Raw genomic sequence first — 57,671 nt, 5'->3', positions numbered from 1 at the left:
GATGGAACAGACCAGCCCCAGAGCAACCACGCCGCCGCAGACAGTACCGCGCTCGGCAGCAGCCACATCATGCTTGATCTGGATAACGTCACCGTTTTCATCGACAGGCAGGAAGTGCTGCACAACATCAGCTGGTGCATGCATCAGGGTGAAAACTGGCGCATCACCGGGGCCAACGGTTCTGGCAAATCCACCCTGCTGCGCCTGTTGGCGGGCGACGAATTTGTGGCCGCTGGCGGAAGCCTCGACTACTGGCTGCCCAGTCAGGGCGGGCATGTGAATACCCTTGAAGCCGTGCGCAAGGGCGTGAGGCTCGTTTCTGACCTTTCACAGGCTCTTTACGGCTACTCGCTCAACGCGCTCGACATGGTCTGCACCGGCTTTGACAACAGCATTGGCGTGTACCGCCGTTTTTCGGAATCCGAACGCACAGAGGCCAGAAGCCGCATGGCTCTCATGTTTCCCGAAGAATCCGCCGCACGGCTGGATCTGCTGGGGCAACAGTCTATCCGGCATCTTTCCACGGGACAGCTGCGCCGCCTGTTTCTTGCGCGGGCGCTGGTGGGCGGGCCCGACATCCTGCTGCTGGACGAACCCTGCTCCGGCCTTGATACCGCAAGCCGAGCCCAGTATCTGCACCTGCTCGACCAGCTGGCGGCCCAGGGAATCCAGATGATTTTTGTATCGCACCATAATGAAGACGCCCCCCTGTGCATAAACAGGGAGGCGCATATGGAAGGCGGCAGGCTGCGCGTGGTGCTGTAAAAATCAGCCCTTGGGATTGCCCATGCGCGCCCGCACAACTTCTATGGCAACAGGCAGCACAGAAACGACAATGATGCCGTAGACGATCAGGCTAAAGTTTTGCCGCGCCCATTCGAGGTTGCCCAAAAAATACCCGGCAGAAACAAGCCCGCCCACCCACAAGATGCAGCCCGTGATGTTGAACAGAAAAAACGTGGGCGGGTGCATAAGGGCAATGCCCGCCACAAAGGGGGCAAAGGTGCGCACAATGGGCACAAAACGGGCAAGCACAATGGCCTTGCCGCCGTGGCGCTCGTAAAAATCGTGGGCCTTGAGCAGATGGGCCTTTTTGATAAACCTGTTCTCGCGTGAGAATATGGCTGGCCCCACATGCCGCCCGATAAAGTAGTTGACCGCGTCGCCCGATATGCCCGCCGCAAGCAGCACTGCCATGATTTCGCCATAACCCAGCAGCCCGGCCCCGGCCACCACGCCAGAGGCAAAAAGCAGCGAATCACCGGGCAAAAAAGGGGTTACCACAAGCCCTGTTTCGCAAAAAACAATAATAAACAGTATGGCGTACAGCCACAGGCCATACAGGTTGGCCAGCTCAAACAAATGCACGTCTATGTGCAGAATAAAACTCACAAAAGTACTCAACAGTTCCATAAAGGATTTTCTCCCGGTTAGGCGCTGCGCCGCGCCTTGGTGTGCTCTTGTACCCCAAGGCAGCTTGTGGCACAACACAGCCATGCGCGTATTCACCACCCTTGCCCTTCTTGCCCTGCTGCTGGTTACACCCCAGGCCCACGCGGCCGATACCTACATGGTGGGCTTTCGCACACTTGGCCAGTGGTCGCCCGACACAGGGCTGCGCCTGGACGTAAACGTCTGGTATCCTTCATCGCGGCCCCCGCGTGATCTCAACTATGCGCCCTGGGAAATTTCTGCATCGCGTGCTGGCAAGGCCGTGGATGGGCGTTTTCCCCTGCTTCTGCTTTCGCACGATACTGCGGGTACGCGCTTTACGTATCACGATACCGCCGCATGGCTGGCATCGCTGGGCTTTGTGGTGGCCGCGCCCAACCACCCCGGCGACAACATGGACAACATGGACAATCTGCTGACCTGGCAGCAACTTGAAAACCGTGCTCACGAACTTTCTGGCAGTATTGATCTGCTGCTGCACGACCCGGAAGTTGAGCCCAGCGTGGACGCCACGCGCATCGGCGTGGTGGGCTTTGGGGTTGGCGGCGCTTCTGCCCTGCTGCTTGGCGGCGCGCTGCCCGATTGCGAGGGATGGGCAAGCTATTGCACGCGCACAACACCCAAGGACATGTATTGCAACACCTGGGCGCGCGAACGCATGGAGGCGCTGTGCAAGCATCTGCCGCTCACGCGCAGCCTCGCCGATCAGCGCATCCGCGCCATTGCCGCAGTTGCACCGGGCTTTGGCATGCTGTTTTCGCGCCAGTCATTCCACTGGTTTTACCCGCCATTGCTGCTTATGGGCGCGCCCAACGATGTGCTCAATACCCCGGCCCTGCACGCACGGCGAATATATGAGCTCATGGACAAAAAGCCCCGCTGGCTCACCCTGCCCCAGGCAGATACGGGCTCGCTCATGGCTCCTTGCCCAGAATCCCTTGCCCTTGAACTGCCAGAACTCTGCCGCTCTGTTTCCGCAGAAACCCGCACGGCCATTCATAAGCGCATGAACGAAGCTCTGGGCGATTTTTTTCTGCACTATCTTGGCAATGCCCAGAACCTGCCCCAGATTCCGCCACCGCCCGACCTTACGCCGCAGCAGCCCAAGGCCGCCCCTGAACCGGCCACACAGCCTGCGCCAAAACCCAAAAAGCGGCGGCCCGGTTAAGCCCGCAAAGGCATGCAGCTGGCGGCTTTGCAGCAGCCTTGACAATTGTTGCGCCGCTCTCTAAAGGGTTGGGCATAGCGATAGAATTGCACCAAAACGCCGAATTTTTCCTATCCGGAACAGGATACTATGCGGAACACAATATATTTGTTCTGTTTGCTGCTTGCCCTGGCCCCTGTGGCCGCCTGGAGCACCGAAAACCAGGGACAGTCTGACCAGCAGCAAGGTTGGGTTGTCATGCCTGCTGGCGCGCGCCCGGCCTATTTCGGCATTCATGGAGGAACCATGCCCGTGAGCCTGCTGGTTTACGGCGATGGTTCTTCGCTGGTGACCTTTGTGGGCCGCACGGGCAATGATTTTATCGACGTGCTGCGCCGTGCCGAAGTTTCCATGCCTAGCCTGCTCAACGCCACCTCGCAACGTTCGGCAGCGGGCAAATCGACCACGCCCTCTGCCAATGCCACGGCGGTGCTTATGGCGGGTTCATCTTCCAGCAGCCTGCCGGTCTTTAACGTGAGCGGCGAGGGTCTTTCGCGCATGGATGTGCCCCCCGGCCAGCTTCAGCCCTTTGGGCTTTCCGACAAGGCGCTTTCCATTGAAGGCGAAGTTACCGCACCGCAACGCCTTTCTACAGTAAAGCAGTACAGGCTGCTTTTTCAGCCGCAGTATCTGCAACCCCGGCGCAACCAGCGCTAGTCCATACGCTTCTACCTTCCAAAAAATCTCACAACAGAGGCACAAACCCCTGTTGCAGTCTGTCTTTGCGCCCCCGTCCCCATGAGGCTGCAAAGTCTATCACCATTATTCATAATGCAGTTTACAAGCTATGGCCAGCTCTGTTCCAGAGCGGGATTTTTGTAGCCAGCTATTGATTTGAATACATATAAAGGATAAGCTATCTACCAGTTGAACAATTTGCCTCAGGAGCAAGCCATGTCTCTCTCTGACCATCTGGATCGAATTCAACAGGTATGCGCCAAAGCAACACAGCAACACAACGGGCCATTTGAAAATATCTTCCGTTCCGGCCTGCTGGCCATTCAGGAATACCGCGCAGACTACGACCTGATCGTGGACGACCAAAACCCCTTTTATCAGGAATTTACTACGTGTTCTCAGCAGGATGCCATCGGCGTTGACGAGATGTTCAGCCTGTTTGAATGTCTGGTCATCTTCATCCGCATGCGGCAGATGGCCAGCCCCCACATTACGCTCAGCCCTTCTGAACAGAGTGTGCTCGATTATTTTGAAACATGTGGCGAGTGGACAGACCACGACGACACCCTGGTCTGCCAGTGGTACTGGAAACGCCTGCCAAAGAAGTGCTGCGCCCATTAGCGCGCGGTTCGCATGTTCTGACTGCTGCCCGGTGGCTGGCGGGCATGCCTTACCAGGCTTAACCCCTGCCTTGTGATGCAGTCTGCTGGCCACCGGCTGCTTACCGGCAGCTTTCCGGCAGCTTTCCGGCAGTTTATCCCCACACATAATCTACCAAAAAAACAATAGGGCGGCGCATGACAAACATGCACCGCCCTGTTCTATCTTTTCAGCCTGCCTGATTATTTCTTCAGGTTTTCGGCCAGCAGTTCTGCAATGTGATCAACCTTGATCTTCAGACCCTGCTTTTCGGCACCGCCACGGATCTGCATGACGCAGCCGGGGCAGTCAACCACCAGGCGGTCAGCGCCGGTGGCCTTCATGTTGGCAATCTTCTTGTCCAGCAGCTGTGCCGAGATTTCGGGGAACTTCACAGAGTAGCTGCCGCCAAAGCCGCAGCACACTTCTTCTTCCTCGCAGGGCACGTATTCAGCCGCATCGCCGATAAGATCGCGCGGGGCCTTTTTCACACCCAGGCCACGGCACAGGTGGCACGAGGCATGGTAGGTGACCTTTTGGGCAGACTTGTTGAAGTCCTCGGCCTTGAGGCCCAGCACGTCATGCACAAAGGAGCTGAAGTCGATGATCTTGGCTGCAAAGGCCTGGGCTTCCACGGTCGAGAAATCGCTGTCGAGGATTTCGGGATAGTGGTGCTTGAGGTGGCCGGCGCAGCTGGCGCACAGGGTGATGATGTAGTCGTAGTTGCCGCCACGGAAGGCCGCAATATTCTGCTTGGCCACATCCATGGAGGTTTTGCGCTGGCCCATCATTTCGAGGGGCAAACCGCAGCACGACTGTTCCATGGGGAAGTCAACGGCCACATTCTTGGCGGCCAGAATCTTCACGCAGGCTTCCAGCTCTTCAGGATAGATGAAGTCTTGGGCGCAGCCGCTGAAGATGGCCACGCGGTAGCTGGGATTCTGCACCTTGGGAGCCAGTTCGGGCCAGCGGTCGCGGAACGACTTGTTGGCAATGGCGGGCAGAGCCTTGAAGTTGTGCTTGCCAAGGAAGACCGCAGGCAGATGGCGCTGGAACTGCGCGCCACGGGTAAAGGGCTTCTGGGCAAAGCTGGCGAACTTGAGCAGCTTGTGGAACAGCTTGCGGTTCTTCATCACGGCGGAGAGCAGATTGGCCTCAATGGGCGCGCCCTGTTCCACGTTGAGGCGCGAGCGCACTTCGCGGATAAGACGCGGCAGATCAATGCCGCCAGCGCAGACATTGGCGCACGATTCGCAGCCCATGCAGTTCTGGCTGAGGATACGCGCGCGGTCTTTGCCGTGGAAGAAGTAGGTAAGGATCAGGCCGATAGCGCCAATGTAGATGTAGCCCATCTTGTGGCCGCCCACCAGGCGGTACACGGGGCACACGTTGGCGCAAGCGCCGCAACGCACGCAGCGGAAAACCTGCGAGAACAGGGGATCCTTGGCCATTTCGGTGCGGCCGTTATCAAGAAAGATAACGTGCAGAATCTTTTTGTTGTCGGGGTTGGCCGCACAGGGGCCAGCGCCGCACATCCAGGTTACATACGAGGTCAGGCGCTGGGCCGTGGCGTTGCGGGGCAGCACCTGAAGGGCCACCAGGGCATCGTCCAGCTTGGCAACCAGTTTGTCCAGACCGGCAATGGCAACATGCACGCGCGGCAGGGTGGTGACCATGCGGGCGTTACCTTCGTTGGTAACGGTAGAAATGGCGCCGTTTTCGGCCACGGCAAAGTTACAGCCGCTCACGCCCATGTCGGCGGCGATGAACTTGCGGCGCAGCTGCACGCGGGCCACCTTGACCAGACGCTGCACGTCCGAATCCTGCTTGACGCCGGTGGCCTTGGTAAAGTCGTCGGCCACCTGGTAGCGCGAAAGGTGGATGGCGGGCATAACCATGTGCGAAGGACCTTCGTGGCGCAGCTGGATGATCCATTCGCCAAGGTCGGTTTCGTCCACGATCAGGCCATTGCCTTCCAGCGCGGTGTTCAGGCCAATTTCTTCGGCGGTCATGGACTTGGACTTGACCACCTTCTTCACTTTGTTTTCTTTGGCAATACGAACGATCAGGTCGTTGGCTTCTTCGGCGGTGGCGGCACGGTGAACGTGTACGCCGCGCTTTTCGGCCTCGGCCTTAAACTGCGCAAACAGCTCGTCCATGTGCTGACAGGCGTAGTCCTTGGCATCGGCGATCTGCTTGATCAGCGCTTTTTCGTCCACTTCCTTGAACACGGCTTCGCGGTTGGCGCGGTAGGCCACGGCAAAGGTATCAAGGGTGCGGCGCAAAAATTCGTCGTTCAGGGCCTCGTCCAGTTCCTTATGATAGCCCGATGAGCTCTTGAGGGCGTCATGCATGGGTTAGTCCTCCAACAGAATGATATGCAGTTCAAGCGGCCCATGCACGCCCACGGCTGCCACACGCTCGATGTCGGCGGTACGGCTGGGGCCTGTCACCAGGGTGGTGTACGTGGCGGTTCCCTCGTTCATGCGTTCGCGCAGCAGCTGCGCCATGGAAGGCAGATCGGGGTAAATGGTGGACTTGCGCAGCATGAGCACAGAAACTTCAGAGATCATGCCCGTAAGGCGCACATCTTCGCTGTCGGTGTTGAGCATACAGGTGCCGCTGGCGGCAACGCCCAGCTCGGCAGTGGAAAGGCCCACGTCGATACCGGCAAGATAGTTGCGCAGGCCTTCGCGGATGCACAAAAAGCCTTTTTCTTCGCACGCGGCAGCCAGAGTGGCAAAGTCAGCATCGCCAAGCTGCGGTGCGGCCACCACGCGCTGCACGCGGGTGGGAACCTTGTTGGGGCCAAGGGGGCCCTGCTCGGTGCCGGGCTCGTCGGCCAAAAGTTCGGCAGGCGCCTTGTTGGCGCACACGTCCACAACATACTGCAAGGCGGCTGCCATGCTGGGCACTTCCTGAACCACGGCGGTAACAGCCGCAGCCTTGGCGGAAAAGGCTTCTACCAATTCCTGATGTGTCATAAACAACTCCTTTTTCAAAAAACGCCCAGTTCGCACACCATGCAGTAAAGCCACAAAAAAAAGCTATTGCAGCAAACAAAACTCACCCTCAGAGTTTTGTGCTGGTATACCTGCGAACGGCGCGCAGCGCCCACAGCGTAGAAATAAAACCCCACGGTGCTTCATCAGTTGGGCATTCTGGCAGAATAACCGGCGGGTTGGGCAGCGCCGGCGGGGAAACCACAGATCCCCGCCGACGCGCCAAGGCTACTTAAGGCTTTCGGCGTACAGCTCTATGGTGTGTTTGACACGCACAGAATCATGGTTGTGCGAAAGCACGTCTTCAAGCTGCATCATGCACGCGGGGCAGCCAGCGGCCACAATCTTGGCGCCAGAGGCCACCACGTTGTTGCGCTTGCGCTGACCGATCTTGCGCGAGAAGTCATAGTGGAAGAGGTTGAACGAGCCGCCGCAACCACAGCAACGGTCGGCCTCGGCCATTTCCGTAACCTTGTATGCGGGGTTGGCCGCAATGATGGCACGGGGCTGGCTGACCACGCCCAGCGATTTCTTGAGGTGGCAAGAATCGTGGTAGGTCACGCTCACCGCGTTGTCCTGCGCCTGTTCGGCGGGCTGCACCTTGAGCACATCCGCCAGGAAGGCGTTGATGTCCATGGCCTTGGCCGCAATCTCTTCGATCTTGCGTTTTTCAACAGAACCAAGACGGTGCGCGTAGCGGGGCCACAGTTCCTTGACCGTAGACGTGCAGGAACCGCAGGGGCTCAGAATGTAGTCGAAGTCGCCGTTTTTAAGGGCTTCCACGTTTACGCGCATCTGCTCCACCATGCCCTTGGCATCGCCGGACGAAAGGGCCGGAATACCGCAGCAGGTGAGGTTTTTGGGCATAAACACGGCCACATTGTGGTGGCGCAGCACCTTCAGACAGGCCTCGGCCATGTCAATGTACATTTTGTCGCCAACGCAACCGGGGAAGAAGGCCACCTTGAGCCCAGCAGCACGGCGGGGCTCGTCAAGCGCGCCATAGCGGGCGTGCAGCGGCTTCTTTGCCAGGGGGTGAATGTGGCGGTCGCCCAGCATAAAGTTGAGCAGGGGTGCGCACACGGTTCCCTGGGCGTCGTTGCTCGAGCCAAAGATCAGGCCCTGCATGGGCGCGCCCACGCGCATGGCAAAGTTGAACAGGCCGGGCTTGGTCAAGAATGAACGGAAGATCATCTTTTTGACCGGGTGCAGGCCGATAAACTCGTTTACGATTTCGCGGGCTTCCATGAAGACGTCCATAATCTGGACGCCCGGAGGGCAGGATGCCTGACAGGAACCGCACAAAAGGCAGCGGCCCAGTTTGTCGGCAACAGCCTCGGGATCCTTGATCATCTCATGGGCCAGGTTATCAATAAGGGCCAGTTTGCCGCGGGCCACGTCTGCTTCCATGCCAGTGGCACCGAACATGGGGCACACGGCCTGGCACATGCCGCATTTCATGCAGGCAGTGATCCTGTCGTCCAGGGCCATAAGGCGCTGGGCCAGTTCGTGCATAGTACTCATGAAACGCTCCTGGAGCGGTTGAATTTTTGCTCTTGCCCGGCAGCGCCAGCCCTGTGGCCAGCCGCTGCCGAGTGAAACGAGGGCGAGCCCCCGTATCCCTGCAATGCCAGGCTGTGCCTAGATGCCCACCAGCTTGGTGGAATTGAGCAAGCCCTTGGGATCAAGAGCCCGGCGCAACCGCTGCGAGAACAGAATGGTGCCACGGGAGGTTTCTTTTTCCATCCACTTGGACTTGGCGGTACCAATGCCATGCTCGCCCGAAAGCGTGCCCTTCAGCTTGATGGCCGTATCGAACATTTCGTCGATGGCTTCTTCCACGCGCTTGAATTCGTCAGCGTCGCGCTTGTCGCACAGGAAGGTGGGGTGCAGGTTGCCGTCGCCAGCGTGACCAAAGGTACCCACTTCAAGGCGGTACTTGGCGGCGATGTCGCTAACAGCCTTAACCATGGCAGGAATCTGCGAACGCGGCACGGTGGCATCTTCAAGCACGGTGGTGGGACGGGCGCGGGCCAGCACGGGCAGAGCCATGCGGCGGGCTTCCCACAGCTTGAACTTTTCGGCGGCGTCCTTGGGCACGTGAACGGCGGTGGCGTGGTTGGCCTTCAGCACCTTTTCAACGGCTTCGGCGTCGTCGGCAACCTGTGCGGGGTGGCCGTCCACTTCGATCAGCAGAATGGCACCGGCTTCGCGCGGCAGGCCAGCCTTGGTGAAGTCGTCCACGCGCACGATGGTGTTGTTGTCGAGGAATTCAAGCGTACAGGGCACAACGTGGGCGGCAATGATGCCGGCAACGGCGTCGGCGGCATGCTGCACGTCAGCGAACACGGCCATCAGGGCCTTGGAGGCCTTGGGCGGCGGCACAAGCTTGAGGATGGCTTCAGAAATAATGCCCAGCGTGCCTTCGGACTGCACCATCATGCCAGCGAGGTTGTAGCCGGTAACACACTTGACCGTGCGCGAACCAGACTTGACCACTTCGCCCGTGGCGTCGAAAAATTCGATGCCCATGAGGTAATCCTTGGTAACGCCGTACTTGAGGCCGCGCAGGCCACCGGCGTTTTCAGCAATGTTGCCGGCAAGGGTGGACACAGCCTGGGAACCCGGATCGGGGGGGTAGAACAGATTTTTCTTGGCCACGGTGGCGGCAAATTCGGCGGTGATCACGCCGGGTTCAACCACGGCGTACAAGTCGTCGGAATTGATTTCAATGATGCGGTTGAGACCGGTGGTAAGAATAACCACGGTTTCAGACTTGTCGGGAATGGTGCCGCCGGAAAGGTTGGTTCCCGCGCCGCGCACGGTCATGGGGATACCGTTGTCGTACAGTTTTTTCACACACTGGCCGAGCTGTTCCTTGGTAGTGGGACGCACAACCATGGAAGGCATGACCGGGGGCAGAACCGCCGAATCATACGAATAGCTCATGCGGTCGGCTTCGGAACTGAAAACGTTTTCCTTGCCGATCATGTCTTCGAAATCCTTAATCAACGCCTGGCTTGCCATAAGGCCTCCTTTAAAGTCCGTCATCAACGTCTTTATGGTAAGGCACAGACCGCGCGCCCCTTGCGCGGGCCTGATAGTTTCGATTCCCATACGGCTGTTTGAACAGCCGGTCAACTTTTTTACGAGAATGAAGACCTATAGCGTTGTTTGACAAGTTTGCAAAGGGCACAGGCCAAAAAACTTTGGTATCACAGTCTGACCTTTACAAACCTATGCAACGCCCTGTGACAGTTTCCATGCCGCTGCTGCATCCAAAGCAACAAGGCAAACTGAATTGTTACAGCGAGTTAACTATTAGCATGGGAGAGTAAATAAACAGAGGGCCCGTGGTCTTCACAACCAGCAGTCAGAAAGAACTTGTGAAAAAAAAGATGATAGCCGTTACCGCAACAACCAAATACCTATGATCTGGCGGGATTCAAGATAGCACGCCCGTATCGCTAACATACCTGTTGCACAGATATTTTTTTTGCGCCCGCACCAAGGGCATTCCCCCGTCACATTCCCTGTTTTTGTGCAGATGCGGCAAGCCCTGCCAGGCGCAGCATCTGCACAAATATTTTTATCTGGGTGGTTACGATTTTTTTCCTGTATTTTTTTTCCAAAAGAAAAAATGCCCCAGCGCCATGCCGCCGTGTCCCGCAGCATAGGCAAGCAGCAAAACTACAAATATGCCGTGCAGGCTCGCCGCCGCGTGCGATATCTCGCCCATCTGCCACGAGCGGAACAGCCACAGGCCTGTGATCTGGCTCATGGCCAGCGCGCCCATGCCAAGGCCCTGCACCACGCAGGCCAAACCCTTGGGCCTGGGCGCGATGATGAGCTTGCCACTGCGAATGGCGGCCACATCCTTTTTCAGCTGGTCCATGTCACCCCAAAGATAGGGATAGTAGTGGCGCGGCCCACGTGTGCCCAGCCCCAGGGCAATGAGCCCCAGACCCAGCATGCACAGAACAAGGCCAAGAATCGCATGGGTCATGCTCATGCCCGCCAGCCGTGTCAGCACCTGCAACGCCACCAGCAGCACCACGCTTGCGTGCAAAAGGCGCAGCACTGGCGGTTGAAAAAAACCCAAGAAACGCCATAACTGAGCAAACTGTGCTGCAAGCATTGTGGTCACGCCCATGGTGTTGCCCCCTGCATGTTCAGCCAGGCAGTACCGGCGGCGCTGCCGCCTGCCGCATTTTCTGGCGGGTTGAAAAACAAACGCCGCCCCTCGAAAGGGGCGGCGCAAAAGTTCCTAATGGTGGCACGAGCACGAAAGCATGTGTGCCATCTTTTCTTTCTTGGTTCGCAGATAATTTTCGTTTTCGGGGCAGGCTTCCATTTCAATGGGAACCCGCTCCAGAATTTCGATACCGTAGCCCGAAAGCCCCACAATCTTTTTGGGATTGTTGGTGAGCAGGCGAATCTTGTGAATGCCCAGGTCAACCAGCATCTGCGCACCAGTACCATAATCGCGCAGATCGGGGGGAAAGCCCAGCTTACGGTTTGCTTCAACCGTGTCATATCCCTGGTCTTGCAGCGCATAGGCCTTGATCTTGTTGGCAAGGCCGATACCGCGCCCTTCCTGGCGCATATAGAGCAGCGCGCCGCGCCCTTCTTTTTCAATCTGGCGCAGGGCCGCACCAAGCTGGCCGCCGCAGTCGCAACGCAGGGAGCCCAGAGCATCGCCCGTGAGGCATTCGCTGTGAATGCGGGTAAGCACTGGTTCGGATGAGGAAAGATCCCCCTTCACCAGTGCCAGATGCGTGCCGGGTTCGTTTTCGCTCTCGTAGGCGATAACGGTAAACTCGCCAAAACGGGTGGGCAGATGGGCCTGGGCCACTCGGCGCACGGAAACCTGGCCCCTGTCAAGACGGTAGCGGATCAGATCTTTGACAGCCGCAATCTTGAGGCCGTGTTCTTGCGCAAAAATTTCCAGATCGGGCATGCGGGCCATGGTGCCATCGTCGCGCATGATCTCGCAGATGACCGATGCAGGCTTGAGCCCGGCCAGACGGGAAAGGTCAACGCCGCCCTCGGTCTGCCCGGCGCGCGAAAGCACGCCGCCAGCCTTGGCCCGCAGCGGAAAAATGTGGCCGGGGGTGACGATATCGTCGGGGCGCACATTGTCGGCCACGGCAGCAAGAATGGTGGTGGCGCGGTCTGCCGCAGAAATACCAGTGGTTACGCCCTCACGCGCCTCGATGGAAATGGTGAAATTGGTTCCAAAGCGCGAACCATTGCGCTGGGTCATGAGGGGCAGTTGCAGCTTGTCAATAATTTCGGGGGCCATGGGCAGGCAGATAAGCCCTCTGCCAAACTTGGCCATAAAGTTGATGGCTTCCGGAGTCACATGTTCGGCGGCCATGGTGAGGTCGCCTTCATTTTCGCGGCCTTCGTCATCAACGAGAATGATCATCTTGCCCTGCCGGATGTCGGCAATGGCCTCTTCAATACTGCACAGTGGCATGTTGCTTCCTTCATTGCCCACCGAGGGCGTGAATTTTTTTACTTGTTCCAAAGTTAGGTACGCAGGCCTGTTCTGTCAACCACAGGCCTGCCGCAATGTGCGGGCAATGGATTTAAACCCTGCGCCACAGGCCATTATTGCGGGCCAGGCTATCTGCCAGGGGAGGGTTTGAGCCCCACCTCCGCCAGCAGATCCTTTATGGAGCGCCCCAGCAAAAAGGGCAGCATGGCTGCGGGAATGCCGCCCCGCTCCACACAGAGTTCGCGAAATGCCGCGTCGGTGCGGGCGGCTTCGCCCAGTTCGGCCACGGCCTGCTCACGTTCGCGGCCTTCGAGCGGATTTTCGTGCCCGGCGGTGCGTTCCACGGCAAGGCCGTGCCCCTGTGCCGGGTAAAAACCAAGGCGGTCGGCCAGCTCAAGGATTTCGCGCACCGAAACCTGTTCCTCGTGCGCACTCACAAGGTCGGGCAGCACCGCAATAAGCGAGGCGCTCAGACCTTCAAAACCGGGTATGCCCCCTTTCAGGGCATTAAGCGCCGCAAAGCGGCCCATGTGCCTGCCCTTGGACAACAGCTCTTCCAGCGGGCCGGTATCCATGCAGAACAGAGCCGAGCATTGGGCCGGGCGCTGGTGGTAGATGCCGCAGCCCACACCCTCGCGGTAGTACAGGCAACGCCAGGGGTGTACCCTGCCTCCCGGCCCGGCAATCTTGATGCGCTCCCCTTCCAGTGGCCGCAAGGCCTTGCGGGAATCGTCACGCGACCACTCGCCCGCGCGCAGGCACACCAGCGATTCAAGCGTCAGCGTGCCGGAAACAAGCAGGGCCGTATCGCCGACCATCAGGGTGGGGCCGCCCCGCAAACAGCACGTGCCGCAGCGCCTGCACGAGGCGGCTTCGCCGGATTCGGCGGCAGGGGGTGAAAAAGGCTGTTGCTGCATGCTCATGAGGCCTCCAAGCCGGTTCAGTGAGAATTGGGGAGGGGCCGCCCCGTGTCGTCACTCTCGGGCGCTTTCTGCTTGAAGCGCGTACCCCAAAGGCGTCCCAGCCTGCGAGAGAGTTTTTCCATATAATAGTAATACACGGGCGTGATGTAGAGTGTTACCAGCTGCGAAAAACACAGCCCGCCCACCACGGCCAGCCCCAGGGCACGGCGCGCATCTGCGCCAGCGCCCATGCCCACGGCAATGGGCAGGGCCCCCATAAGCGCGGCCACGGTGGTCATCATGATGGGTCTGAAGCGCACATGACAGCCCTGGGTGATGGCATCGAGCGGGTCCAGAGCGGGATTGTTCTTCTGCGCTTCAAGGGCAAAGTCGAGCATCATGATGGCATTCTTTTTTACAATGCCCAGCAGCATGATGATGCCCACAAAGCCATACAGATCAAGCTCCATGCCAAAGAGCCACAGGGTTGCCAGCGCGCCAAAACCCGCAGAGGGCAGCCCCGAAAGAATGGTGAAGGGATGGATGAAGCTTTCGTACAAAATACCCAGCACCAGATAAATGACCACAATGGCCAGCACCAGCAGCCAGCCCATGCCCTTGAGCGAACTCTGAAAGGCCTGGGCCGTGCCCTGGGATTCGGCTGTAACGGTATCGGGCAGCAAGGGACGCGCCGCCGCTTCCACCGCGCCCACGCCCTGACTGAGCGAAACGCCGGGCCGCAGATTGTACGAAATGGTGACAGAAGGAAACTGCCCGTTGTGGTTGACCGCAATGGGGCCAACCCCCGTGGAAAGCTGGGCCAGAGTGTCGAGCGGCACGAGGTCGCCGCCTTTTGAGCGCACATAGAGCCGCGAAAGAGCCGACCTGTCTTTCTGAAAAGGCTTTTGCAATTCCACAAATACCGAATAATCGTCGGTGGGCGCGTAGATGGTCGAAACTTCGCGCGATCCGTAGGCCGATTGCAGGGCCAGCTCTATCTGCTGCGGGGTAACGCCCAGGGCTGCGGCGCGGTTGCGGTCAATGGTAACGCGCAGTTCGGGGTTCTTGAGTTGCAGATCGCTGTTTACATCCTGCAATTCCGGCAGTTTGCGCAGGGATTCTTCGATACGCTGTGCGCTTTCAAACAGCGGCCCCATGTCCGGCCCAAAGAGCGTGTACTGGTACAGAGCCTTGGAGGCGCGGCCACCAATGCTGATGGTGGGCGGCACGCGCACAAATACCCGCATGGAGGGCGACGTGTTGAGATCCTTGCGCAACTGCTGGGCCACGGCCTCGATGCCGGGGCGCTTGTCGTGCCCTGCCAGCCGCATGAGCAGAATGCCGTTGTTCATGCTCTGGCTGCCGCCCACAATACCCACAATGGAGTTGTAGGCCGCCACATAGGTGGACGATTCCAGCGCGGGATCAAGGCTGTGCTGCGCCCGCACCATGCCCTCAAAAGACACACCCTGCTCTGCCTCGGTGCTGGCCTGCAACAGGCCCATGTCTTCAGTGGGCAAAAAGCCCTTGGGAACCACCATGCCCAGCCACCCCGTCAGCCCCAGCAGGGCCAACGATGCAAAGAGCGTGGTTCGCCGGTGGCGCAGCACCACATCGAGCGAACGGGCGTACAGGTCTGCCAGCCGGTCAAAACATCGCTCGAGCGTGCCGTACAGCCCCGCCACGGCAACCTTGTGCCCGGCCATGTTATGCGCCTGAGCCTTGAGAAAGTAGGCGCAGAGCATGGGCGTGAGCGTGAGCGAAACCACACCCGAACTCAGGATGGCAGCGATGATCACCACGGCAAATTCGCGGAACAGCCGCCCCACAATGCCGCCCATGAACAATACGGGAATAAAGACCGCCGCCAGCGACAAGGTCATGGAAACAATGGTGAAGCCTATCTCCGCCGAGCCGTCAAAGGCGGCGGTTTGTGGATCCTTGCCCATTTCCTGATGCCGCACGATGTTTTCAAGCATGACAATGGCGTCGTCCACCACAAAGCCCACGGCCAGGGTAAGGGCCATGAGCGAAAGGTTGTCGAGGCTGTAACCAAGCACCGACATGACGGCGAATGTCGAAATGACCGACATGGGCAGGGCAAGACTGGGAATGATGGTGGCGGGCAGATTGCGCAAAAAAATGAAAATAACCAGCACCACCAGAAAGACCGTGAGCACCAGGGTAAACTTTACGTCGGCCACAGATTCGCGGATAGATTCCGACCGGTCGTAAAAAACCTCCACCCTGGCCGAGGGCGGCAGCTGTTTTTGCAGTGCGGGCAGCAGCGCGCGGATGGAATCCACCACCTGTACCGTATTGGTTCCCGGCTGGCGTTCCACTGCCAGCATGATGCTGGGTGCGCCGCCATTGCTCCAGGTGAGCTGCTTGTCCTGCTTGAAGCTGTCCACCACCTCGCCCAGATCGCGCAGGCGCACGGGCGCGCCGTTGCGGTAGGCCACCACCGCATCGCGAAAGGCCCTGGCGTTCATGAGCTGGCCCGAAGACTTGATGGAATCGGCGTGGTGCGTGCCGTCCAGCGAACCCGTGGGCAGCATGCTGTTGGCGGCGGCCACGGCGTCGGCCACTTCATCAATGCCAAGACCGCGCGTTGCCAGTTCATCGGGGTTCAGCTGCACGCGCACGGCGTACTGCTTCTGCCCATAAATGACCACCTGGGCCACACCGTCCACCATGGAAAGACGCTGGCCAATGAGCGTGTCCGCGTATTCGTTAAGCACATAGAGCGGCAGCGTGGCCGACGAAATGCGCAGTTGCAGAATGGGCAGATCGGCAGGGTTTACCTTGCGGAAGCTTGGCGGCACGGTCATGTTGGTGGGCAGGCGGCGCTGGGCAAGGCCAATGGCCGACTGCACGTCCAGAGCTGCCGCATCAATATTGCGGTCGAGTGCAAACTGTATGGTTATGCGCGTGCGGCCCGTGGAACTGACTGAAGAAATGGAGTCGATGCCCGCAATGGTAAAGAATTCTTTTTCCAGCGGCGTGGCCACAGAAGAAGCCATGGTCTCCGGGTCGGCTCCGGCCAGTTCGGCCTGCACCTGAATGGTGGGAAAATCAACCGTGGGCAACTGGTTGACCGGCAGGTTGCGGTATCCCGCAATGCCAAAAAAAAGCATGCCCAGCATGATCAGCACGGTGGCCACGGGTCTGCGGATAAAAAGCGCGGCAATGTTCATGCGGCTCCCTCTTGGGGTGCGCGTAAGGCACGGTTTTCTTGCAACAGCCAGGGGCAGGGCTTTCAGAACGGGGCAGAAAGCTCTCGAACCAGCAACAGCAATCCCAGCAGACAGCAGATGCCGCCGATCAACGTGCGCAGGGTGGCCGTGGGGGTTCGGCGGGCCAGGGCCACGCCAAGGGCAAATCCTGCGGTTTCAAATACGCACAAGGCTGGCAGTAGCTCAAAATCCACATGCCCGCCCTGTATGTTGCCAACCGTGCCAAACAGGGCAGTCACCACCTGATACGGCATGGCAAGGCCCACCGCCGTCATGGGCGAAACCCCGGCGGCTATCATCCAGGGAATGGAAAGCACGGGCCCGCCCGCACCTGTCATGCCCGCCAAAAAGGCCGTGGCCGCACCGATGAAAAAAAATCCCGCGCGCCCCTGCCAGAATGTGCTGCCCCCGGCCCTGGGTGGCCGCAAAACGCACACTCCCGCAAACAGTATTATGCTCGCCAGCAGTACCACCAGGGGGCTGGCATTGATGCGGGCGTTGATCATGGCGCCCGGCAGGGCCGCCAGCCCGCCCAGCATGTAGGGTACGGCCTGCGACCAGTCCACATGCCCCAGACGGCGGTACATGAAGGTTCCCGCCAACCCCAGGGGCAAAAACGAAGCCAGGGCCGTGCCCATGGCCTCGTGCGGCTCAAGACCGCTCAGCAGAATCAGGGCCGGGGGAATCAAGATGCCCCCCACCCCCGTAAGCCCCACCAGCAAACCCACGGCGAGACCCGTCACACACAATACGGCTAGCAGCATGGCATCCTCAAAAAAAGGGGATTCCGGCCACAGTGGCGCACAGCCACAGTGCCAGCCCCCCACACAAGGCGCTATAGCGCAAGAGCTGGCAAAGCGCCAGCAGGCGGGCATTGCCCCAGGGCGCAGCTTCGCCCTGCTCCGGCCCAAGCCAGGGCTTGGGGGTGAGCGTGCCAAAATAGACGGATGGCCCGCCCATGCGTGCGCCGCACAACCACGCGCAGGCCGTCATGGACCAGCCGGAATTGGGGCTGGGCATGCCCACGGCCTGCCGGGCCACCACGCCCATACCGGGCCAGCGGCCCTGCCACTGCGGCTCTGGCAACAGTCTGGCGGGCAAAAACCGCAGTTTTGCCGCGCACCTGTCTGCAAGCCATGCCGCGCAGGCAGACAGCCGGGCAGGAACAAAGGCCAGCGCATCGTCGCCGCGCGCCCCGGCCCAGCCCAGCCAGCGCCATTTGTCGGTCACATAGCCCCACATGGAATCGGTGGTGCTCACGGCCTTGTAGCACCACATGGCCACGGGGCCGCCCACCAGCAGCCAGAAAAACGGAGCAACAAAGGCATCCGTAAGATTTTCGGAAAGCGTGTCGGCCAGCGTTTTGCGCATGAGCGGGCGGTCCATGGCCGACGTATCGCGGCTGACCAGCCACGACAGCGCAGCCCGTGCTTCCGGCTCATCACAATTTTCCACCCGCCGCAACACCTCACGCCCGGTGCGCAGCAGGCTGCCCATGGCAAGCCCGGCCCAGGCCAGATACAGGGCCAGCAGCCCGCCGAGCACAGGCAGGCACACCAGCCCCCAGACCACAAGGCCAGTACACCCCACAAGTACGGCCAGCGCCACTCCCCCGGCAAAACGGCCACGCAGGCGCTCGGCCTCTGGCCCGCCAGCGCGCATGAAGTTGCGGGCGGGAGCTTCCAGTTTTTCAAGCAGCTTGCCCACAGCGCATACGGGGTGACGCCAGGGCAGATCGGGGTCGCCCAGCCAGAGGTCAAAAATCAGGGCCGCAGGGGCGAGCCACCAGCATTCCCACACGGAATAGGGGAACAGCTGCGCGAGGCTCACGCCCAGTCCTCCATCAGGCCTGTGCGGGCAAGGGCCATGTACAGCACAATGCCCGCCGAGGTGGAAAGATTCAGGCTGCGCACGCGGCCCTCGATCATGGGAATGCGTATGCGGTGGGGCGAAAGATCCAGAATTTCCTGCGGCAGACCGCGCGTTTCCGGCCCGAACACAAGGCAGTCTTCGGGCTCAAAGGCAAACTGGTGGGCCGGGGCGCTCACCTGTCCCTTCTTGGCCGAGGTCAGTACCAGCCGCGCCCCCTCTTGCCCCTGCGCCGCAAAGGCTGCCCAGTCGGGCCACACGCGCAGGCGCACGTTGGGCCAGTAGTCCAGCCCGGCCCGCTTGAGGTAGCGGTCTTCCAGCTTGAAGCCCAGAGGCTCGATGAGGTTGAGCGTGGTGTCGGTGGCGGCGCACAGGCGGGCAATGTTGCCCGTGTTCGGGGGAATTTCCGGCTCGAAAAGAACTACCTGCATGATGGATACGTTTTTACTGCTGGTAAGAATGTTTGTTTATGGGTGCTGCTGCGCGAAATTTTTCTGCCCAATACTTGCGAGAACGGCGAAGAACTTTGCTCTCTGCCGAAATTCTCCATGCCCCCGCGCTTTCGTGAACGGGTACGGCGTGCGATGGATTTTGTTCTCCAGCAAGGAAAAACCGTGCCCGTGGAGGGAGTGTACATTGCGGTACTCGACCGACACCGGGCACTGTTTTGACGCAGCCGGAGGACAAAAGACCCGCTCACCTGACCTGATCTATCCAGGCGGAGAGGCCGGGAACAACCTGACAGACAACCCGTATGTCGCGGCTGCCAAAACCCGCGTCGTCCAGCGTGGCAAAAATGTCGGCCTCGGTCACTTCCACGCGCGCACCCTTTTCGCCCGCCGCCTCCAGCCGCTGGCGCAGCAGATCGCAGGCGCGCTGCCGGGCCTCGTTGAGGCCATAGGATTTGCCGATGCGCTCGCTTATGTCCAGCGCGGGCACGGTCAACACGCAACGCCCGGTATCGGCGTACAGTTCGAGCGCGTCGGTGGGCAGGGTGAGGGCAGCGCCCACGGCATTGGCCACATCGGCGTGCGGCGGCGTTTGCACCGGCATACCGAGGGCCTGTGACAGGCGGCGGGCCACACAGCCCGCAGGGCCGCCCACAAGCCAGGCCTGTGCGGGGCGGGCCTCGCGCAGAGCCTTGAGCGCCGCCAGCGTGTAAATGGGCCGGGCGTTGACGCCCTCGGTCAGGGAGGCAGCAGCATCGGCCACCTGTTGCAGGGCATCGTCCACAGCCATTTGGGCGAAATCATGGGACGACAGACCGTGCCGCGAGGCCAGCGCGGCAATGCCGCTGGCAGAGGCGGGCACATCGCCCGCCACGGCATCAGCACTGCCTGCGGTTGCGGCAGAAAAGTTCAGCACGTTAAGGGCGTCCAGCAGGGTGGGCTGCGTGCCGCCAAAGGCCATGGCGGGGCCATCCCGCAGGGGGCCGACCTTTACGGGTCTGAGCGCGCCGGAATCCGCATCCACGGTAATCAGCGAATCGCCGCCAACACCAATGGATACCGTAGCCAGCGCGCGCACCAGGGTACGCCGTCCTTCAAGCAACATGCCGTCCCTGTCCACAACGGGCGAACCGTCCACAAACAGGGCCATGTCGGTGGTGGTTCCGCCCATGTCGAGCAGCAACGAGCAGCCCTGCCGCATGGCCGCGCTTTCGTGGCACAGGGCCAGCACGCCCATAACGCTGGCCGCAGGGCCGGAAAGGATGGACTGCACCGGCTCGCGGCGCGAGAGTTCCAGCGGCACTGCCCCGCCGTCTGCCTTGAGCAGCCGCACCGAGGCGCATATGCCTGCTGCGGCCAGCGCGGCTTCCACTGCATCCAGAAATTCGCCGTGCAGGCGGGCCACAGCTGCGTTGAAATAGGCTGTGGCCAACCGCCGGGGAAAATTGAGCCTGCCCGAAAGGCGATGGCCTTCGGTTACTGACAGATGCGGGGCTGCATGGCGCACGGCCTCGGCCATGGCCTGCTCGTGCGCGGCATTGCGGGGCGAAAATTTGCCCACGCAGGCCACTGCGGCCACGCCTTCGTTCTGCCAGGCAACCGCCGTTTCATGCAAAACCCGGGTGCGCAGGGGACTGACCTCAACACCTCGGTGGTCGAGCCCGCCGGGCACAACACACACGTGCCTGCCAAGGGTAAACCGGCGCGCATCAAGCCCCGGCCCGGCAGAAACGGCCAGCCCGACACGGTCTGCGCGGTTTTGCACCAGGGCGTTTACGGCAAGGGTTGCCCCAAGCGTCACCCTGCTTATACGGCCAAAATCGCAGTGGGGAGCGGCCCTGCCCAGGGCCTCCAGCACCTCGCGCACAGACCGGGGCAGATCGTCGTGCCGCGTGCGCACCTTGGCGCTGGCCACCAGACTGGCCTGGGCCGCATCGCCAGCAGCGGCGGAGCAGGCAAGCAGCACGGCATCGGTATGCGTACCACCGGCGTCTATGCCCAAAACAAATGTTTCGCTCATAATTTCGGCCTCATAATGCATGTTTGCAGCCCCAAACATACGGCATCGCCCGCCACAGGGCCAGTTCTTTGTTACCCGCCCTGCGGCAGGGCCACGCCCACCCACAGTGGCATACCCGTGCAAATGCAGATATTCTTTTCGCCCACAGGCGCAACTGCTTGCCATATGCGGCCATTTTCAGTAGATTTTTGCTCTTGCGGCAACCACCGGGACTGCCCCTGTGGACCGCGTCTTATACAGCAGGCTACTGCGGAGGAAAGCCATGCCGAATACAAAGTTTATCTGGTTTGACGGAAAAATGCTCCCTTCTGAACAAGCACAGGTTCATGTGCTGACCCACGCCCTGCACTATGGCAGCGCCGTATTTGAAGGCATTCGCGCATACGCCTGCGCCGATGGCACCTCAGCCGTTTTTCGCCTGGAAGACCACTGCAAGCGCCTAATTAACTCCGCTAAGATTATGCGCCTTGAAGTACCCTTCACGCCCGACCAGCTGGTAACCGCCTGTATTGAAACCCTCAAGGCCAACGAGCTGCCCGAAGGTTACGTGCGCCCCCTCTCGTTTGTGGGCCACGGCGAAATGGGCGTCTACCCCGGTCACAACCCGGTGCAGACCATCATCGCCGCCTGGGCCTGGGGCGCGTACCTTGGTGCAGAAGCTCTTGAAAAGGGCATCCGCGTCAAGACCAGCAGCTTTGCCCGCAGCCATGTGAACACCAGCATGTCCAAATCCAAGGCTGCCGGTAACTATATCAATTCCATCCTTGCCAAGGTGGAAGCCAAGGAAGACGGCTACGACGAAGCCGTGATGCTCGACACCAACGGCTACGTTTCCGAAGCCACGGGCGAGAACATCTTTATCGTGCGCAACGGCGTTATCAAAACCACGCCCTGGACGTCCATTCTGGGCGGCCTTACGCGTGATTCAGTGATGACCCTGGCCCGCGACCTTGGCTACACCGTGGAAGAACAGCAGTTCACCCGCGATGAATTCTATATCGCCGACGAAGCGTTCTTCACCGGCACGGCGGCTGAAATCACCCCCATCCGCGAACTTGACCACCGCCAGATCGGCGCGGGTCACGCGGGCCCGGTGACCAAGCATCTGCAGAAGGAATACTTTGCCATCGTGCGGGGCGAAAACCCCAAGTACGAAGGCTGGCTGCACCGCTTCAGCATTAAATAGCAGGCGGCAGGCCGCACGGCCCGCCAGCTCTGACATGTTTTGCCAATAATCCCTGGGCAGTTCCGTTCTTGCGGGGCTGCCCAGGTACACCACCAACCCGTTTTGCCCAAACATGCCCATGAGGGCTGCGTCAAACCGGACAAACTGCCTTTTCTGCGGGTTCGCCACGGCGTAATCCGGGACTGCCCGACAGCCCGTTGGTCACCATTCAAAGGCAACGAGCGCCATGAAACATCTTTCTCTCGCCGCACGATACAGGCCGCAAAACTTCGCCCAGGTAGCTGGTCAGGACATGGTAAAAGCCGTCCTTTCCCGCGCTGCGGCCGAAGACAGGCCCGCAGCCGCCTACCTTTTGAGCGGCACGCGCGGCGTTGGCAAAACAACCATTGCGCGTATTTTTGCCAAGGCGCTCAACTGCCAGCACGCACCGGGGCCAGAGCCCTGCAACCAGTGCGAGCAGTGCCGCAAGATCACACAGGGCGTGCATGTGGATGTGACCGAGATCGACGGCGCTTCCAACAACAGTGTCGAAGACGCCCGCTCGCTGCGCGAAACCATCGGCTACGCGCCCATGGAAGGCCGCTACAAGATTTTTATCATCGACGAAGCCCACATGCTCACCCGCAACGCCTTCAACGCGCTGCTGAAGACGCTGGAAGAACCGCCGGAACGCGTGGTCTTTATTTTTGCCACCACCGAGGCGCACAAGTTTCCCATTACCATTGTGAGCCGCTGCCAGCACTTTGTTTTCCGCCACCTGAGCGAAGAGGCGCTGTACGCCCACCTTACCTCTGTGCTGCGCAAGGAAAATGCCGCCTTTGAAGAAGGCGCTGTGCGCCTTATCGCCCGCCGCGCCGCAGGCAGCGTGCGCGACAGCATGTCGCTGCTCGACCAGACCCTCGCCCTGGGCGGCGAGGAACTTACCGTTGCTGCCACGCGTCAGGTGCTGGGCCTTGCGGGGCAAGAACTTTTTGCCGATCTGTTTGCCGCCCTGCACGGGCAGGACTGCGGCGCTGTGGCAACCCTGTGCGGACAGATTCTGCAACAGGGCGTGGACATAGGCTTTTTTATGCGCGAACTGGCGGGCAATCTGCGCAACCTGTTTTTGCTGCGCCAGAGTGGGCAGGCCATTGTGCCTAGCCTGCGCCTGCCCGCAGACGAGGCCGCCCTATGGCAGGGCATTGCGCCCCGCTTTTCGGCTGCCCATCTGCACGCGGCATGGCAAATGACCCTTGACGCGCAGCGCGGCATAGTGCAAAGCCCCGAACCGGCGGCCGCGCTTGAGCTCTTGCTGCTCAACCTTGCCCTGCTGCCGCAGCTGCTGCCCGTGGGGCAGGCCACGCCCGGCCCTGCCAGCCAGGGTGGCGGCGTACAGGGTGGCGGCACACAGGGCACTGGGCAGGATGCCGCGCCGCAACAGGCGCAAACAGTACCGCCCGCCTCGCAGAGAATGGAAGGCCACCTGGAAGCCCACGCCGCCATGACCGCAAGCGCCCAACCCGTTCAATCGCGCCCCCGCGATGCAGCGACAGGCCAGCACGCCGCCAACGATGCGGATGATGCAGAATCGGACGAGCCCGACGCGGCATCCGGGCACGCAGCACCAACGCACCGGCCATGGCGGGCTGCGCAGCAAAACGTTACAGGGGAACAAACCGTTGGCCGTACCCCGGACAAAACCCCCGACAAGACCCCCGACAAGACCACGGGCAGGGCCCATGCCGGTGGTTTTGGCTCCAGCCCTGTTGCAGCCAGCCCCGGCCAGGACGCGCAGGAGCCCGACGGGCAAAACCGGGACGAACAGTATTTTGCAAAGCAGAATCTGGCCGAGGCCCCCTTTGAGGGTAGCGCCGACGCAGCTTCTGCGATAACAAGGCCTGCGGCTTCTGCCGCGCCGCCAGCCCAACAGGTTCAACCCGTCCAGCACGGGCAGGCTGCCTGCAACTGGGCCACTTTTTGCGATTTTTGCGCAAACAGGCAGGAAGCCGGGCGCGACATGCCCCGCCAGCATCTGCTGCGCAGCGTAAGCGCAACATGGCAGGACGGAGTGCTGCGCCTTGCGCCCAAGGCCGAAACCCAGATGTTTCAGCTTGAACGGGGGCGCGAAGAACTGATCGCCGCACTGGCTGCATACGGCGCAGGCCCGACCCGGCTTGAAATTGTAGCGCCCCGCCCCTACCGCCCAGAGGCGGAACTGATTGACGAATTCAGCCAGAAGCCCGAACTGCGCCACTGCCTCGACGTTTTGAACGCGCGCATCAAGGGCTGCCGCCCGGTTGACCAGTAGGGCCAGCCTGCGGCACACCACAAGGCACAACCTTTCGCGTTTGGCTGGCCCAGCCGCCAAGACCGGAAGCATGCAACATACGCAAGGAGAAACACATGCGGAACATGAATGACATTCTGCGCCAGGCGCAGGTTATGCAGAACAAGATCGCCAAGCTTCAGCAGGATCTGGGCGAACACAGCTACGAAGCCAGCAGCGGCGGCGGCATGGTCAAGGCCGAGGTTTCTGGCAAGCAGGAACTGCGCAAGCTTGTTATCGACCCCAAGGCCCTTGAAGGCAACGATGTTGAAATGCTTCAGGATCTCATTCTGGCTGCCGTAAACGAAGCTGGCCGCATCGCCCGCGAAACCATGGAACGCGAAATGAGCGCCATTTCTGGCGGCATCAAGCTGCCCGGCCTTTTCTAGACCATGCACGAAAGAATTCCCGAACCGCTCAAGGCCCTGGTAGAGCAGCTTTCGCGTCTGCCGGGCCTTGGCCCCAAATCTGCCATGCGCGCGGCCATGGCCCTGCTCAAGTGGCCAGAGGCCGAAACCCGCAGGCTTGGCCGTGGCATTCACGATCTGCGCGACAATCTGCACCTGTGCTCACGCTGCGGGGGGCTTTCCTCCAGCGACCCCTGCGCGGTCTGTTCTGATACCGAGCGCGCCCGCGATACCCTGTGCCTTGTCACCGAGTGGGACAGCATGCTCACCCTTGACGAAGGCGGTTTTTATCACGGTCAGTACATGATTCTTGGCGGTCTGATTGCCCCTCTTGAACGCATGGATTCTGACAGCCTCGACATGGACAGGCTTGTAAAACGCCTTGCTGAGGGCGAAGTGCAGGAGCTTATTCTTGCCCTTGGCGCTACCCTGGAGGCCGAAAACACGGCTTCGTTCATTCGCCAGATGGTGCGCAGGCAGTTTCCTGCCGTGCGCGTATCGCGCCTTGCACAGGGTATTCCCCTTGGGGCCGAGGTCAAATATATGGATAAGGAAACCCTGCGCCAGTCTTTGCAGTTCCGTCAGGATCTGGCCTGAATCTCCCCGCCACAATTCCCATTAGCCCACTCGTCTTTTTTTTCTCCCAGCCATAAATTTTTCGGCAGTTCTGCCGTATGTACTACAACGTTGAATTACCGCGCGTGCGTAACACGGGTGTCACAGGGCCGTGTTTCGCCCGCTTGTGATTTGTGCACATTTGCACAATTCTCTTGTTTTTCCGCGTGCGCACATGTATTATTGATTATATAATATATGCTGCGCGTTTCTGCCAAAAGCGGATTCATCGCAAATCTACAGAAATCTCAATGGGATGGTTTCTGTTGGTGCGCTGTTTTTGCTTCGCACAGGCCAACTGACAGCGCCCAGGCCACATGGTGTTTGCCAGCAAATCAACGGCGCAGGATGAGGTTGCATTTCATGAACATGACTTTAGCCTTCCGCATCATTTTCGTTTTCGTTGTAGGTCTTATTTTTTCATGTATTGTCATGCTGATTGGTTTCAATATGGCTCTAGGCGATGCCCTTACAGGCGCTGCCACATTTAAGGCTCTGCTCATTGGCGGTGGCATTATAGTGCTACTTGCAGTTTCTGGATCATTTTATATTTGCAGCAGGCTTTGCCCCATACGCAAAATAGTGCAATATGCCAGAGCTGTTGCTGCTGGCGATGCCAAGGCTAAACTAGAAATTGACCGCGCCGACTGCCTGGGGCACATGGCCCAGGCTCTGCGTGAAATGGTTGCCAAGCTTGAGGGCCAGGCTCACTGGTACGAAAGCATACTCGACACTCTGCCCCTTTCCATCTCTGTTACAGACAACAACATGGTGTGGACCTTCTGCAACAAGGTCGCCCTGACAAGCATGAACAAATATTGCCAGGCAGATGTGCTGGGCAAGCACTGTTCTGAAAAGCAGGGCAACATCTGCAATACACCCGAATGCGGCATCGAACAGCTGCGCTTGGGCAACAAGCAGGTGATCAACCACATGCCCAATGGCAAGACCATGAAGATCATGCTTGATTTTCTTAAAGACCGCCACGGCAACAACGTGGGCCATGTGGAAATTGGCGAAGACATCAGCGAACGCATCGTGCTTGAAAAGAAGGCCAACGAGGCGGCCCACAAGGCCCGCATGGATACCGTCAACCAGCTTGAGGGCGTGGTGGACACCTTGCAGCACGCGGCCAACACCCTCGACAAGTCGCTCAACGACGTGCGCGATAAATCCGGCACTGTGGCCGACCGCATGGCCGAAACAGCCACCGCCATGGACGAGATGAACTCCACTGTGGTTGAAGTGGCCCACAATGCCGACGGCGCAGCCGACACCGCTACCTCAGTGCAGGGGCACGCGCAGGAAGGCGCGGCCATTGTGCTGCGCACCATCCAGAACATGCAGGACGTGCAGGAAAGGGCCTCTGGCCTCAAGGGCGAAATGGGCACGCTGGACAAGCAGGCCCGCGACATCGGCGCGGTGCTTACGCTTATTCGCGATATTGCCGACCAGACAAACCTGCTGGCACTCAACGCCGCCATTGAGGCCGCACGCGCTGGCGATGCCGGACGCGGTTTTGCCGTGGTGGCTGACGAAGTGCGCAAACTGGCCGAAAAAACCATGAGCGCCACCAGTGAAGTTGAAAAAGCCATTGCCGCCATCCAGGAAGGAACCAACAAAAGCTCCACCACCGTTGACCACACGGTCAACTCCATTGAAGAAGTGGGCCGCATGGCGCAGGAATCGGGCCACTCGCTCGAACTGATAGCTAACCTCGCGGGCGACTCAAGCAGCCGTGTTTCGGCCATTGCCACAGCGGCTACCCAGCAATCTGCCGCTTCGGAAGAAATCAACCGCAACATTGCTGAGGTCAACACGCTGAGTGCCCGCATTGCCGAGGCCACCAACGCGGCAGCAGGCCAGGTGCGCGACCTTTCCGCACAGGTGGGCATTGTAACCGGCATTCTCGACGCCATACGCAAGAGCGACACCAAGGCAGCCCAGTAGGCTCTACCGCCGCCCCTGCTGCAAAAAATCATCAAAACCGCCGGAATCGCTTCCGACGGTTTTTTGTCTTTTTTGGCGAAAAAAGTCTGTTGCAGGCCACGCAAACAACGGCATTAGCAAGTTTTTTGATTTTTTTTGCCCGCCCGCTCTGGACGATAACGGAGAAGGACTTACATATTGTTCGCACCTGACCAATGGTGCTGATTTTCCCGCGCACGCCGCCGTTTGCGGCCCCCCTGAGGTCCCTCGGAGGTGGTAGCGCGAAGCCAGAACGAAGTTTTCCTGAGGAGGATTCAGATATGTCCAAGATCATAGGCATCGACCTGGGTACCACCAACTCCTGCGTCTACGTCATGGAGGGCAAGGACCCCAAATGCATCACCAATCCTGAAGGCGGACGCACCACTCCTTCTGTGGTGGCCTTTACAGATAAGGAACGTCTGGTTGGCGACATCGCCAAGCGCCAGGCTGTTACCAACCCCAAGCGCACGGTGTTCGCCATCAAGCGCCTCATGGGCCGCAAGTTTGAAAGCCCCGAAGTTGGCCGCTGGAAAGAGCATTCGCCCTACGCCATCGTCAAGGCTGCCAATGAAGACGCGGGCGTTGAAGTGGATGGCCGCACCTACAGCGCGCCTGAAGTTTCGGCCATGATTCTGGCCAAGCTCAAGGCCGATGCGGAAGCCTACCTTGGCGAAACTGTTACCGAAGCGGTCATTACCGTGCCCGCCTACTTTAACGATGCCCAGCGCCAGGCCACCAAGGACGCGGGCCGCATTGCCGGTCTTGACGTCAAGCGCATCATCAACGAACCCACGGCAGCCTCGCTGGCCTACGGTGCGGACAAAAAAGCCAACGAAAAGATCGCCGTGTTCGACCTTGGCGGCGGCACGTTTGATATTTCCATTCTCGAAGTGGGCGACAACGTTGTTGAAGTGCGTGCCACCAACGGCGACACCTTCCTCGGCGGCGAAGACTTTGACCAGCGCGTCATCACCTTCCTTGTCGATGAATTCAAGCGCGAAAACGGCATTGATCTCTCCAAGGACAGCATGGCCCTTCAGCGCCTGAAAGAAGCCGCTGAAAAGGCCAAGAAAGACCTTTCCACCTCCATGGAGGCCGAGGTCAACCTGCCCTTTATCACCGCTGACCAGAACGGCCCCAAGCACATGCTCATCAAGATTGGCCGCGCCAAGCTTGAATCGCTGGTAAGCGACCTCGTTGACCGCACCATCGAGCCCTGCAAAAAGGCCCTGGCCGACGCTGGCATGAGCGCCTCGCAGATAGACGAAGTCATCCTCGTGGGTGGCATGACCCGTATGCCTCTGGTGCAGGCTGTTGTGGGCAAGTTTTTTGGCAAGGAACCCAACCGCTCGGTGAACCCCGACGAAGTTGTGGCCATGGGCGCTGCCATTCAGGGCGGCATCCTCACCGGCGACGTCAAGGACGTGCTGCTGCTCGACGTGACCCCGCTCTCCCTTGGTATCGAAACCATGGGCGGCGTGTTCACCAAACTGATCGACCGCAACACCACCATTCCTACGCGTAAAAGCCAGGTGTTCACCACGGCCTCCGACAATCAGCCCTCGGTGTCCATCCACGTGCTTCAGGGTGAGCGCCCCATGGCTCCCGACAACATGACCCTGGCCCGCTTTGACCTGGCCGGCATTCCCCCGGCGCCCCGTGGCGTGCCGCAGATCGAGGTGTCTTTTGACATCGACGCCAACGGCATCGTCAACGTGTCTGCCAAGGACATGGGTACCGGCAAGGAACAGTCCATCAAGATCACGGCTTCTTCCGGCCTGTCTGAAGACGACATCCAGCGTCTGGTGCGCGAGGCTGAAACCCACGCCACAGACGACAAGAAGAAGCAGGAAGTTATCGAGGCGCGCAACCATGCCGACAGCCTGATCTACGGCACAGAAAAATCGCTCACCGACCTTGGCGACAAGGCCGATGCCGCCCTCAAAAGCGACATCGACGGCAAAATTGCTGCCCTGCGCAAGCTTATGGAAGGCGATGATGCCGCAGCCATCAAGGCTGCCACCGAAGATCTGGCCAAGGCCTCGCACAAGCTGGCCGAGCAGCTCTACCAGCAGCAGGCCCAGCAGGCTGGCGGCCAGCCCGGCGCTGATGCCGGTGCCGCTGGTGCAGGCCACCAGCAGCCCCACGGCGGCGACGACGTTGTGGACGCAGACTACACCGAAGTGAAGAAATAAGAGCAGGAGCAGCTCGGCGGCCTACGCCCCGAACTTGCAACCACGCCTGCCCTGTACTAAAAAGGTCTGGTTCACCGAACCAGACCTTTTTTTGCGGCCCGCGCACGGCGGGCCCGCCGGTACTACAACCAGGATACCGCCATGACCATACGCCGCTCTTTCACTGTGCTGGCACGCAATATTTCGCTGCTGGCACTTCTTGGCTGTCTTGCCGCGTGTCAGATGCCCTTTGGCATGGGGCAGAGAGCCCCCGAGCCCAAACCCCAGCCCGTTGCTCCCGCGCCCGCCGCAGGCCCCTGCGTGGTGCTGGCCCTGCCGTCTTCTGGCCCATACGCTGCCATTGCAGGCAAGGTGCGCCACGGCGCGCAGATGGCCCAAAACGAGCTAGCCACTAACGGCATCAAACTGCGCGTGGAAACCATCAACACAGAAGCTCCCGACTGGTTGCAGCGGCTTGACGCCCTGCCCCAGGCCTGCACTGTGGTGGGCGGCCCGCTTCAGGCCCGCAACTATGCCCAGGCCCGCGAGCACGGTTCGCTGGAAAAAAGAGCATTTTTCACCTTTGTGCCCTCCCTTGAACAGGGCGACGAAGGCGCACGCGCATGGCGTTTCTTCCCCAGTCCGCAAGACCAGATCGACACGCTCATCAGCTTTGCCAGCACTGGCCTCAATATCCGCACCTACGGCGCATTCTACCCCACCGATGCCTATGGCGTGCGCATGACCGGCCTTATGGAACAGAGCCTTGCCAGCCAGAACATGCTGCTGCAAAAAGCCTCGTATAATCCCGCAGAGCCCGCCTCGTGGAGTGATGCGGTTGCGCCCCTCATTCGGGCCCAAACGCCGCAGGGCAGCAAAACCCCTGTGCCGCAAACATCCTTTGAAGCGCTCTTTTTGCCCGATTCGTGGAAAAGCATGGAAATGCTGACCACCAGCCTGCTCTACAACGGTGAGGACCGCCTGGTGCTGCTGGGTACAACCCTGTGGGAGCAGAGCCTCTCTGGCAAAACGGTTGCCAATGCCGACAAGTACACACTGGCGGTTTTTCCCGCTGCCTGGAACCAGCCGCAAGCCCCCCGCACCCTTCAGGCCCCCGGCACAGACTTCTGGAATGCCCTGGGCTACGACTTTGTGCGCTTTGCCGCCACCATGGGGCTTGATTCGCGCCTGACCACGCCGCAGATCACCGCGCGCGTTCAGCGTGCCTCCAAGATGATCTGGGGCATGGCCCCCATTTCGTGGGACAATGCCGGTGTTGCGCATCAAAAGCTCTTCCTGTTCGGCGTGACTGCCAACGGCATGACGCCGGTGGATGCTGAGGCCTTTCAGCAGGCGCGCGCACGCGTTCTGCAACAGGCTGCGCTGCGCATGCAGGGCCTGCCGCCCGTAGACGCCACTGGTGCGCCCCTTACCGCCCCGGCCGCCGGAGCAGAGGCCACCCCGGCAGTGCAAACTGGCCAGCCCCAGCCGAGCTCGCCCATCATGAGCAATACCCCCCGCCCCTCGTACAAACTCAGCCTGCCCGCTGCGCGCTGACCGCGCCCGCAGGCATTGACGTAAAAGGATTACACATGGCCGACAACAAAACCATCAACCTTGACGAAGTAAGCCACATGGCCTCGCTTTCGCGGTTGAGCGTCAGTGAAGAGGAAAAGACCCTGTTTGCCCGTCAGATGGGCGACATCCTGGCATATATGGATGTGCTTGCACGGGTGGACACCAATGATGTTGAGCCGCTGTACAGCCCCGCCCAGCACCCCGGCCCCCAGCGCGAAGACGTATCGGCCCGGCGGCGCGAACGCAGCGAAGTGCTTGCCAATGCCCCCGAAGCCGACGGCGAGTACTTTATCGTACCCCGCATCGTATAGCCTGGCCACGGGCTGGTCGCCATGCGCCGCACTGCGGCGGGGCAGCCACCCGCAACCGCACGCACAGCACCGGGCGGCAACGCCGCCGTGCAGAACATATTTGAGAACACCATGACCGATATTTGTTCCCTTTCGCTCACACAGGCGGCCCAGGCCTTGCAAAAAAAGGAATTGAGCGCCCAAGAGGCCGTAACGGCCTGTCTTGCGCGCATGGATGCCACCGAACCCGGCATTGCAGCCATGCTCACCGTGGACAAGGATGGAGCGATTGCCGCTGCCGCTGCGCTGGACAAGCAGGGCCCCGACCCGGCCAAACCTCTGTGGGGTGTGCCGGTAACAGTCAAGGATGCCCTCTCCACCAAGGGGCTGCGCACCACGGCTGGTTCGCGCATACTCGAAAATTACACGCCTTTTTATGATGCCTATGCAGTGCAGCAGTTGCGCGAGGCCGGGGCTGTCATTCTTGGCAAGGCCAACATGGACGAGTTTGCCATGGGCTCTACCACAGAAAACTCCTCCTACCACACCACGCGCAATCCGCACGATACCAGCAAGGTTCCGGGCGGCTCCAGCGGCGGTTCTGCGGCCTCTGTAACCGCTGGCCAATGCTTTGCCTCGCTGGGCACGGATACCGGCGGCTCCATCCGTCAGCCTGCGTCGCTCTGCGGCTGCGTGGGCCTCAAGCCCACCTACGGACGCGTGTCGCGCTATGGCGTTATTGCCTACGGTTCGTCACTTGATCAGGTGGGCCCGCTGACCCGCACGGTGGAAGACTGCGCCCGCGTGCTCGGCGTGATCGCCGGGCATGACCAGCGCGATGGCACCTGCGCCCCGCGCCCTGTGGACGACTATGTTGCCGCACTGGGCAGCAAGGGCCTCAAGGGTGTTCGGCTGGGCATCCCCAAGGAATTTTTTGGCGAAGGCCTTGCCCCCGAAGTGCGCGCCGTGTGCCAGAATGCCATGGGCATTGCCGAGGCGCAGGGCGCAGAACTGGTAGAAGTGAGCCTGCCGCACACCGATGCGGCCATTGCCACCTACTATATTATCGCAATGGCCGAGGCCAGCTCCAACCTTGCCCGTTTTGACGGTGTGCGCTATGGCCGCCGCGCCACCGACATCAAAAATCTCGAAGACCTTTACGTGCGTTCGCGCACCGAGGGTTTCGGGCAGGAAGTCAAGCGCCGCATCATGCTGGGGGCCTATGTGCTTTCTTCCGGCTATTACGATGCCTACTACCGCAAAGCCGCTCAGGTACGCCGCCTGATACGCGACGAATACGTGGCCGCGCTCGACAAGTGCGATGCCCTGTGGGCTCCCGTTTCGCCCGTTACCGCCTGGAACGTGGGCAGCCTGACCGCCGACCCGTTACAGATGTACCTCATGGACGCCTACACGCTTTCGCTCAATCTGGCAGGACTGCCGGGGCTTTCCATGCCCGTGGGCCTTGGAGCGGAAAGCGGCATGCCCGTGGGGATGCAGTTGTTTGGCAAGGCCTTTGCCGAGGGCGAGCTGCTTGCGCTTGGCCATGCCCTGGAGCAGGTATTGCCTGGGGTTGGAGCGCCCCAACTGTAGATTGTTTTTGCCATGGATATGTGAGGGGGCGGGCCGAAGGGCTTGCTCCCTTTTTTGTTGGCATTTTTATGACAGGGACGCCTGCGCGGCGTGCGGCTCTACTTTGGCTGTGTGGCGCACTGTGAACCTTTGATTCTTCTGCCCTGCGGGCACTGCATTTTACCCTTCGGAGATGTTGGGGACGCCTGCGCGGTGTGCGGCCAAATTGTTGTGCGGTGTCGGTCACAGTTACCATGACAGATTTCCCGGCCTTTCAGCGGACGTGATCAAAAGAGGGTCGTGGCGTCGCCTTCCTTAAACTCGCCGCAGCGTCTGCGGAGGCGATGGGAAGTGTTGGGCGAATTTGCAAAATACGCATTTTTCTGGCCTGACAAGGAAAAATCCTGTTTTTGAGCGCAGCGTACTCAAGTACGTGAGCATCAAAAACAGGATTTTAACGCTGTCAAGCCAAAAAAGTCGGGTTTGCGTAAATCAGCCTGACAGGCTCTTGCACCCATTCAGGGTAGAAATTCTTTCTTCTTCGCTGCTGCTTACACCGCAAAGACAAACGGGCAGAGTAAACCAGCCTGAAAGCGATTATCTGCCCTGCGGGCACTGCATTTCGAACTCCGGCGATGTTTGGGGCGCCTGCGCGGCGCGCGGCAAGGTGGGGCCGGTTATGGGGCTTCGCCCCCTGCGCGGCCCCCCTTGCATCCCCCCCGAAGCACCCCCAAAGAGCGTTTTCAATTACCGCAATACGGCGAGGGCACGCGTCTTGTGCTGCGGGAGCTTCCCTCACTCGCTGCGCTCGCTCAGGTGATCTCCCTCCGCGACGCGTAAATGCCATAGCCCGCTGCCGCTCTGGTCAAATTCCGTTTCAGCCCAATTCCATGATGTCGTTCACCCCCTGAATTCCGCGCTTCGACTCCATCCCTCACGCCACATTCTTGCCAACAATTTTATGTTACTCCCACTTCTTGGGTTTTCAGTGCAATCTTTGGATTTTCAGCCGGATGTTTTTGCCATACATGCCTTTTTGCCTTTCAGTGGCGTGACTGCGCGGCGACGGCCTCGCTTACGATGAAGGATTCCCCTGCCTTTCAGCGGGCGTGATCAAAAGCTGGTCGTGGCGTCGCCTTCCTTAAACTCGCCGCAGCGAATGCGGAGGCGATGGGAGGTGTTGGGCGAATTTGCAAAATACGCATTTTTCTGGCCTGACGGCGTTAAAATCCTGTTTTTGAGCGCAGCGTACTCAAGTACGTGAGCATCAAAAACAGGATTTTAACGCCGTCAGGCCAAAAAAGTCGGGTTTGCGTAAATCAGCCTGACAGGCTCTTGCACCCATTCAGGGTAGAAGTTCTTTTTTCTTCACGCCTGCTTACACCGCAAAAAAAAACGGGCAGAGTAAACCAGCCTGACAGGCTTTCGACAAAACCCACGGCAAGTGAAGAGGCGGTGAAGAAAAAGAAGAAATAGCAGGGGTTATTCCAGAATATACCGCATGGGATCAACCGGCACACCATTAAGACGAATCTCGTAGTGCAAATGAGGCCCGGTGGTACGCCCGCTCATGCCCACATAACCCACAATCTCGCCGCGCTTGACCCACTGGCCTTCCTGCACGGCGCACCGCTGCATGTGCCCATACTTGGTGACAATGCCGCTGCCATGGTTGATTTCAACGCTAAAGCCGTATGCGCCGTCACGCCCGGAGAGCGTAACAATGCCCTGGGCAGGCACAATGATGGGCGTGCCGATGCGGTTGGTGATGTCGAGCCCCTTGTGGAACTGCCCCCGGCCCCCAAAGGGCCCGGAACGCCAGCCAAAGCTGGACGAAACAAAACCCACCACCGGCCAGATGGTTGGCATGGAAGAAAGGGCATCGCGGTTTTCGCGCAGGGCCAGCAGCAGATCCTGCTGACGCACTTCTTCAAGCTTTACGGATTCGGAAAGCCGGGTGAGGAATTCGAGCATCTTGCGGGCGGCAAGCTCCTGCCGGTGCAGGGGCAGATAGGTACGCGAAAAATCCCCCGGCCTGTCGCCCACAGAACCGGCCTCGGCGGGGTCTTTTTCCATATTCATCATGATGCGCAGCTTGGAATCGAAGCTCTGCACCCGCTCAAGGTCGCGGCCCACCACAGATATGCGCTCTACGAGATTAACAAGCTGGCGGCGCTGTTCTTCAATGGTTTTGTCGGCATTGCGCAAGTCGTCGCCCAGATGGCGGGTTTCAAGCCAGTTGCGCAGCAGCCATACGTTGCAGGCCACCAGCGCCAGAACCAGCAGGCACGCAATAATACCAAACCAGCCGCGCATGCGCACATTGCGGCTGCCGCTGCGACCTTCGGTGAAGATGACTATGTGATATTTGCCAAACAGCATTGAACCTGTACTTTAGGGCCGGAAAGCAACCCGTGTCAATCTGCGTCCAGATCAGGGGCCTCGTCATCGGGAAGGGGCACTTCTAATGACAAGTCTGTGGACGCGCTGTTTTTTTCAAGCTGCCAGCGGGTCAGGCCATTAAAGATACAGCGGCGCGAATCTTTTGACACGGCATAAAGATGTTCGAGGGTTTCGCTCATGGAGCTGCGTGCCGTATTGCCCGCCGAGGGACAGGCGTTGGCCCAGATGGGCAGCTCCCACTGTTTGGCGGCCTTGAGAATAAACTTTTTTTCTACCAGCAGCAGCGGGCGTATCAGTTGCAGGCTGCCGCCAAAAAAAGGTTCGTTCATGCTCATGCCGTCCACGCGGCCATTGCGGCTCAGATTCATAAAAAATGTCTGCACCAGGTCATCGGCATTATGCCCCAGGGCAAGGTGGGTTATGCCGTACTGGCCGCACAGCTCAAAAAGCCGCTTGCGGCGCAACCACGAGCAGCGAAAACAGGCCGACCGGCGAAGATTTTTTTCCGAATGCGCGTCTGGCCCGAAGGTGGTCATTTCGATATGGCCGGGAATACCCCGCCTTGCCAGCCAGGGCAGCAGGGCCGCATGACTTTTTTCGTCAAAGCCGGGATTCAGATGGATCGCCATGATTTCAAAGTGAAAAGGTACGATTCCTTGACGTATTTTAAGACTTTGCAGCAACACAAAGCTGTCCACCCCGCCAGAAACAGCCACCGCAACGCGGCATCCGGGCCAGAGCATGCCGGTTTTCTGCATGGCCTTGCCTGCGCTTTTAACGCAGGTTTCCTGGGCGAACGATCTTTTTTCTCTACTCATAATTTTTTTGCGTATCCTGTTGGCTGGCAAGAGCCTAACCCCCCACCATACCTGTAGAGCCTTGCTGGCAGCCAAATAATCAGCCTATTGACAGCGCAGCGGACGACATATATCAATTCTTATTTCAGCAGGGTAAACCTGCGCGAAGGCGTATGCACACGCCCGGCCTTTACAATCGGTCGGGCGGTATTATTTATCAACCGGGTTGCCTGTGGTGGCCCGGAATGCGGCGTTTTAGCCGCAACCTACGGAGGCAGCATGGCCCGTATTACCGTTGAAGATTGCCAGGAACGCGTAGACAACCGTTTTCTGCTGGTGCAGATGGCCATCAAGCGCGTGCATCAGTACCGCGAAGGCTACGAACCCCTGGTGGAATCGCGTAACAAAGAGGCCGTGACCGCCCTGCGCGAAATTGCCGCAGGCAAAGTTCTGCCCGATGATGTCAGTCTTTACAACCCCCTGCCTGGCCAGGACATGGCCGCCGCAGAGGAATAGCCCTCTGGAACGGATTGTTCGCGCGGCGGCTTCCCCAGGGAGGCCGCCGCGCTTATGTACAACCTTTAGCACAGGCGCACAAGCCGCACAGTGACCGGAACTACGATGGAGCTCGATTACTACGAAGTGCTGGGCGTTAGCCGCAGCGCCGAAGATGACGAAATCAAACGGGCCTACCGTAAGCTGGCCTTAAAGTATCACCCTGACCACAACCCCAACAATGCCGAGGCCGAGCAAAAATTCAAGGAAGCCGCCGAGGCTTACGATGTCTTGCGCGACCCCGATAAACGTGCGCGTTACGACCGTTTTGGCCGTGCGGGCGTACAGGGCGGCGCTGGCGGTTTTGGCAGCAACGACGATATTTTTGCGCATTTCAGCGACATTTTCGGCGATCTTTTTGGTTTTTCCACTGCCACGCGTGGCCCCCGTCCCATGGCCGGGGCAGACTTGCGCTACAACCTGACCATCACGTTTGCACAGGCGGCCAAGGGCGACGAGATCAGCATATCCCTGCCCAAGCACGTCACCTGTTCCGAATGCAATGGCAGCGGCGCTGCACCCGGCAGCAAGGCAGAAACCTGCCGCCAGTGCAGCGGCACGGGGCAGGTACGCCGCTCGCAGGGATTTTTTCAGATTTCCATGCCGTGCCCCTCATGTCAGGGCACGGGCCGTGTGATCACCAAGCCCTGCCCCAAGTGCAAGGGTGAGGGCATTACCACCGACACCCGCGAACTTGTGGTGCGCGTGCCCGCCGGTGTGGACAGCGGAACCCGCCTGCGCGTGCGCGGCGAGGGCGAACCCGGTGTACACGGCGGCCCTGCCGGCGACCTGTATGTGGTGCTTACCGTCGAACAGGACAAGCGCTGGCAGCGTCAGGGGCAAGACCTCATCTACACCCTTGAAATCAGTTTTGTGCAGGCAGCCCTTGGCCACCGGGCCGAAGTTCCTGGCCTCGACGGCAATCTGCCCCTTGAGATTCCCAAGGGCATCCAGAGCGGCACGCTGCTGCGTATGCCGGGCGAAGGCATGCCCTACCCTGGGCGGCGCAATCGTGGCGATCTGCTGGTAGAAGTCAAGGTGCTCACGCCCACGCGCCTTTCTGCCAAGCAGGAGGAGCTGCTGCGCGAATTTGAAGCAGCTGCGGAAAAAAGCCCGCTGGAGAAAGTTAAGAAGGCCGCCAAAAAAATCACCAAGGCCATGGGCATTGACTAGATTTTTGGGGTCAAATGTAAAAAAGCCGGGGTAGAACCCCGGCTTTTTTGTTGGCGGTGGCCGTGCCAGTGCCTGCGAAAATCAGGAGCAGGCTGCGGCTTGGCCGCGCCGAACGCGACGGATTTTCGTGCCTTTCCGCCCGGCGGGTCGCCCGCCGATGGCGGCGCAAATCCCGCGCAGCGGGGTTTGTCATCAAATCTGGAGCCGGGGTAGAACCCCGGCTTTTTTTATGGGCGGTGGCAACGCCAGCGCCAGCGAAAATCAGGAGCAGGCTGCGACAGACAAACGAGGCAAAAAATATTTGGCCCGGCGGCATCTGTGGTATGCGCCGGGCCAACATTGTCCTGAGCAGTTCCCGCCAGGCGAGGTGGAACAGCAAGGACGCAGAGGCAGGCAAACAGTTCCGCTAAAGGGGCAGCGGATACACAGAAGGGGCTGTGCGTTTGCCGAGGGTTGCCGTCTGTAATTTTTTGCCGTGCGAAAACAGATTCGCTTAAAATTTCTTTTTATACAGGGGAATTATCCACTGTTTGTGCGCTCAATCTAGCACCATGGTTTTTATAATGCAAGTTATTTTTTTCACCACTGACCCCAATATTTAGCACTCTCTTCGCGCGCATTCAACACACAATACCTTTGCATAACCGCATGTTATTTAAAAAAATTGCGCATGACCGGCAGATGTGCGCAGTAAAACCATTCTACCACCCGACCAAAAAACAAAAACCCGGCTTTATAAACAGCCGGGTTTTATAAAAAAGATGTCAAACAGTACTTATTTTTGCGGGGCAGCCTTATCGCCGCAACCGCACGTGGGAGCGGTACTGCCCGCTGCGGGTTCTGCCGCAGGGGACTCGGCTTCCACCGGTTTGAGCGAGTGCATGTTTATCTGCTGCGGCCCATCGGCGCATTGCGGAACCTGCAAGCCCATACGCGCCTCATAGTTGATAACTATGGGCCCAGTAAGGTTGAGCACGGCCTTTTCTGGCGCGCCAGCGGGTATGGATACGGTGACCAGCACCGCAGCCTGATCCAGGCTTTCGATGCTGAGCAGCTGTTTTTCGGCATCGCCCACGAGCGGCTTGTACGATTTGTCAAAAAAGCTGTAGGGGTCAGCCACCAGCAGACCAACCACCGGCGTGTTCACACTTTGCAGGATAAGCAGTGGAGCTTCGGGCCTGATTTGCAGCAGGATAAAATCCCGCTCGTTTTCAAACCCGGCCAACCCACGGGGAAAGTGAATAACTTTATCCGCATCAATACAACGACGTCCAAGACGGGTGTCGATTTCTATTTCTTTGTTTCGTGCCATAGTTCAGCAGCCACCATAAGGTCGTTAGTACTGGTTTCAAGGGCGCGACGGTTTTCTTCAACAACCCGCTTGTACACTTCCTCGCGATAAACCGTGGTGTCATCGGGCACTTCCAGGCCAAGTTTGACCTGTTTGCCCTGCATGCCCAAGATAGTTATGCGTATGTTTTCGCCCAGATATAGGCTCTCTCCTGGGCGTCGCGTCAATATGAGCATAGGTGCTTCCGTTATTATATCGTTGCTTGAACCACACCGGGCAGCTTCTATCGCGGCCCATCGGCGATATAACGGCCAATGGGAACGCTATCGGGCATTACAGATAACTGGACAGACTCATCTGCATGATCTTTGACGAAGACTGAAGCACCGTCTGATACGTCAACTGCTGCCTCGTAAGCTTTGTCAGCAACTCGGTCAGGTCTATATCTTCAGTATAACTCAAACGATCCTGCTGGTCTACCTTTTGAAAGCTGAGTATGTCGCTTGCGGTCGAAACCCGGTTTTCCAGTCCGCCCACGCGGGCTGTCTGCGTAAGAACATTCTGCTGCACGCTGGCAATTTTTGTAAGGGTTTCCTGGCAGCCTTCCTGATTGTTATTTTCGCAATAACTTACAAAATCGCCAACCATGTCAAACAGATTGGTAGACGAAGCAAGAGCTGGTTTACCCTCATAATAGCCGCCAAAAATATCCTTGCCCACGTTGTTAACGGAAATATATGAATCCTTCATTATTTCCAGGTTCAGATCGGCGCGGTCGGGGTGTACCAATATTTGTGTTCCGGCGGTTACCGTGCTGGCTGCCACGCTGGTGGCGTCCATGTCCACATACCCGCTGGGCACGAGCAGGCGCAGCTTCTTTGTGCCGTTGGTGGTGGATGTGGCCGAAATCCAGGTTGAGCCGCTGTCTGTGCTGTACGAATAATTGACCGTGCTGCCCGACGAAGCCAGGTCGGCATCGTTGTCCATTCGCACGAGCACGTTGCCGCCAAAAGCACCGGCGGCAGACGTTGTCAGATTTGCCGGCCCGCCCATGACAGTCATGGTGGGCGGCGGATCGTTGTCGTCACCCTGGTACATGGCTGTGGGCCGAATATATACCAATGTGCCGTTGTGCGAGCCAGCGCCAAGGCTCACGTCGGCAGCCGTAACGGCCATGTCGTTCTTCATTGTTACCGTAACGCCGTTCATCGAAAGAGTGCGGCCTGCGGTTGTTCCCGTGCTCCAGGTTGTACCGCCGTCCGAAGACCAGCGAAAATTCTGCGGGCCGCCGTCCAGCGTGCCCGTGCTGGTGAACTGCACCATCATGGATGTGGTTGCAGCCCCCTGGATGGTATAGTTTCCCGCCTGGATGGCCGTGTTCCAGTTGGTATCGGCACTGGTCAGCCCCAGCCCTTCTTCAAAGGCGTTGCGGTCGTAACGCTGCCCGCCAAAAATGCTGTTGCCCTCGTACTGCGTGTTGGAAAGATTGAGTATCTGCCCAAAAATCTGCCGGGCCTGATAGGCAATCTGCTGGCGGTTTGCCGCAGTATAGGTTCCTGTTGAGGCCTGCTCTGCCAGGCTTTTCAGGCTGGTAAGCGCAGTGCTCAACTGGGTTCCAAGCACGTTGTCGGTCAGCTCTAGCCAGCCCTTGGCTGTATCCACGTTGCTCTGATACTGGTTGGTAGCCTCAATATCATCGCGCGTGGTAAGCACGCGGTAGGTTCCGGCGGGATCGTCCGATGGCCGGTTGATCTTTTTCTGTGTCGAGCCCTGCTCGTTGCTTTCCATGTACGCCGACAGATTCTTCTGCATCTGGGTCGTCATGGTATCGTACATTCTGCTTTGTGTAACGCGAATGCCCATAACCGTCTCCTATTGCTTGAGCCCAAGAAGGGTTTGCAGCATCTGGTCGGCGGTGGTGATAAGCTTGGCCGCTGCCGTGTAGGAGTGCTGAAATTTGATGAGGTTTGCCATTTCTTCATCCAGGTTTACGCCAGAGGCAGAGCTTACCTGTGTATCAAGATCGCTGGTCAGCGTCTTGTGGTACTCTGAATTGGTCTTGGCAAGCCGGGTATCTGCGCCAACAGTGGTAACCAGGCTGGCGTAATACTGCGAGATAGTCTGGTTGGTGGTGTTCTTCCACACTGTGGAAATGGTCACATTGGTGTCAGAGAGCTTGCCAATGGCGGTGGCATTGGCATTGTCGCCCTTGTTGATCTGCTGCTGCCCATTTACCTGCCCTGCGGCAATGTAGTTTACATTGCCGTGCAGCTGGCTGTTTACAGCAAGGGTGCTCGCATCAGTGCCGGTAAAAAATGTATTCATGCCAAGAGCAGCCATCATGCCGGTGCTGTCTGTACCAAGAGCAAATTGCAGATTGCTGCCCGCAGCAGAGTTGACCACAAGCTTGCCATCCTGAATGCTGGCCGAAAGCTCGGTGGGAAACGTATAGTTTATGGCAGCGACCACATCATCCAGCGAATGCACCTTGGGGTCAAAGTTCTGCACGCCGGTAGTTGCGCTGTCAAAATCCAGCTGCCCCGAAGACACATAGTTGCCCGTTGTCTTGTCGTAAAAATAAAAATTGACGTTGCCCGCCTGAATTTTGCCAGCATCGGGCAGTACGGTTTGGGCAGAGCCAAGGGGAACGGTAGTATTGAGCACAGTCTGCTGGCCCTGGGCATAGTCAAACAGCGTGGTTCCCGCACCCTGGCTGTGGATGCGGTTCACTTCCCATATCAGCGACTTGGCTGTGGCATCGAGTTCGTCAAGATATCTGCCGCAGTTGTCGTCGCGAACGCTGAAATAGGTGGTCAGCTTGCCGCCAGACACACGGTTCTGGTTTTCTGTACCGTCAAAAAAGGTCTGCGGCGTAACATTTTGCGGGCCCCGTGTGGGTTCGTTCCAGTACAGCCCAGTTTTGGGCATGATGTCGAACTTGTCGCCAGCCGTAAAATCGGAGATGGAGCTGAAAGAAATTTTGAGGTTCTTTACCTGCACCGGGTCGGTGGTGCTGCCGTTGGAGCTTATCTCGTAGTGCATTTCTGCGCCGTTGTCGTCGCGCAGCCATGTTTTACCGCCGTCGAGCGAGACACGAAACGTGGGGTTGCCGCTTGAACCGGCAACACCCGCATTGCCCCCGGTAAGCACTTCTACCGTGTACTCGTGGCTGTCAGAGCCATCAAACTGCACATTGCCCGCGTAGGCAGAGCCCACAGAAAGCCGGTTTTCGGCGCGGGCAGCAAGAACTTCCAGCGAATTGGTGCTTATGCCCTGCACCAGAGGCTGGCCGGTGGCAAGCGACACCGTAAAATCGCCGTTGCCCCTGTCCACCGTGGTAACATTGACGTAGGTCGCCATTTCGCGCACAAGACCGTCGCGCTGGTCAAGCAGGGCATTGGGGTTGCTTACCCCATCAATGGTATTGGCGTTGATCTGCTTGTTGAGCGAGGCAATGCTCTTGGCCAGTTCATTGACGCGGTCCACGCCCTGGGTGATGGAAACATCCATCTGGCTTTGCAACGATTTGACGCCATCTGCCGTACTGCCGAGCATGTCGCAGAGGTTGTCTGCATACGAAAGCAGGGACTCGCGCGAGGCTGTGTCGCTAGGACGCTGCGCAAGATCCTTCCAGGCAGTAAAAAATTTGTTCAAGGCAGAGCTTACACCCGCCCGGTTGGATTCATTGAAGAGGCTTTCAACCGAACCCATGATATTTTCCTGCTCTTCCCAGCGTGAGGAGTTGCTCGACTGGGTTACGTAGGAACTTTCGAGAAATGAGTTGAAATACCGTAAAATCTGCTGGGCGTTAACGCCCAATCCTTCACCGCCCGGCTTGGTGGTGAGGGTTCCGGCATCGCGCTGATCCACATACCGGCGGGTGTAACCCTCGGTATCGGCATTGGCGATATTGCTGCCCGTGACCGAAATCCAGGCTTGCGCGGCGTTGAGGGCCGTTTGGCCCACATTAAAAAGACCGCTGAGCATGACTACAGCCTCCCGGAAATCAGTGCCGCCTGGGGATGCTGCGTGCGCATGCCGCCACGGCGTCCATAGGTCTCTGCCTTGGGCGGCATGGCCTGACTTGTAAGGGCCTGAAGGGTACGGCTGCTCTGGTCAAGCAGGGCCAGCGAAAGCGTGGTATTGCGCGAAGCCTGCCGCGCAACGCCCTGCTCGCTCACGTCTATGCGGCACAAGGTTTCCAGCAGCGAGGCCGCCAGATCATCGGGGAGCATGCCTGCGTATTCCGCCACGCGCATGCCACCAAGCCGCTTGATGACAAAGGTTTTTTCCAGCGCCAGATGGCGGATCAGCTCCTGAATGGAAAATTCCAGAGACACCACGCCATCGGTATCGCGGCCAATAAGGCAATTGTATTCTTCTTCAAGAAGGTCGCGCAAAAGGCACAGGGCCTTATCCTGACGCGAAAGCGATTCGTAAATGACGTTGTGCATATGTACCTCCGAGGAACTGTTGCTCCCATCCGCGCCTGCCCTGTGACCCGGCGGGATGGCAGAAACTGCCGCCCCGTCTGGATTTAAGCAAATTTCGTGCCTGAAAATTTATTCCCAGCCCATACACGGGAGTGGCAAAAAGTTGCACCTTTCAGCCTGCCCCCCCCGGGCCACGCCATCAGAAAGCTACTGCCTGCCGTATACATCTGTGGCCGTCAGCGGCGGTATGCCCGTTGCAGCTGCCCCACGGCTGTCGGCATTTTTGCCGCTCTGGCGCACAGATATCTGCCCGCCGGTGAGCGGTACGGGGCTGACCATTCCCGGCGCGGTTGCGGGGGTTCCCCCCTGAAGCGGCATGGGTGCTCCCGTTGCTGCGGCCTGGCTGGCCGGCAGGGGGGCCTGCTGGCCTGCTGGCCCCATGGGCAGGGTGCTTACCTGGGCCGTGGGCTGCGCCCCGGCTGCTGCCTGCGCCGCCTGCACGCCGCCGGGCTGGCCCTGCTGGGCCTGCTGGGCGTGGTAGGCTGCTATGCCCGCACCCGCCTTGCTGTTGGGGCCAGTTCCGTCTGTATTCAACGTGCGGATAAGCCCCTGCTTGCCGCCGCGCCCGGCCGGGGGCACATTGGTGGTAAAGTGAACCTTGACTGGTTGGGGCTTGGGCGGCAGCAGCTGACCGGAGCCGCCTGCCGGGGCCTGCCCTTGTGCGGGCTGTGTGGCCGCCTGCATGGCTGTTTGCGAGACGGGCTGCATGGCCGCCTGCGCGCCAAAGCTCTCGCCCGCGAGCGGCGGAATCGCCATGTTGGGCATGGGCGCAAAACCCTGATCCCCACCGGGGCTGCCAGCGGCTTCGTCAACCCCCTGCCCTGTCTGCTGGCCGTTGGCCTGGGTAGTATTACCGGGCCGGCTCTGCTGCTGCGCAAGGCCCATCATCTGCTGCATGGAGGGCCGTACCGTGTTGGCGCCAAGCTTGCTGCCAGCCTCAAACTGGGCCAAGCGGGCCATGTTGAGGCCGGTATTCATGTTGGGAACGTTGGACGTACGCACCACCTTGTGGCGCTCTGGCTGCGCAGAGGCCTGAGCGGCCTGCTGTGCGAGGCGGGCGGCTTCGTCGGGATCCTGCCCGTCTGCGGCGGCCTGATCACCGGTAAGGGTACGCGCCGCCGCAGAGCCGTTGGGCACGAGCCCGGCATCCTGCAAGGGCGAAACCCCATCGTAGACCGAGGCTGCGGAACCGGGCGCACGCCTGTTGCCAGAGGCCGCAGCAGCGCTGCCGCTACGCTCGGCTTCGGCAGCATTGGTAGGCGTGAGCATGGGGGCAGCTTCCGGCGTAAAGGCACGCTGGCCCATGGCAGAGGCATCTGTAGCCGTGCTGCGGCTGGCAGATACCAGCCCGCGCGAAAGCTGGGCGTACATCATGTCGGCCAGGCCAATACCACCGGCCGATGTCATTTTTTTGGCCAGTTCCTGATCGTACATGCCCTGCCAGAACTGCTCCTCCTTGCCGTGCAGCAGGGTGGACTTGGGCAGGGTTTTGCGCATTTCTTCCCACATTTTCTGAATAAATATGGATTCAAAGCCCTCGCACGACTCGCGCAGCTTCTTTTCCTTTTGCGCGGGATCAATTTTTTTGCCGCCCAGATTGCCAAGGCCCGCCAGGCGAGACTGCATTTCGTTGCGGGCAATTTCGCCCGCACCGGCCTCAGGCGGAACAAGCGCGGTTGACATGGGCGTGGTCATTTAGATTACCTCCAGATCCGCATGCAATGAGCCCGAAGCCTGCATTGTCCGTAAGATGGAGATGAGGTCGCGGGGTGTTGCGCCGATGGCATTGAGGCCGTCCACCAGTTCCTGAAGAGTTGCGCCTTCCACCATCATGAGGTGGCGCGCTTCTTCGCGCACGTTGGTTTCTGTTTGCGGGGTAACCACGGTCTGCCCTTGCGAGAAGGGGCCGGGCTGCGAGACCTGTTCGCTTTCCTGCACAGTTATTTGCAGATTGCCGTGGGCCACCGCCGCGCGCGATATGCGCACATCGCGCCCAAGCACCACTGTGCCGGTTTTTTCGTCCACAACCACCTTGGCGGAGGTGTCGGGGCTGACATCCAGATTTTCCACAGAGGCCATGAGCGGAACCAGATTGTTGCGGTACTGGGGCGGCACGTCCATGGTCACGCTGGTGGCGTCCACGGCACGGGCGTAGCGCCCGCCCATGGCTCCGTTAAGGCGCTCAGCTATCTGCTGCGCGGTAGAAAAATCGCCCACACGCAGGTTGAGCGTGAGCTTGTCCTGCTGGTTGAATTCAAAGGGGATGCCGCGTTCCACAATACCGCCGCCGGGAATGATGCCCACGGTGGCGATGTTCTTGGTGGTACTGGCCGCCTTGCCCGAAGCGGAAAAACCGCCCACGGTCAACGCGCCCTGGGCCAGGGAATATACCTTGCCGTCCACGCCCTTGAGGGCCGTTTGCAGCAGCACGCCGCCCATGAGGGAAGATGCATCGCCCACCGATGAGACGGTTACGTCAATCCGCGTACCGGGCTTGGACGAAACAGGCATGCGCGCCGTTACCATGACCGAGGCCACGTTTTTTATCTTCAGGGCCGAGGCGTCCACGCCAACGCCCATGCGGTCCATCATGTTTTTCATGGAGCTCAGGGTGAAGACAGAGTCCTTTTTATCACCCGTTCCCGCCAGACCAACCACCAGCCCGTAACCGATGAGCTGGTTGTCGCGCACGCCCGAAAACGTGGCGATATCCTTGATGCGCACGGCCTGCGCGGGCAAGGCCCAGCAAACCAGCAGTGCGGCGGTGGTTATCCAGAAAATGGGATGGCGCAGTATCGTCAATTTCATGGCGCAGACTCCTTGCCGAAATACCGGCACAAAGGGGTTTGCAGAAAGCATGCCGAACTGCGCACCAGGGGCTGCTGCCCACAGCACATAAAAAAAAGGCGGTCATGGAATTATCCATGACCGCCCGGCGTTGTTATGCTGGTTTGGTATTATCGGAACAGGCCCGGCTCTTCGCGCACAAGGTTGGCGGCAATAAGCTTGCTGTCCGGCTTGTAGGTTCCGTTAGAAACCTGAATACGCAGGGATTCCACCTTTTCGGCCCGCACATCGGGCGTGTTCTGGGCTGTGCGGCGCGCCTCTGTCAACAGCAGGGCGTCCTGCGACACGCTGACAGTATCCCCCTGTGAACCTTCGGTGGAAACCTGGGCAGCGCTGGCCCGGTTCTTCAGTCTGGCTTCGCCGCTTTTGTCGAGGCTGGATGCCGTGCCATAAGGATCGAGAAAATTATTGATCTTTCCCTGAATTTCCATAGTGCTCTCCGCCTGTGCTCCCTGCCGCCCGGTTACCCGGCCGGTGGCTCATCAAGCATGCTTTCGTCAACTTTTTTTCGCGTTACGCGCCACAGGGCGTTGCGCGATGCACGCATTTTTTCATCAGACAAAGGCTCAAGGCCTTCCGGCCCCTGACCCACAATACGCAATCTGCCACCGGGAGGATAGGTGAATTGCACGTCCTGCCCCACCTCGCGTCCCAGCTCCTGGCGGATTTCTTCCACCACGGGGTTGTCGCTGCCGGTATAGAGCAGGGCTTCGTACAGCTCTCGTGCCACCTTTTCGACCATCAGATGCCGTCGGGCAGCGGGATCTGGATCATTGGGATCGTCCCCCGCAGCCATTCTGCGCCGCATCCTCAACCGCGCAAGACGCCGGGCTGCAAGCAGTTGCTGCTCATACCCCTGAAGCATCATGCGCACTTGCGCGGCGGTTACATCGGCCATGGTGTTTTCCGTCCTTCCATCCTTTTCGGCAGGATCGAAAAAAACTTTAGACACACCACAAAAAGCCTTTGGCCTGTAACTTCACAGCATTGCAGGCCATGGCGCTGTTTATCGACGATTTCTGGCAAGGGCGCAGCCCACGGCCAACAGGTTGAGCACGCCAAAAACTATCAGGTCAACGCGCATGGCCCCCATAAACGCATCAATGTTATGCGTTCCTGCTGGTTCGCTGCCAAGATAAAATCCCAGCGTCAGAGTTATCACCGCCATGTTGAACAGTTGCCCACCAGTGCGCACTGCCCCGGTAAGGCCAGCGGCCTGCCCCACGCGGTCACGGCCCGCGCTTTCAAGAATAATGGTGGTATTGGGCAGCGCAAACAGGCTTATGCCCATGCCCAGCAAACACTGGGCCGAAACCAGCACGTACATGGGCGAATCTATGCGCAACAGCCCGCACACAACAAGCCCAAGGCCACACAGGCCTATGCCCGCAGCGCTGACCCTGCCCGGCTCAAATCTGCCGCACAGCCGCGCCGCCACCGGGGTTGTCATGGCCTGCACCACCGACTGCAAGGCAAGAAACAGCCCGGCCTGCTGTACCGACATGCCGCGCCCAAACTGAAGATACAAGCTAAAAAAGAACACTATGCCAAAAAAGGACGTGTAATTGATGAATGCCGCCAGAGAGGACAGGGCAAAAACCCTGTTGCGCGCAAGCAGGCGCAGATCCAGCAGCGGATTGGCGCTTTTGAGCTCCTTGGCGCAAAAAGCGGCCATCAGACCCGCAAAGGCCACCAGCAGACCGCCAGCAATGGCCGGGGCCGCAGCCAGTTCAGAGGCTCCAAAGGTCAGGCATACCATGGCGGCCGCATAGACAAAGCAGCCCGTCCAGTCAAAAGGCTTGCCCTCGGCCCTGCGCCATTCAAGCTTGACGCGATACTTCATCAGAAGCAGCACGGCCACAGAGGCAAGGGCACTGCCCCAAAACAGCCACTGCCAGCCCAGACAACCGGCCACAAAACCCGCCACGGGCGGCCCGCAGGCAATACCGGCATACACCGACGAGCCGCTGTACCCAAGGTAGGAGGCGCGCCGTCCCTCTGGCGCGGCAGAGGCCAGCAGGGCAAGGCCGCAGGCATTGAACATGGCCCCGCCCACACCCTGCACAAAACGCAGCAGCAAAAACAGCGGCACGGAATTGACAAAACCCAGCAGGGCTCCAGCCACGGCAAACAGGGCAATGCCCCACAAAAAAACCCGCCTGTAGCCCCAAATATCGCCCATGCTGCCGCTGGCCAGCTGAAAAACCGCCAGCCCCATGGAATAAAACGCCCCCATCAGGCCCAGCTCACGCGCACTGGCGTGGAGACTTTGCCCCAGCGGCGGCAGCACGGCGTTTACGCCAGCCATCATGAAAGGCATGAAAAACAGGGAAGTACACACGGACACCAGCAACCAGCCGTGCCCTTTTTCGATGGATGAACTCATACCATACACAATAGCGCCGGGGGTGCGGGGCGGTCAATACGCCCCACAGCCCTGGCCTGCGCAGGATTACAGTTTGCCCACGGCCTCGGCCAGCCGCAGGCACATATCGGCCTTGTTCAGTGTATACAGATGTATGCCGGGCGCGCCCGCATCGAGCAGGCTGCGTATCTGCCGCACCGCATAATCCAGCCCCACCTGCCGCACGGCCTCGGCCCCGCCTTCGTTGTGGGCTTTTTCGAGGGCCAGATACAGCTTGCCGGGAATGTTGGCCCCGCACAGGGAAAGCACGCGCCGCAGCGAATCAAAGCTCTGGATGGGCAGAATGCCGGGGATCACCGGGGTGGTGATGCCCTGCCCGCGCAGATGGCTCACCAGGTCTTCGTATTCGCGGGCGTCAAAAAAAAGCTGGGTAAGGGCAAAGTCGGCCCCGGCCCGCAGCTTGTTGGCCGTATGCCGCCGGTCGTCGGCAAAAGTGGGCGATTCCGGGTGTGGGGCAGGATAGGCCGCCACGCCAATGCCCATGCCCGGTTGCTGCTCTCTGGCAAAGGCCACCAGATCAGAAGCATGGCGAAAATGGGCAGTGCTCCAGCTCCATTCCTTGTCGGCGGGCGGGTCGCCGCGCAGGGCCAGCACGTTATTGACCCCCGAAGCGCGCAGATCGCTCAAAAATGCGGCGATGGACTGGGGCTCGGCGCCCACGCAGGTCAAATGCGCCATGGCGGCGATGCCCCGGCGGGCCAGCTCTGCCGTTACGGCCAGCGTATTTTGCTGCCGTGCGCCGCCAGCGCCGTATGTGACCGACGCAAACAGCGGGTTGAGCGCACACAAACGGTCAACCGTTGTGTAAAAATCGGGTAGATGGGCCGTGTCGGAGGGGGGAAAAAACTCCAGCGAATAAAAAGGGGCCGAAAGTTTCCGGATCATTTGACCGATATGCATGGAAAGCTCCTTAACGCGTAATGCCACAGAGATTTGTACTGCGACCTGATAGCTTATGTTTATATCAAGATAAGTTGATATGTCAACAAAAATATGGCAGCACACCTTGCCAAATGGCAAAAGCGGTCGTAATGCAGGGTACGGACATTAAAAATAGACGGCAAGATATGAATACCCGGCAGTATCCTTTTATAGCAGCGGACTCGATCCGGCCCTTGAGACGGACCATCCGCACTCTGCCGAAAACATGGCTGACGGCGCTTGCGCTCGTATGTCTTGCTTTTCTTCCGCATCCCGCCCTCGCGGTACCAGGCCAAATGGACACCCCGCTGCCCGACGCGTGGCTGTTGGCCAGCAATGCGGGCGGTGTTGCAGCCGCAGCGGCCAGCAGCGACGAGGCCGCCGCCCAGCAGCCTCCGCACCAGCAGCCCCCCAGCTTGCCTGCGGCAACCGAACCCACTGCCGATAACGGCCTGGACAACCAGGGCCGTGCCGACTGGCGCGAGCTGGAGCCCGGCCTGCTTTTTGGCGAATTTCAGCTCAACGACGGTGATGCGCGCCTGAGCGTGCTGCGCATTGATCCCGCCCATTTTGACTTTACCCTCTGCGCCCGCTCGCAGGACAGCGGCCCCTCGCGCCCGCTGAGCCAGTGGGGCGAACAGTACAACCTTGCCGCCGCCATCAACGCCAGCATGTATCTGCCCGACGGATCAACCAGCACCGGCTACATGCGCCAGGGCGATCACACCAACAATGGCCGCATCGTGCAGCGGTTTGGCGCGTTTTTTGTGGCCGGGCCCGACGAGCCGGGCCTGCCCCTGGCCGCCATTATCGACCGCGACAACCCCCTGTGGCGGCAGCAGATGGAGCGCTATTCGCTGGTTATCCAGAACTACCGCATGATCAACGCCGACCGGCGCATTCTCTGGTCGCCCGGCGGCCCGCACTATTCCATATCTGCCGTTGCGCAGGATGGAGACGGCCAGATTCTTTTCATGCACTGCCGCCAGCCTGTAGAGGCCTACGCCTTTGCCCAGCAGGTGCTGCATCTGCCGCTTAACGTGCGCACTGTCATGTATGTGGAAGGCGGCGGCCAGGCGGGCCTGCTGGTGCGCTCTGCGGCGCTGACGCGCGAACTGGTGGGCCTGAGCCCAAGCGGCCTGCTGGTTACCGGCGATCTGCGGGCAGTGCTGCCCAACGTGCTTGGGGCCCGCCGCAAGAGCGTACCTGCACAGCCCGACGAAAGCCCCGCACAGGGGCAAGAGCAAGTTACACCCGTTGCAGCTCCGTCAAATGCCGCAGTCAGCCCTCCCGCCACCACTGACGAAACCGCCCCCAACACCGGGGCCGCGCAAAACCAGCCTCAACTTCAGGAACAGGCTGCGCCCCCCGCTGCGCCACTGCCTCTGGCCCCCAGCCATACCTTGTTGCCAGCGCACGTACCCGCTACATCTGCCAGCGACACCGCCGCAGCCCCTCTCACAGAGCCCGGAACCCCGCTTGCGCAACCACCGGCACGTGGTGCGAAACCTGCTGTTCAGCAACCTGATCAGTCGCTCAAAAAATAAAAGTTTTAATACCCTCAAATTCGGCCAGCAGCGCGGCTTTTTTGCGTTTTTTCACCACGTTATTTTAATGGTAATAATTACCAATCTCGAAAAAAAGGCTTTACATCGCTGGGCACTTCTTTCACAATGGCTGCTGGAAAGGGGGCTGATCATGTGTTTCAAGTGTTTCAGCCTGCCCCCCACAAGATAACCAGTCAAAACAAGTGAGGGACTCATGCCCACGCAACTCGAAGTGTATAAGTGCACCCACTGTGGCAATATTGTTGAAGTTCTTCATGGCGGCGGCGCAGACATCGTCTGCTGTGGCGACCCCATGAAGCTGATGGTCGAAGGTGCCACCGACGGTGCCCTTGAAAAGCACGTGCCTGTCATCGAAAAAGTTGACGGCGGCTACATGGTGAAGGTTGGCAGCGTTGCCCACCCCATGGAAGAAAAGCACTTCATCGAATGGATCGAGCTGCTGGCCGACGGCAGGAGCTACACCAAGTTCCTGAAGCCCGGCGATGCGCCCGAGGCCTTTTTTGCCATTGACGCGGCCAAGGTTACTGCCCGTGAATACTGCAATCTGCACGGCCACTGGAAGGCTGAAAACTAGTTTTTCACCCTGTGCCCCTGTGCGTTGCCCGGCATAAAGCCACAATAAAATTTTCAGGAGACAAGCCATGCAAAAGTATGTTTGCGGCGTTTGCGGTTACGAGTACGACCCCGCTGAAAACGACAATGTGCCCTTTGAAGATCTGCCCGAAGACTGGACCTGCCCCGTTTGCGGCGTGGGTAAAGACCAGTTTTCTCCTGCCTAATTTTCCAATTTTCCCGTACTTTCCCCCGCTTTGCCTTGCCCTAAGGCAAGGCGGGGCTTTTTGTAAACGGGAATGCCCCAACACTGCGGAGATTTACCATGCAGCCAGTAGAAATTAAAAAAGATATTTTCTGGGTCGGCCATGTCGATTACGACCACAGGGATTTTCACGGATATTCCCGCTCGCCCGACGGCTCGACCTACAACGCCTACCTGATCAAGGACGAAAAAAACGTTCTGCTCGATACCGTTGCCTCGGGCTGCGAAGGCACCCTGCTGTGCCGCATTGCGCAGGTTCTTGAGCCCGAAAAAATTGACTACATCATCTGCAACCACATGGAACTTGACCACGCTGGCGCGCTTGAAGCCATCATCGAGCGCTGCAAGCCCGAAAAGGTCTTTGTGTCACAGACCGGTCTCAAATCCATGGCTGGCTACTTTGACTGCAAGGATTGGCCCGTGCAGGCTGTCAAAAGCGGCGACAGCATCAATATCGGCAAGCGCACCATCGTGTTTCAGGAAACCCGCATGCTGCACTGGCCCGACAGCATGGTTTCCTATATTCCCGAAGACAAGCTGCTGGTCAGCAACGACATCTTTGGCCAGAACATTGCCAGCTCCGCGCGCTTTGTTGACGAATTCGGCGACGACGGCGAATTTTCGCGCCGCGTCAAGGAATACTACTACAACATCGTGCTGCCCTACTCTCCCATGGTGCTCAAAACCCTGCCCGTGGTGGAAAAGCTCGATATCGACATGATCGCCCCCGACCATGGACTTATCCACCGTGGTGAAAAAGCCGTGCGCAACATCATAGACATGTACCGCAGCATGGCCGAGCAAAAGCCCCAGCAGCGCGCCCTGGTGTTTTACGACACCATGTGGGAATCCACCGAAACCATGGCCTACGCCATTTGCAGCGGCCTTGAAGAAAACGGTGTGCCCACACGCATCATGAGCGTCAAGCAGAACCACCACAGCGCCATCATGACCGAGCTTGCCGACTGCGGCGCGGTCATTGCCGGTTCGCCCACGCACAACAATACCGTGCTGCCCCTCATTGCCGCCCAGCTTACCTACATGAAGGGCCTGCGCCCCCTGAACCGCATTGGCGGTGCGTTTGGCTCATACGGCTGGTCGGGCGAAGGCCCCAAATATCTGCACGAACAGCTGGCCGCCATGAACATGGAAATGCCCGCCGAACCCGTGAAGTGCAACTGGCGGCCCGACCACGAAACCCTCAAGGCCTGCCACCAGATGGGCGCTACCATTGCAGACGCCCTTAAAAAGAAGTGCCAGGGCTAAGAGCACTCTGCCCCAGATAAAAAACAGCAGCGTTCACACAGAACGCTGCTGTTTTTTTATGGTCTGCTGCCTGCCGCACGCTTTTACATGCTGCCCTTGCAATGCCACATTTTAAATTACCCGAAACAGCACCGCCGAGCATCAGTCTGCTGCAGCCCGCCCTTCTCCCTGGGCAGACACGCGCGCGACGCACTGGTAGTGGCCGTGACACTGACCAGCAGTATTGCAAATACCTACTTAACCAGCCCAGCCTTTACAGCAAAGGGATCCCAGGCAGGATCGCGGTGGGGCTCGTATTCCGTAATCTGGGCCACCCAGTCGCTCAGCGGCTGCCCGTAAAGCCGGGCAATCACAGCCACGGTCATGTCCATACCGGCAGAAACCCCGGAAGAGGTCACAACATTGCCGTTATCCACCCAGCGTGCGCTGGCTACCCAGCGCACCTTGGGGCCGGGAGCGATGGAAGCCTTAAAGGCCATCTTGTTGGTTGTGGCGGCCCTGCCATCAAGTAGACCCGCAGCAGCCAGTAACGATGCGCCGTTGCAGACAGACATGGCAAGGGACGTGTTTTTTGCCTGCGCCCGCAGCCAGTTGAGGGTTGCCGGATCGCTGACAAGAGGAGTAACGCCGATGCCGCCGGGCACAAGCAGATAGTCCAGCGCGGGCGCATCGGCATAGTCAAAATCCGCCACGGTTTTGGGCCCCTGGTTCGAAGGCACGGGCCCCTTGGTGGCGGCCACAGTCACCAGGCGGATGCCCACCCTGTCAGATGCCTCCCCCCAGAAACGGTCAGGGGCATGCTTGAGACTGCCCCACATTTCCAGGGGCCCATAGGCATCGAGCATCTCAAAACCGGGAAAAAGCAACACGCCCAAGGTTATTTGCCGGGCGGCGGGTACGGGAACGACATCGTACATGCCGCCGGTTTCTGCGGATGTAGGCTGGCTGGGGGTCTGGGCCTGCACGCCCAAGGGCCATGCCGATGCCAGCAGAACCAGCAAACAGGCCAGAGGTTTCAAACAGTGCTGAAAAATACGGTACATATGCGTCTCCTTTTCTGCGGGTAGCTAACTCCCGCGTGGCACGAATGCACCCAGCCTAGTGCAGATTCCCCCTTGGCAACAATGACAATAAATATGTTTTTTCTGCCACTTTGTGAGCCGTTGCTCACGAGCCAATATAATTTGGCCTGGCCATAAAACAAAAAACCCTCCGCTAGCGGAAGGTTTTTTGTGTAATCCCTGACAACGTGCGGAAACGCTGCCCGGCTTTTTATACTGTGATGTCTTGGCCGCTAGTTGCGCACGTCGTCATCGTTGTCGGCAGAACGCCCACCCTGGGGGCCACGCTGCTGATCGCGCGGGGGACGGCGGTCGTCGCGCGGGCGGCCCATTTCGTCACCACGGGAGCCACGGCGGTCGCCACGGTCTTTGTCGTACTGGGGCTTGCCCATGCGTTCACCCTGTTCGCTGCGATTGTCGTGCCCGCGCTCCATGCGGTTTTCATGACGATTATCGCGACGGTCATCGCGGCGGTCGTCACGACGGTCGTCTCGCTGGTCGCGGCGGTCATCGCGACGGTCATCGCGGCGGTCGTCACGACGGTCCTGCTTGTCCTTGCGGTCGTAATGCTGACCACGGTCATTACCGCGATTTCCGTCACGGTCACTGCGCTGCTTGTAGTTTTGCGTGGCATCCCTGTCGGGGGCTGCCTGCACAACGGGGGTTCCGGCAAACATCAGGCCTGCGGCCAGAACACTCAGCGCCAAAGGTTTCAACACATATTGCATACGCATACATTTCCTCCTTGGGATGGGCATTTTGCCCATTGCCTCCTTACGCCAGCACGCGGCGGGATGCAAGATGGCATCCAAGCTACCGAACACACTGTCAGAAATCCGTTAAGGCCGGGCCTTCTGGTGGGCGTGCCTACAAATCAGCCGCGCGCATTGCGCAGTGCGGGCACGCCAACGCCCTGCTGACGGGCTGCGGCCTCCAGAGCGTCAGCCTCTGGGCGAATGTAGGTCTGGCCTTCGATCACATATTCCTTGGCTGGCAGCATCTGACCCGCCACTTCTGTTGTGGTGGCACGGCGCGGAGCCACCATGCGATCAAGGGTCTGCACGCGCAGCCCCAGGGTGTGGGTGTGGCGCAGCACGGCAGCGGCCACGCACTGGCGCTGCCCCGGCAAACACAAAACCCGCAGCAGCCCCGCCGGGCGGTTCTTTTTGCCAAGGCCCGGCAGCCAGAGCACATCAAGCACCTCTGGCATGGAAGAAAGGGCCGAAAGCGCCATGCCCAGATCTTCACCATTAAGGTGGTCAATGTGGCTCTCCAGCTGGATGACCGGTTCGCATCCGCCATGCGCATGGTCGGCCCCGCCTCCGGCCTGCTCCACCAGCCACGCTCTCAATCCGCCGGCAGGCGATTGCAGGCCGTAGCCCGTACCCAAGGCCTTGAGAGTACCCTGCGGGCCGAGAACAAACTCATCCACCAGGGCATGCAGCAAGGCCGCACCAGTGGGGGTAATAAGCTCATCGCGGGTCTCTGTGGCAAAAACGGGCTTGCCCTGTAGCAAACAGGCTGTGGCGGGCCGTGGCAGAGGAATGCAGCCGTGGGACCCCGACACGCTGCCCGAAAACCAGGGCAAGGCAGAAGCCGTAATCCGCTGCACCCCAAGCACCTCAAGACCGTAGGCCGCTCCAATTATATACATGAGGACACGGGCCTCGTCGTCTCGATCGCCGCTGGTTTCGCCCCCGGATTCCGGCGTGGCAAACCGCACCGCATCCACGGGCATCTGGCCCGCTTGGGCGTAGGCTCCGGCCAACGCACTGGCCACGGCGCACGCGCGCTGCCGCACCCGATGTGGCAGATCAATTTTATCTAAAATTTCTGCAAATTCCTTCAGGCTGCCGGGGTGTTGCGCAGCATCCAGCCAGCGCGCTGCAACGGTCTGCCCCGGCCCGCCGGGCCTGGTTGTTGCCGCCACATCAATCTGGCACGGCAGGCCCACCAGGGCCAAAAGCCTTGTCAGCGGCGTAAAATCCACCCCCAGATGGGCAAGGGCGGCAAGGGTCATGGGGCCGCTTATGCCCGCCCCGCAATCAAGATGTAAAAACATATCGGCCCCTTCAAACTTTGACTGTTCACGCAACTTATAGCTACACACTTGTGCAGTAATGGCACATTGGTATATATAAAACCTGTGCATGGCCGTTTCGACCACGCCGTCATAACCTGAAACATATCCCCCCGGAGGGAAAGCATGCCTGTACAGAACTGGATGACCACCGATGTTGTCAGCGTTGGCCCCGATACATCGCTGCTCAAAGTGGGCAAGCTCATGAAGGATCACCACATCCGCCGCATCCCGGTCGTGGACGAACAGGGTCAGGTCATTGGCATCATCTCTGACCGCGACGTGCGCGATGCCTCTCCCTCCAAGGCCACCACGCTCGACATGTACGAAATGCACTATCTGCTGGCCGAGCTGAAAGCCAAAAACATTATGACGGCCAAGCCCATCACCGTCAAACCGACCGACACAGTAGAACAGGCCGCCCTGATCATGCTGGACAACAAGGTTGGCGGGCTGCCCGTGGTGGACGATGCTGGCAAACTGGTGGGCATCATCTCTGACCACGATGTTTTCAAGGCCATGGTAGACATTACCGGCGCACGCCTGGGCGGGTTGCAATTTGCCGTGGAGCTGCCCGACCAGCCCGGCACGGCGCGCCCCCTGTTTGATCTGCTGCGCGCGCACAACGCCCGCATTCTTTCGGTGCTTACCGTTTCCAACCCCGATGGCAACCGCCACATGTTTGTGCGCGTGCGTGACCTTGAAAATGCACAGTCTGAACAAGAACTTATTGCTGGCGTCAACAAGCTTGGCAAAGTGCTCTACTGCCAGCACTAAATACCTACAATTTAATCATGTTTATGGTATGGCATCCGAATCACTACACAAATGCCCCGTACAAAAATGTACGGTGAGAGCGAAAAAGACGCACAGGACTTGCCATCAAAAATTATTTGTGTCATAAGAGCTCTCGTTGTGA

Annotated in this window: 49 protein-coding genes (1 of these 49 running past the window's edge); 20 read left to right on the top strand and 29 right to left on the bottom strand. The window is 59.4% G+C overall.

The window, feature by feature from the left end; genetic code table 11:
- A protein-coding gene (locus ACE3NW_RS02355; RefSeq protein WP_374279973.1) for an ATP-binding cassette domain-containing protein crosses the window boundary here: on the top strand, positions 1-765 show its 3' portion. It extends 723 nt beyond the left edge of the window; 765 of the gene's 1,488 nt are visible here — the last part of the coding sequence; the start codon falls outside the window, past its left edge; its stop codon occupies positions 763-765.
- 3 nt (positions 766-768) lie between these two features.
- On the opposite strand, the gene ACE3NW_RS02350 is transcribed toward ACE3NW_RS02355, so the two are convergent.
- Entirely contained in the window at positions 769-1,413 is a 645-nt protein-coding gene (locus ACE3NW_RS02350) for a DedA family protein (RefSeq protein ID WP_374279971.1), read from the bottom strand.
- An 82-nt stretch (positions 1,414-1,495) separates the two neighbouring features.
- Between ACE3NW_RS02350 and ACE3NW_RS02345 the strand changes: the two genes are divergently transcribed.
- From ACE3NW_RS02345 to ACE3NW_RS02335, 3 genes are all read left to right on the top strand, one after another.
- Positions 1,496-2,620 (top strand): alpha/beta hydrolase family protein, encoded by a 1,125-nt coding sequence (locus ACE3NW_RS02345; RefSeq protein ID WP_374279969.1) that lies wholly within the window; start codon positions 1,496-1,498, stop codon positions 2,618-2,620.
- Between the two features lie 129 nt (positions 2,621-2,749).
- On the top strand, positions 2,750-3,316 hold the full coding sequence (locus tag ACE3NW_RS02340; RefSeq protein ID WP_374279967.1) for a hypothetical protein: 567 nt from the start codon (positions 2,750-2,752) through the stop codon (positions 3,314-3,316).
- Between the two features lie 237 nt (positions 3,317-3,553).
- Complete coding sequence (locus ACE3NW_RS02335) at positions 3,554-3,958, top strand: hypothetical protein (protein WP_374279965.1); 405 nt, start codon at positions 3,554-3,556, stop codon at positions 3,956-3,958.
- A 221-nt stretch (positions 3,959-4,179) separates the two neighbouring features.
- On the opposite strand, the gene ldhH is transcribed toward ACE3NW_RS02335, so the two are convergent.
- The 12 genes from ldhH to ACE3NW_RS02275 form a co-directional block, all read right to left on the bottom strand.
- A complete protein-coding gene (ldhH, locus tag ACE3NW_RS02330) occupies positions 4,180-6,330 on the bottom strand; it encodes an L-lactate dehydrogenase (quinone) large subunit LdhH (RefSeq protein WP_374279963.1) in 2,151 nt (716 codons plus the stop codon).
- Between the two features lie 3 nt (positions 6,331-6,333).
- Positions 6,334-6,960, bottom strand: a complete 627-nt coding sequence (locus ACE3NW_RS02325) for a lactate utilization protein C (protein WP_374279961.1) — start codon at positions 6,958-6,960, stop codon at positions 6,334-6,336.
- 246 nt (positions 6,961-7,206) lie between these two features.
- Positions 7,207-8,502, bottom strand: a complete 1,296-nt coding sequence (locus ACE3NW_RS02320) for a (Fe-S)-binding protein (protein ID WP_374279959.1) — start codon at positions 8,500-8,502, stop codon at positions 7,207-7,209.
- A 117-nt stretch (positions 8,503-8,619) separates the two neighbouring features.
- A complete protein-coding gene (locus ACE3NW_RS02315) occupies positions 8,620-10,005 on the bottom strand; it encodes an FAD-binding oxidoreductase (RefSeq protein ID WP_374279957.1) in 1,386 nt (461 codons plus the stop codon).
- A 574-nt stretch (positions 10,006-10,579) separates the two neighbouring features.
- Positions 10,580-11,080 (bottom strand): cytochrome b/b6 domain-containing protein, encoded by a 501-nt coding sequence (locus ACE3NW_RS02310; RefSeq protein WP_374279955.1) that lies wholly within the window; start codon positions 11,078-11,080, stop codon positions 10,580-10,582.
- A 165-nt stretch (positions 11,081-11,245) separates the two neighbouring features.
- The gene (locus ACE3NW_RS02305) at positions 11,246-12,460 is read right to left on the bottom strand and encodes a bifunctional 3,4-dihydroxy-2-butanone-4-phosphate synthase/GTP cyclohydrolase II (RefSeq protein WP_374279953.1); all 1,215 of its coding nucleotides are present in this window, start codon (positions 12,458-12,460) and stop codon (positions 11,246-11,248) included.
- Positions 12,461-12,609: 149 nt separating this feature from the next.
- On the bottom strand, positions 12,610-13,404 hold the full coding sequence (locus tag ACE3NW_RS02300) for a YkgJ family cysteine cluster protein (RefSeq protein ID WP_374279951.1): 795 nt from the start codon (positions 13,402-13,404) through the stop codon (positions 12,610-12,612).
- 17 nt (positions 13,405-13,421) lie between these two features.
- Entirely contained in the window at positions 13,422-16,580 is a 3,159-nt protein-coding gene (locus ACE3NW_RS02295) for an efflux RND transporter permease subunit (RefSeq protein ID WP_374279949.1), read from the bottom strand.
- 62 nt (positions 16,581-16,642) lie between these two features.
- Positions 16,643-17,383: a sulfite exporter TauE/SafE family protein gene (locus ACE3NW_RS02290; RefSeq protein WP_374279947.1), complete on the bottom strand. Its 741-nt coding sequence runs from the start codon at positions 17,381-17,383 to the stop codon at positions 16,643-16,645.
- 7 nt (positions 17,384-17,390) lie between these two features.
- A complete protein-coding gene (locus ACE3NW_RS02285; RefSeq protein ID WP_374279945.1) occupies positions 17,391-18,449 on the bottom strand; it encodes a CobD/CbiB family cobalamin biosynthesis protein in 1,059 nt (352 codons plus the stop codon).
- Positions 18,446-18,919, bottom strand: coding sequence for a tRNA (cytidine(34)-2'-O)-methyltransferase (locus tag ACE3NW_RS02280; RefSeq protein ID WP_374279943.1), 474 nt, complete (start codon positions 18,917-18,919; stop codon positions 18,446-18,448). Before ACE3NW_RS02280 ends, ACE3NW_RS02285 begins: the two co-directional genes overlap by 4 nt.
- A 265-nt stretch (positions 18,920-19,184) precedes the next feature.
- Positions 19,185-20,957, bottom strand: a complete 1,773-nt coding sequence (locus ACE3NW_RS02275; RefSeq protein ID WP_374279941.1) for a hydantoinase/oxoprolinase family protein — start codon at positions 20,955-20,957, stop codon at positions 19,185-19,187.
- Positions 20,958-21,219: 262 nt separating this feature from the next.
- Here ACE3NW_RS02275 and ACE3NW_RS02270 point away from each other — a divergent pair, with 262 nt between their 5' ends.
- The 9 genes from ACE3NW_RS02270 to gatA all read left to right on the top strand — a co-directional run bounded on the left by ACE3NW_RS02270 (position 21,220) and on the right by gatA (position 33,076).
- Positions 21,220-22,143 (top strand): branched-chain amino acid transaminase, encoded by a 924-nt coding sequence (locus ACE3NW_RS02270; RefSeq protein WP_374279938.1) that lies wholly within the window; start codon positions 21,220-21,222, stop codon positions 22,141-22,143.
- Positions 22,144-22,369: 226 nt separating this feature from the next.
- On the top strand, positions 22,370-24,430 hold the full coding sequence (gene dnaX, locus ACE3NW_RS02265) for a DNA polymerase III subunit gamma/tau (protein WP_374279936.1): 2,061 nt from the start codon (positions 22,370-22,372) through the stop codon (positions 24,428-24,430).
- A gap of 95 nt (positions 24,431-24,525) precedes the next feature.
- The gene (locus tag ACE3NW_RS02260; protein ID WP_136400558.1) at positions 24,526-24,837 is read left to right on the top strand and encodes a YbaB/EbfC family nucleoid-associated protein; all 312 of its coding nucleotides are present in this window, start codon (positions 24,526-24,528) and stop codon (positions 24,835-24,837) included.
- Between the two features lie 3 nt (positions 24,838-24,840).
- Positions 24,841-25,452, top strand: coding sequence for a recombination mediator RecR (gene recR, locus ACE3NW_RS02255; RefSeq protein ID WP_374279934.1), 612 nt, complete (start codon positions 24,841-24,843; stop codon positions 25,450-25,452).
- 366 nt (positions 25,453-25,818) lie between these two features.
- Positions 25,819-27,420 (top strand): methyl-accepting chemotaxis protein, encoded by a 1,602-nt coding sequence (locus tag ACE3NW_RS02250; protein WP_374279932.1) that lies wholly within the window; start codon positions 25,819-25,821, stop codon positions 27,418-27,420.
- Between the two features lie 299 nt (positions 27,421-27,719).
- A complete protein-coding gene (gene dnaK, locus ACE3NW_RS02245; RefSeq protein ID WP_374279930.1) occupies positions 27,720-29,636 on the top strand; it encodes a molecular chaperone DnaK in 1,917 nt (638 codons plus the stop codon).
- Positions 29,637-29,777: 141 nt separating this feature from the next.
- Positions 29,778-31,172: a hypothetical protein gene (locus ACE3NW_RS02240; protein WP_374279928.1), complete on the top strand. Its 1,395-nt coding sequence runs from the start codon at positions 29,778-29,780 to the stop codon at positions 31,170-31,172.
- A gap of 35 nt (positions 31,173-31,207) precedes the next feature.
- The gene (gatC, locus tag ACE3NW_RS02235) at positions 31,208-31,504 is read left to right on the top strand and encodes an Asp-tRNA(Asn)/Glu-tRNA(Gln) amidotransferase subunit GatC (RefSeq protein ID WP_374279926.1); all 297 of its coding nucleotides are present in this window, start codon (positions 31,208-31,210) and stop codon (positions 31,502-31,504) included.
- A gap of 111 nt (positions 31,505-31,615) precedes the next feature.
- A complete protein-coding gene (gene gatA, locus ACE3NW_RS02230) occupies positions 31,616-33,076 on the top strand; it encodes an Asp-tRNA(Asn)/Glu-tRNA(Gln) amidotransferase subunit GatA (RefSeq protein WP_374279924.1) in 1,461 nt (486 codons plus the stop codon).
- Positions 33,077-34,537: 1,461 nt separating this feature from the next.
- On the opposite strand, the gene ACE3NW_RS02225 is transcribed toward gatA, so the two are convergent.
- Positions 34,538-35,437: a M23 family metallopeptidase gene (locus ACE3NW_RS02225; RefSeq protein ID WP_374279922.1), complete on the bottom strand. Its 900-nt coding sequence runs from the start codon at positions 35,435-35,437 to the stop codon at positions 34,538-34,540.
- Positions 35,438-35,472: 35 nt separating this feature from the next.
- Positions 35,473-36,276 carry an ATP-binding protein gene (locus tag ACE3NW_RS02220; protein ID WP_374279920.1) on the bottom strand — a complete coding sequence of 268 codons (804 nt, stop codon included), beginning with the start codon at positions 36,274-36,276 and terminating at the stop codon, positions 35,473-35,475.
- 258 nt (positions 36,277-36,534) lie between these two features.
- Between ACE3NW_RS02220 and rpoZ the strand changes: the two genes are divergently transcribed.
- Positions 36,535-36,771 (top strand): DNA-directed RNA polymerase subunit omega, encoded by a 237-nt coding sequence (gene rpoZ, locus ACE3NW_RS02215; RefSeq protein ID WP_374279918.1) that lies wholly within the window; start codon positions 36,535-36,537, stop codon positions 36,769-36,771.
- Positions 36,772-36,876: 105 nt separating this feature from the next.
- Positions 36,877-37,983, top strand: a complete 1,107-nt coding sequence (gene dnaJ / locus ACE3NW_RS02210) for a molecular chaperone DnaJ (protein ID WP_374279916.1) — start codon at positions 36,877-36,879, stop codon at positions 37,981-37,983.
- A gap of 775 nt (positions 37,984-38,758) precedes the next feature.
- On the opposite strand, the gene fliW is transcribed toward dnaJ, so the two are convergent.
- The 11 genes from fliW to ACE3NW_RS02155 all read right to left on the bottom strand — a co-directional run bounded on the left by fliW (position 38,759) and on the right by ACE3NW_RS02155 (position 49,939).
- Complete coding sequence (fliW, locus tag ACE3NW_RS02205; protein WP_374279914.1) at positions 38,759-39,295, bottom strand: flagellar assembly protein FliW; 537 nt, start codon at positions 39,293-39,295, stop codon at positions 38,759-38,761.
- Positions 39,274-39,510: a carbon storage regulator CsrA gene (csrA, locus tag ACE3NW_RS02200; protein ID WP_374279912.1), complete on the bottom strand. Its 237-nt coding sequence runs from the start codon at positions 39,508-39,510 to the stop codon at positions 39,274-39,276. The genes fliW and csrA overlap by 22 nt, the downstream gene beginning before the upstream one ends.
- 97 nt (positions 39,511-39,607) lie before the next feature.
- Positions 39,608-41,137 carry a flagellar hook protein gene (locus ACE3NW_RS02195; protein WP_374279910.1) on the bottom strand — a complete coding sequence of 510 codons (1,530 nt, stop codon included), beginning with the start codon at positions 41,135-41,137 and terminating at the stop codon, positions 39,608-39,610.
- A gap of 9 nt (positions 41,138-41,146) precedes the next feature.
- Complete coding sequence (gene flgK / locus ACE3NW_RS02190) at positions 41,147-43,261, bottom strand: flagellar hook-associated protein FlgK (RefSeq protein WP_374279908.1); 2,115 nt, start codon at positions 43,259-43,261, stop codon at positions 41,147-41,149.
- 2 nt (positions 43,262-43,263) lie between these two features.
- Positions 43,264-43,728, bottom strand: a complete 465-nt coding sequence (flgN, locus tag ACE3NW_RS02185; protein ID WP_374279906.1) for a flagellar export chaperone FlgN — start codon at positions 43,726-43,728, stop codon at positions 43,264-43,266.
- A 186-nt stretch (positions 43,729-43,914) separates the two neighbouring features.
- Positions 43,915-45,462, bottom strand: coding sequence for a rod-binding protein (locus ACE3NW_RS02180; RefSeq protein WP_374279904.1), 1,548 nt, complete (start codon positions 45,460-45,462; stop codon positions 43,915-43,917).
- Positions 45,463-46,575 (bottom strand): flagellar basal body P-ring protein FlgI, encoded by a 1,113-nt coding sequence (locus ACE3NW_RS02175; protein ID WP_374279902.1) that lies wholly within the window; start codon positions 46,573-46,575, stop codon positions 45,463-45,465.
- A gap of 149 nt (positions 46,576-46,724) precedes the next feature.
- Entirely contained in the window at positions 46,725-47,045 is a 321-nt protein-coding gene (flgM, locus tag ACE3NW_RS02170; protein ID WP_374279900.1) for a flagellar biosynthesis anti-sigma factor FlgM, read from the bottom strand.
- A 32-nt stretch (positions 47,046-47,077) separates the two neighbouring features.
- Positions 47,078-47,512: a DVU0524 family FlgM-associated protein gene (locus ACE3NW_RS02165; RefSeq protein ID WP_374279898.1), complete on the bottom strand. Its 435-nt coding sequence runs from the start codon at positions 47,510-47,512 to the stop codon at positions 47,078-47,080.
- A gap of 108 nt (positions 47,513-47,620) precedes the next feature.
- Positions 47,621-49,000, bottom strand: a complete 1,380-nt coding sequence (locus ACE3NW_RS02160) for an MFS transporter (protein ID WP_374279896.1) — start codon at positions 48,998-49,000, stop codon at positions 47,621-47,623.
- Positions 49,001-49,066: 66 nt separating this feature from the next.
- Positions 49,067-49,939: a methylenetetrahydrofolate reductase gene (locus ACE3NW_RS02155; protein ID WP_374279894.1), complete on the bottom strand. Its 873-nt coding sequence runs from the start codon at positions 49,937-49,939 to the stop codon at positions 49,067-49,069.
- 317 nt (positions 49,940-50,256) lie between these two features.
- Here ACE3NW_RS02155 and ACE3NW_RS02150 point away from each other — a divergent pair, with 317 nt between their 5' ends.
- The 4 genes from ACE3NW_RS02150 to ACE3NW_RS02135 all read left to right on the top strand — a co-directional run bounded on the left by ACE3NW_RS02150 (position 50,257) and on the right by ACE3NW_RS02135 (position 53,611).
- Entirely contained in the window at positions 50,257-51,507 is a 1,251-nt protein-coding gene (locus ACE3NW_RS02150; RefSeq protein WP_374279892.1) for a phosphodiester glycosidase family protein, read from the top strand.
- A gap of 214 nt (positions 51,508-51,721) precedes the next feature.
- Entirely contained in the window at positions 51,722-52,102 is a 381-nt protein-coding gene (locus tag ACE3NW_RS02145) for a desulfoferrodoxin (RefSeq protein ID WP_136400579.1), read from the top strand.
- 67 nt (positions 52,103-52,169) lie between these two features.
- Entirely contained in the window at positions 52,170-52,307 is a 138-nt protein-coding gene (locus tag ACE3NW_RS02140) for a rubredoxin (protein ID WP_291332615.1), read from the top strand.
- 98 nt (positions 52,308-52,405) lie between these two features.
- Positions 52,406-53,611 (top strand): FprA family A-type flavoprotein, encoded by a 1,206-nt coding sequence (locus ACE3NW_RS02135; RefSeq protein ID WP_374279889.1) that lies wholly within the window; start codon positions 52,406-52,408, stop codon positions 53,609-53,611.
- 233 nt (positions 53,612-53,844) lie between these two features.
- Here the strand turns inward: ACE3NW_RS02135 and ACE3NW_RS02130 are convergent, their stop codons facing one another.
- The 3 genes from ACE3NW_RS02130 to ACE3NW_RS02120 form a co-directional block, all read right to left on the bottom strand.
- On the bottom strand, positions 53,845-54,654 hold the full coding sequence (locus ACE3NW_RS02130) for a DJ-1/PfpI family protein (protein ID WP_374279887.1): 810 nt from the start codon (positions 54,652-54,654) through the stop codon (positions 53,845-53,847).
- A gap of 251 nt (positions 54,655-54,905) precedes the next feature.
- Entirely contained in the window at positions 54,906-55,406 is a 501-nt protein-coding gene (locus tag ACE3NW_RS02125) for a hypothetical protein (RefSeq protein WP_374279885.1), read from the bottom strand.
- Between the two features lie 140 nt (positions 55,407-55,546).
- Positions 55,547-56,734 carry a LarC family nickel insertion protein gene (locus tag ACE3NW_RS02120; protein WP_374279883.1) on the bottom strand — a complete coding sequence of 396 codons (1,188 nt, stop codon included), beginning with the start codon at positions 56,732-56,734 and terminating at the stop codon, positions 55,547-55,549.
- Positions 56,735-56,878: 144 nt separating this feature from the next.
- On the opposite strand from ACE3NW_RS02120, the gene ACE3NW_RS02115 reads away from it, so the two are divergent.
- Complete coding sequence (locus tag ACE3NW_RS02115; protein WP_374279881.1) at positions 56,879-57,529, top strand: CBS and ACT domain-containing protein; 651 nt, start codon at positions 56,879-56,881, stop codon at positions 57,527-57,529.
- Positions 57,530-57,671 lie beyond the last annotated feature (142 nt).

This window comes from Desulfovibrio sp. (assembly GCF_041907885.1).
Lineage (GTDB): Bacteria > Desulfobacterota > Desulfovibrionia > Desulfovibrionales > Desulfovibrionaceae > Desulfovibrio.
This window is presented reverse-complemented; position numbering and strand designations above follow the sequence as displayed.

Coding starts and splice junctions, on each gene's coding strand:
- ACE3NW_RS02350 (WP_374279971.1), bottom strand. CDS start 1,413: ATGGAACTGTTGAGTACTTTTGTGAGTTTTATTCTGCACATAGACGTG.
- ACE3NW_RS02345 (WP_374279969.1), top strand. CDS start 1,496: ATGCGCGTATTCACCACCCTTGCCCTTCTTGCCCTGCTGCTGGTTACA.
- ACE3NW_RS02340 (WP_374279967.1), top strand. CDS start 2,750: ATGCGGAACACAATATATTTGTTCTGTTTGCTGCTTGCCCTGGCCCCT.
- ACE3NW_RS02335 (WP_374279965.1), top strand. CDS start 3,554: ATGTCTCTCTCTGACCATCTGGATCGAATTCAACAGGTATGCGCCAAA.
- ldhH (WP_374279963.1), bottom strand. CDS start 6,330: ATGCATGACGCCCTCAAGAGCTCATCGGGCTATCATAAGGAACTGGAC.
- ACE3NW_RS02325 (WP_374279961.1), bottom strand. CDS start 6,960: ATGACACATCAGGAATTGGTAGAAGCCTTTTCCGCCAAGGCTGCGGCT.
- ACE3NW_RS02320 (WP_374279959.1), bottom strand. CDS start 8,502: ATGAGTACTATGCACGAACTGGCCCAGCGCCTTATGGCCCTGGACGAC.
- ACE3NW_RS02315 (WP_374279957.1), bottom strand. CDS start 10,005: ATGGCAAGCCAGGCGTTGATTAAGGATTTCGAAGACATGATCGGCAAG.
- ACE3NW_RS02305 (WP_374279953.1), bottom strand. CDS start 12,460: ATGCCACTGTGCAGTATTGAAGAGGCCATTGCCGACATCCGGCAGGGC.
- ACE3NW_RS02300 (WP_374279951.1), bottom strand. CDS start 13,404: ATGAGCATGCAGCAACAGCCTTTTTCACCCCCTGCCGCCGAATCCGGC.
- ACE3NW_RS02295 (WP_374279949.1), bottom strand. CDS start 16,580: ATGAACATTGCCGCGCTTTTTATCCGCAGACCCGTGGCCACCGTGCTG.
- ACE3NW_RS02290 (WP_374279947.1), bottom strand. CDS start 17,383: ATGCTGCTAGCCGTATTGTGTGTGACGGGTCTCGCCGTGGGTTTGCTG.
- ACE3NW_RS02280 (WP_374279943.1), bottom strand. CDS start 18,919: ATGCAGGTAGTTCTTTTCGAGCCGGAAATTCCCCCGAACACGGGCAAC.
- ACE3NW_RS02275 (WP_374279941.1), bottom strand. CDS start 20,957: ATGAGCGAAACATTTGTTTTGGGCATAGACGCCGGTGGTACGCATACC.
- ACE3NW_RS02270 (WP_374279938.1), top strand. CDS start 21,220: ATGCCGAATACAAAGTTTATCTGGTTTGACGGAAAAATGCTCCCTTCT.
- dnaX (WP_374279936.1), top strand. CDS start 22,370: ATGAAACATCTTTCTCTCGCCGCACGATACAGGCCGCAAAACTTCGCC.
- ACE3NW_RS02260 (WP_136400558.1), top strand. CDS start 24,526: ATGCGGAACATGAATGACATTCTGCGCCAGGCGCAGGTTATGCAGAAC.
- recR (WP_374279934.1), top strand. CDS start 24,841: ATGCACGAAAGAATTCCCGAACCGCTCAAGGCCCTGGTAGAGCAGCTT.
- ACE3NW_RS02250 (WP_374279932.1), top strand. CDS start 25,819: ATGAGGTTGCATTTCATGAACATGACTTTAGCCTTCCGCATCATTTTC.
- dnaK (WP_374279930.1), top strand. CDS start 27,720: ATGTCCAAGATCATAGGCATCGACCTGGGTACCACCAACTCCTGCGTC.
- ACE3NW_RS02240 (WP_374279928.1), top strand. CDS start 29,778: ATGACCATACGCCGCTCTTTCACTGTGCTGGCACGCAATATTTCGCTG.
- gatC (WP_374279926.1), top strand. CDS start 31,208: ATGGCCGACAACAAAACCATCAACCTTGACGAAGTAAGCCACATGGCC.
- gatA (WP_374279924.1), top strand. CDS start 31,616: ATGACCGATATTTGTTCCCTTTCGCTCACACAGGCGGCCCAGGCCTTG.
- ACE3NW_RS02225 (WP_374279922.1), bottom strand. CDS start 35,437: ATGCTGTTTGGCAAATATCACATAGTCATCTTCACCGAAGGTCGCAGC.
- ACE3NW_RS02220 (WP_374279920.1), bottom strand. CDS start 36,276: ATGAGTAGAGAAAAAAGATCGTTCGCCCAGGAAACCTGCGTTAAAAGC.
- rpoZ (WP_374279918.1), top strand. CDS start 36,535: ATGGCCCGTATTACCGTTGAAGATTGCCAGGAACGCGTAGACAACCGT.
- dnaJ (WP_374279916.1), top strand. CDS start 36,877: ATGGAGCTCGATTACTACGAAGTGCTGGGCGTTAGCCGCAGCGCCGAA.
- fliW (WP_374279914.1), bottom strand. CDS start 39,295: ATGGCACGAAACAAAGAAATAGAAATCGACACCCGTCTTGGACGTCGT.
- csrA (WP_374279912.1), bottom strand. CDS start 39,510: ATGCTCATATTGACGCGACGCCCAGGAGAGAGCCTATATCTGGGCGAA.
- ACE3NW_RS02195 (WP_374279910.1), bottom strand. CDS start 41,137: ATGGGCATTCGCGTTACACAAAGCAGAATGTACGATACCATGACGACC.
- flgK (WP_374279908.1), bottom strand. CDS start 43,261: ATGCTCAGCGGTCTTTTTAATGTGGGCCAAACGGCCCTCAACGCCGCG.
- flgN (WP_374279906.1), bottom strand. CDS start 43,728: ATGCACAACGTCATTTACGAATCGCTTTCGCGTCAGGATAAGGCCCTG.
- ACE3NW_RS02180 (WP_374279904.1), bottom strand. CDS start 45,462: ATGACCACGCCCATGTCAACCGCGCTTGTTCCGCCTGAGGCCGGTGCG.
- ACE3NW_RS02175 (WP_374279902.1), bottom strand. CDS start 46,575: ATGAAATTGACGATACTGCGCCATCCCATTTTCTGGATAACCACCGCC.
- flgM (WP_374279900.1), bottom strand. CDS start 47,045: ATGGAAATTCAGGGAAAGATCAATAATTTTCTCGATCCTTATGGCACG.
- ACE3NW_RS02165 (WP_374279898.1), bottom strand. CDS start 47,512: ATGGCCGATGTAACCGCCGCGCAAGTGCGCATGATGCTTCAGGGGTAT.
- ACE3NW_RS02160 (WP_374279896.1), bottom strand. CDS start 49,000: ATGAGTTCATCCATCGAAAAAGGGCACGGCTGGTTGCTGGTGTCCGTG.
- ACE3NW_RS02155 (WP_374279894.1), bottom strand. CDS start 49,939: ATGCATATCGGTCAAATGATCCGGAAACTTTCGGCCCCTTTTTATTCG.
- ACE3NW_RS02150 (WP_374279892.1), top strand. CDS start 50,257: ATGGACACCCCGCTGCCCGACGCGTGGCTGTTGGCCAGCAATGCGGGC.
- ACE3NW_RS02145 (WP_136400579.1), top strand. CDS start 51,722: ATGCCCACGCAACTCGAAGTGTATAAGTGCACCCACTGTGGCAATATT.
- ACE3NW_RS02140 (WP_291332615.1), top strand. CDS start 52,170: ATGCAAAAGTATGTTTGCGGCGTTTGCGGTTACGAGTACGACCCCGCT.
- ACE3NW_RS02135 (WP_374279889.1), top strand. CDS start 52,406: ATGCAGCCAGTAGAAATTAAAAAAGATATTTTCTGGGTCGGCCATGTC.
- ACE3NW_RS02130 (WP_374279887.1), bottom strand. CDS start 54,654: ATGTACCGTATTTTTCAGCACTGTTTGAAACCTCTGGCCTGTTTGCTG.
- ACE3NW_RS02125 (WP_374279885.1), bottom strand. CDS start 55,406: ATGCGTATGCAATATGTGTTGAAACCTTTGGCGCTGAGTGTTCTGGCC.
- ACE3NW_RS02120 (WP_374279883.1), bottom strand. CDS start 56,734: ATGTTTTTACATCTTGATTGCGGGGCGGGCATAAGCGGCCCCATGACC.
- ACE3NW_RS02115 (WP_374279881.1), top strand. CDS start 56,879: ATGCCTGTACAGAACTGGATGACCACCGATGTTGTCAGCGTTGGCCCC.